We start from the raw sequence: 57671 nt of genomic DNA, 5'->3' as shown, positions 1-57671 counted from the left end.
TACCGTCCGGCCGGGAAAACCGGAGCGCCGGCTGAAATTGTGGCGTGCGTCTCGGTCACCGGCGGGTATCTCCTGGCGTTGTTGTCGGCGGCATCGGCAAGAATGGCAGAGTCCATCCTCCCACCCGGTCCAGAGGCAGGAATGGCAGGTCATGCCCTGCGGTGCTGGCCGGCGACAGGATGCGGTGAGCAATGATCCCGGCAGGTCAGCCGGTCGAGCCCGGTCGGGTCCACCGGCCGGCACAGACGAGGAGTGCCAAAGTTGGCAGAGCAGCTGCGACTCATGGCCGTGCACGCGCACCCGGACGACGAGTCGAGCAAGGGCGCGGCGACCATGGCCAAATATGTCGCCGAGGGCGTGGATGTCCTGGTCGTGACGTGCACCGGCGGGGAGCGCGGCAGCGTGCTCAACCCCAAGCTCGACCGCCCCGACGTCTGGGCCAACATCGCCGAGATCCGCCGCGCCGAGATGGACGCCGCCCGGGCGATCCTCGGTGTGGAGCAGGCCTGGCTCGGCTTCGTCGACTCCGGGCTGCCCGAGGGTGACCCGCTGCCGCCGCTGCCGGAGGGCTGTTTCGCCCTACAGGATGTCGAGGTGGCCGCCGGCCCACTGGTGCGGCTGATGCGCGAGTTCCGTCCGCACGTGGTGACCACGTACGACGAGGAGGGCGGCTACCCGCACCCGGACCACATCATGTGTCACAAGGTGAGCGTGGCCGCGTTCGAGGCCGCCGGTGACCCGGAGCGTTACCCGGAGCTGGGCGCGCCCTGGCAGCCGCTGAAGCTCTACTACGACATCGGCTTCTCCAAGGCCAAGATCATGGCGCTGCACGAGGGCATGCTGGCCGCGGGCAAGGAGTCGCCCTACGAGGAGTGGCTCCAGCGCTGGGAGGACCGACCGGACAAGGGCCCGCGGATCACCACCCGCGTGGAGTGCTCCGAGTACTTCCCGGTCCGCGACGACGCGCTGCGCGCCCACGCCACCCAGGTCGACCCGGACGGCTTCTGGTTCCACGTTCCGATGGAGTTGCAGCGCCGCGCCTGGTCAACCGAGGACTTCCAGCTCGCCCGGTCAGTGGTCGACAGTCCGCTGCCCGAGTCTGATCTCTTCGCGGGGGTGCGGGAGACGGCGCACGCACGCTGATTCCGGGCGGAGCTACCCTGGTAACCAACCGCACATCGGAGGAACGCCATGCTGACCGCTGCCCAGGTGCTCGCGGAGAACAACTTCGGAGACACCCGCACGGGTGGTCTGGCCGGGCCGATGGGCCTCTTCCTCATCCTGCTGCTGGCCGCCGCGACCATCCTGCTGATCCGCAACATGAATTCTCGGCTGCGCCGCCTGCCGGACCGGTTTCCGCAGCAGACGGGGCCGGCCGACCCGGCCAGGGTCGAGGCGGCAGTCGTCGATCCGACAGACGGGACCGGAGGGCGTGATTCATCCGCCCCTGGTCCCAACGGGCACCAGCAGCACCGGAACGGGTAGCCCGCACGTGAATCATGCCGAACCGGGTGGTCGCCCCCTGTTGCGACCACCCGGTTTGGCTTAGCCTTCCGCCGGGGGACCAAAAGTCTCCGAGCCGTGTGCGGAAGGGGGCGCCGATGACCAGCACAGCACCGGTCGCCCACCGTATCGTCGGTCGGTCGGCTGACGGGGGAGGTCGATGACCTCCGGTCCGGCCGGCGCTCCGTACGACCGGCTCGGTGTGCGGGGCACGCCAGGCTGTCTGCTCGTGCTCACCGCCGCCGTCACCGTGACCGCGCTGGTCGCCTCCGCGGTCGGGTTGACGCTTCCCGCCCGGCTGCCGGCCGACGACTCCCTCGGTGGGCCGGCCCGGTTCGGCATCGCGGTCGCCGTCCTCGCTCTCGCCCAGCTCGCCCGGCTGCGGTTCCGATCGGCCGCGGGCATGGTCAGCATCACCTGGGGCGAGGCGGCGTTGATCGTCTGCCTCTATCTGACACCGGCCGGCTGGCTGCCGTCCGCCACGCTGCTCGGCACCGGCCTGGCCTGGACGATGCTCTCCCTGCACACCGACCGCCGTCCGGTCCTGGAGATCGTCCGGATCGCCGCGTCGCTGGCCGCCGCGTCCGCACTCGCCGTCTCCGTGGCCACCGCGCTGGGGCAGCCGTTGCTCGCCCCGCCCACCCCGATGCTGGCGGTGGCCGTGATCGCCGGCTCGGTGACCTACCTCCTGGTGACCGCCTGGCTGGGTGGGGTGACGCTGGGCCTGCGGCACGGGCTGCCGATCGGGCCGCCGCTGCTCGCCGCGCTGCGCGGCAAGCTGCTGATGTTCGTCGGCAACGTCGCGGTCGGTCTGGTGGTCGTTGCCCTGCTGGAGCTCGACGCGCGCTGGTTGCTGTTGCTCCCGCCGCTGCTGTGGTTGCTACAACAGACCTACCGCTACCGGCTGCGCTCCGATCAGGAGCGTCGCACCTGGCGAGCCTTCGCCGAGGCCACGGCGGCCCTCAACCAACTCGACGAGCGGGGCGTGGCCAGTGCGGCGGTCACCGGGGCGTTGACGCTGTTCAACGCCGAGCTTGTGGACGTCGAGGTGGCTCGCACCGAAGGTCGGTGGCACCGGTACCGGGGAGACGCCACCGGCCAGTTCGTGGACCGGGAGACGGGCCCACCGGACCGGCCCGAGCCGGACGAGCACGAGCTGAGCCGTGCGCTGTCCGTCGGCGCCGCGCCGGTCGGTCGGCTGCGGGTCCGGTTCCCCCGCTCTGCCCCACCCAACGCCCGGGAACGCGACGCGGTGGCAGCGTTCGGCGACGCACTCGCCGCCGCGCTGCACGACGCCGCGACTCACCGAGAGCTGCGGCTGGTCACCGCCCGCTCGTCGTACGAGGCGGTGCACGACCCGCTCACCGGGTTGGTGAACCGGGCGGCGATGCTCGGTAAGGGCGATCAGTCGCTGCGGCAGCTCGCGCACGACCATCCGGTGGCGCTGCTGCTGTTGGACATCAACCAGTTCAAAGAGGTCAACGACACGCTCGGTCATGCCGCGGGTGACCAACTGCTGCGGCTGACCGCGAACCGGCTCAATGTGCTGGCCCGCCCCGGTGACCTGCTCGGCCGCCTCGGCGGTGACGAGTTCGCGCTGCTGCTCACCGCGGTGCCGGTGCTCGGCGACCGGGCCGCCCCGATGGCGTACGCACTGCGCCAGGCCCGCGAGATCGCCGAGCGACTGGCCGCGCCGACCGAGGTGGCCGGCGTCCGGATGTCGATCGAGGTCTCCGTCGGGGTGGTGGTGGCCGACGCAGGCACCGCCGACCTGACCGAGCTGCTGCGCCGGGCCGACATCGCGATGTACCAGGCCAAGGAGGGCGGCGGCAACGTCGCCGCGTACGACGGCACCCGCGACGCGGCCAGCACCGATCAGCTTGCCCTGCTGGCGGAGCTGCGCGAGGCGCTGAAGGTCGACGACCAGTTGGTGTTGGCGTTGCAGCCTGCTGTCGACCTGGCCACCGGCGCGCCCACCGGGGTGGAGGCGCTGATCCGCTGGCAGCATCCCCGGCGTGGGTGGCTGAACCCGGCCGACTTCATCCGGCCGGTGGAAAACAGCGAGCAACTCGGCACCTTCACCCGGTACGTGCTGGACAAGGCCCTCGGCGTGGCCGCCGGCTGGGCCCGAGAGGGCCTCGACGTCCCGATCTCGGTAAACCTGTCGGCGCGCAGTCTGCTCGACCCCCGGTTGCCGGCGGAGATCGCCGAGGCGCTGCGCCGCCACCAGGTGCCGCCGCACCGGCTCGTCCTGGAGATCACCGAGACGGTGGTGATGAGTGAGCTGGAGATCATCGACGAGGTGCTGGCCACGCTCCGGTCGATGGGCGTGCAGCTCGCGGTCGACGACTTCGGCACCGGCTTCTCGTCGCTGACGTTCCTCACCCGGATCGCGGTGGACGAGCTGAAGGTGGACCGCTCGTTCGTGATCCGGATGGCCGACTCGCCGGAGGCCGCCGCGATCGTCCGGACGACAGTGGGCCTCGCCCACGAGCTGGGGTTGCGGGTGGTCGCCGAAGGGGTGGAGACCGCCGAGCAGCGGATGGCCCTGGCCGAGCTGGGTTGTACCTCCGCGCAGGGATACCACTTCTTCAAGCCGATGCCGGCGGACAAGATCGGTGCCGTCCTGGGGTCACTACGGGACTCGGCGGAGTCGAACGTGTTCCGGCTGCGCGCCGACGGCGCCTCCTGACGGGCCCGGCCGGACCGGGCGACCGCCCGGCGCGGTTCGGCGGGGGTGGTTATGGTCGTCGGGTGAACCGACTCGTCGACGCCACCAGCCCGTACCTGCTCCAGCACGCCGACAACCCGGTCGACTGGTGGCCCTGGTCGGACGAGGCGTTCGCCGAGGCGAAACGGCGGGACGTGCCGGTGCTCATCTCGGTGGGCTATGCCGCCTGCCACTGGTGTCACGTCATGGCGCACGAGTCGTTCGAGAACGAGCAGGTCGGCGCCCTGATGAACGACAACTTCGTATCGATCAAGGTGGACCGTGAGGAACGCCCGGACGTGGACGCCGTCTACATGACCGCGACCCAGGCGATGACCGGCCAGGGCGGCTGGCCGATGACCGTCTTCGCCACCCCGGACGGCACGCCGTTCTTCTGCGGCACCTACTTCCCGCGGCCCAACTTCGTCCAGTTGCTCCAGTCGGTCACCACCGCCTGGCGTGAGCAGCGCGAGGCGGTGCTGGGCCAGGGCGCCGCGGTGGTCGAGGCGATCGGTGGCGCGCAGGCCGTGGGTGGCCCCACCGCCCCGCTGGACGCGCCGCTGCTCGACGCCGCGGCGGGCAGGCTGGCCGGTGAGTACGACGCGACGAACGGCGGCTTCGGTGGCGCCCCGAAGTTTCCACCGCACATGAACATGCTCTTCCTGCTGCGTCACCACCAGCGCACAGGCGACCCGCGCAGCCTGGAGATCACCCGACACACCGCTGAGGCGATGGCCCGTGGCGGCATCTACGACCAGCTCGCCGGTGGTTTCGCCCGATACTCGGTGGACGCGCACTGGACGGTGCCGCACTTCGAGAAGATGCTCTACGACAACGCGCTGCTGCTGCGGGTCTACACCCAGCTGTGGCGGCTCACCGGTGACCCGTTGGCCCGCCGGGTGGCCCGGGACACCGCCCGGTTCCTCGCCGACGAGCTGCACCGGCCGGGGGAGGGTTTCGCCTCCGCGCTGGACGCCGACACCGAGGGCGTCGAGGGGCTCACCTACGCGTGGACGCCCACCCAACTCGTCGAGGCGTTGGGCGACGACGACGGCCGCTTCGCCGCCGACCTGTTCACGGTGACCGACGAGGGCACCTTTGAGCACGGCATGAGCGTGCTCAGGCTGGCCCGGGACGTCGACGACGCGGCCCCCGAGGTCCGCGCCCGCTGGCAGCAGGTGGTGGGTCAACTGCTCGCGGCCCGGGACACCCGCCCGCAGCCGGCGCGCGACGACAAGGTGGTGGCCGCCTGGAACGGGTTGGCGATCACCGCGATCGTCGAGTTTCTCCAGGTCGCCGCATTGTCCGCGTCCCCGCAGGACGAGGACGCCAACCTGCTGGAGGGCGTCACCATCGTCGCCGACGGCGCGATGCGCGACGCCGCCGAGCACCTGGCCGCCGTGCACCTGGTGGACGGCCGGCTGCGTCGGGTCTCCCGCAACGGCAAGGTCGGCGATCCGGCAGGCGTCCTGGAGGACTACGGCTGTGTGGCCGAGGCATTCTGCGCGCTGCACCAGCTCACCGGCGAGGGCCGTTGGCTCACGATGGCCGGTGAGCTGCTGGACACCGCCCTGGCGCACTTCGCCGCGCCCGGTGGTGCCTTCTACGACACCGCCGACGACGCGGAGCGGCTGGTCGCCCGCCCGGCCGACCCGACCGACAACGCCACCCCGTCCGGCCGGTCGGCCCTGATCGCCGGGCTGGTGGCGTACGCGGCGCTGACCGGGGAGACGCGCTACCGGGAGGCCGCCGAGGCGGCGCTCGCCACTGTCGCGCCGATCGTCGGGCAGCACCCCCGGTTCGCCGGGTACGCGGCCATGGTCGGCGAGGCGCTGCTCTCCGGGCCGTACGAGATCGCCGTGGCGACCGACGACCCGACCGGGGATCCGCTGGTGGCCGCCGCCCACCGGCACGCCCCGCCCGGGGCGGTGGTCGTCGCCGGCCGTCCGGACCAGCCCGGTGTGCCGCTGCTCGCCGACCGGCCGCTTGTCGACGGGCGGTCCGCCGCGTACGTCTGCCGGGGTTTCGTCTGCCAGCGGCCGGTCACCTCGGTCGAGGAGCTGGTCGCCGAGCTGGGTTGAGCGCACAGTAGTCGCCCACCGCCGCATGCCGAGTGGCCCCGCGGCAGTTCCGAGGCGGGTTGCCGGCCCACCGGGTGGGCGTGCCGAGGGCCCGGATAGGCTGGCCGCGCTATGGATTCCCGTACCGGTCTGCCTGTTGTCGGCATGGTGGGTGGCGGCCAGTTGGCCCGGATGACCCACCAGGCCGCGATTGCCCTCGGCCAGTCACTGCGTGTGCTCGCGACCGCCCCTGACGACGGTGCGGCGCTCGTCGCCGCCGACGTCCAGTACGGCGACCACACCGACCTGGCCGCCCTGCGCACCTTCGCCAAGGGCTGCGATGTGGTCACCTTCGACCACGAGCACGTACCCTCCGAGCACATCCGCACGCTGGCGGCGGAAGGGGTGACCCTCTATCCGCCGGCCGACGCGCTCCTGCACGCCCAGGACAAGCAGGTCATGCGGGAACGCCTGACCGAGCTGGGTGCGCCCAACCCGGCGTGGCGCCCGGTCGGCGAGCCCGCCGACCTGGTCGGCTTCGGCGAGCGGGTCGGCTGGCCGGTGGTGCTCAAGGCCGCTCGGGGTGGCTATGACGGTCGAGGCGTCTGGATGGTTGACGACGCCGACCAGGCCGCCGAGCTGGCAGCCACGCTGCTCGCCGGCGGCACCCGGCTGATCGTCGAGGAGCGGGTGCCGCTGCGGCGGGAGTTGGCCGTGCAGGTGGCCCGCTCGCCGTTCGGTCAGGTGGCCGCGTACCCGGTGGTCGAGACGGTGCAGCGCGACGGCATCAACGTGGAGGTGCTGGCCCCGGCGCCCGACCTGGACGAGGAGTTGGCGGTCGCCGCCCAGCAACTCGCCATCGACCTGGCCACCGCGCTCGGTGTGATCGGCCTGCTGGCCGTGGAGCTGTTCGAGGTGCGCGACCAGGCCGGCCGGCCCGCGATCGTGGTCAACGAGCTGGCGATGCGCCCGCACAACTCCGGGCACTGGACCATCGAGGGTGCCCGGACCTCGCAGTTCGAGCAGCATCTGCGGGCGGTGCTGGACTACCCGATGGGCGACACCGCGTTGACCGCGCCGGTGGTGGTGATGGCGAACGTGCTGGGCGGCGAGCCGGGCGGAATGTCGATCGACGAGCGGTTGCACCACCTCTTCGCCGCCGAGCCGGGCGCCAAGGTGCACCTCTACGGCAAGCAGGTGCGACCAGGCCGCAAGATCGGGCACGTCACGGTGCTCGGCGACGACCTTGACGACGTACGGGCACGGGCCGCACGGGCCGCCCGCTGGCTGCGCGAGGGGAACGAGTGACAGTGACCACGGTCGGGCTGATCATGGGCAGCGACTCGGACTGGCCGACCATGCGGGCCGCCGCCGAGGTGCTCGACGACTTCGGCGTGGCGTACGAGGTTCGGGTGGTCTCGGCGCATCGGACCCCGGTCGCGATGATCGAGTACGGCCGGGACGCCGCCGACCGGGGCCTGAAGGTGATCATCGCCGGGGCTGGCGGTGCCGCCGCCCTGCCGGGCATGGTCGCGTCGGTGACGCCGCTGCCGGTGATCGGTGTGCCGGTGCCGCTGAAGCACCTCGACGGCATGGACTCGCTGCTGTCCATCGTGCAGATGCCGGCCGGGATTCCGGTCGCCACCGTGTCGATCGGCAACGCCCGCAACGCGGGCCTGCTCGCCGTGCGGATCCTCGGCGCGAATGACGAAACCCTGCGCTCCCAGATGGTTACCTACCAGCAGAACCTGGAAAAGCTGGTGGCAGAGAAGGAAGCAGCCCTCCAGGCAACCCTGCCCTAGCCGCACCCCCAGCGAGGTGACGCGGGTCGCCGCGCGAACCCGCACCACTCACCGCGCCCACTCACCCAGACCGCCGTGACCCTCCCATTCATCTCATGCCGCGCAGCGCGGTCTGGAGGCGTTCCTGGGCGCGGCGGCGGCGTTCGTTGCTCGCGCCGAGCACGAGTAGCACGATGCCCACCGGGATGAGCACCAGCCACGGGCCGAGGCTGAACAGCGCGTGGATCGCGGTGATCGCGGTGACCGACGCCCCGACGATCACCGGTGCCTGCTGACGGCTGGACGAGCCGAAGATCAACACTGCGACCGCGCCGAGCAGCAGGAGCATCTGCCGCAGCGTGCTGGACTCGGTGGCCAGCACGATGGCCAGCGTCGGCACGAAGGCGGCTACCAGTGCCGGCCCGTACGCCACCCAACTGCTCAGGTCCGGTCGGTGGCGCAGCTCCAGGACGCCGACGAGCAGGGCCAGCGCGGCGAACGGCAGCGTGTACGCCTCGGGCAGCGCCACGTTGGCGACCCGCATCAGGATCCACCACGCGGTGATCTCGCAGACCACCACGGCCCAGAACAGGATCCGGCGTTCCACCGGCCGGCGACCGGGCCGGGTCGCCGCCACGCCGAGGACCGCACCCCAGGCGGCCAGCAGGGCGGCGATGTGTCGGGGCGAGTCGAAGGCGAGGGCCAACGCGATGAGCGCCGCAGCGTACCCGGTCCACTCCACCGTGGAGGCTTCCCGTTGCGCCTCGGGGCGGCGCAGTCGAGGCAGGGTCGCGGCGAGCACCTGGAGGACCGCCCCCACGGCGAGCACTCCGAACGCGGACCAGACCGCGGCCAGCCCGGCGACCAGGCCGACGGTGAGGACGAAGAGCTGCGCCATGAGTGAGGCGAAGAGCCAGCCGAGGATGCGCGCCCGTTGGGTGGTGCCGAACAGGGCCGCCACCATGCCGACGCCGACACCGCTGCCGAGGGTGAGCAGGGTCATTTGCCGGTCGGCCAGGCTGCCGGCGAGCCCGGCGCTGCCACCGGCCAGACCGATGACGAACACCAGCACCCGGGCCAGCCGCAGCGAGCGGGCCCGCTCGGCGAGCGGCGGCGGTGGGGTCAGCGCGAGACCGAGCATCGCGATGGTGAAGACGGAGAGCGCGGCAACGGTGCCGGCGGGCCAGCCCCAGCCCAGCGCGACGGGTGCGATCAGCAGCGTGACGGCGGCTCCGGGCAGCACCACCGGGACGGCACGGGAACGTCGACCACCGCTGAAGCCGGTGGCGGCGAGCGCCGCGGTCGCGGTGAGCAGCAGCGCCGTCAGCACGTGGGTGGGATTGACCACGTCCGCTGGCGGGCTGAGCAGCTCCGGCGGCGGCCCCTGCCAGATCCGGGTCAGGGTGCGGTGTGGCTCGACAAGTGCGGTGACCAGCGCGGGTGCGATCGAGGCGAGGGCCAGGGCGGTCGGCAGGGCCGCCGCGGCCAGCGCACCCGCCGCCGGGTTGACCCGCCAGCGGCGTCGCTCCGGGTCGTCCGGCAGTCGCCGTAGCGCGCCGTCGAGGCGTACCGCCCAGCGCCGGACCGGCTGGGCGGACCCGGTGGGAGGCACGGTGGCCGCGCGGATCAGCTCGGCCAGCACGCCGAGCAGGGCGGCGGCGGCCGCGTAGACACCCGCGGGAAGGCCGGTGGGGATGGCGGCGAGGGCGCTGATGCTGGCCCCGCCGACCACTGCGACGCTGACCCAGGGCAGATACTGCGGCACCTGCCGGCGGGCCGCGGCCACGGCGGCCAGGCCGAGGCTGGACGCGGCAAGCGCGGCGGTCAGCACCACCTGCGTCGGGTTGTCGAATTCGGCGGCCAGTGCCGCCACCGCACCGGGAAGGGCGAGCAACGCGCCACCGATGGCCGCACCACCGATGAGCACCAGGTGCGGCGGCATCCCCTCGGTGTCGACGTCGGTCACCTGTGGGCCGGCCAGGACGCGCGCCAGCGTCGCCACCACCACACCGATCAGCGCGATGCTGCCCAGGGCCAGTGCCGTGGTCCAGGGCCGGACCAGGCCGGCTCCGGCGGCGTGCAACGCGACCACCCCGGCCACTGTCGCCCGGGACAGCCCGGCCCGCGCCTCCTCCGTGGCCACCGCGGCCATCCCGTAGATGGTGGCGACCATTCCGCCCACCAGGACCGGCGACCACCAGGCCAGATCGAACGCGGCCGGCGCGCCGATCGTGGCGAGCACCACGGCCCCGCCGGACACGTCCCACCGCCAGGGCGGCGGGAGCAGGATGCCGGCCGCGAGAGCCAACAGCGCCAGCGCGACAGGTGCCTGCCAGGTGGCCCCGCCAACGGGCGAGGCCGGCCAGCCGCTCAGGTCGCCCTGCCAGATCGGACCGGGTGTGGCCAGCACGCCGAGCCCACCGCGCGCCGCCGACCAACCGGCGAGTACGCCGATGAGGAGACCACCGGCGGCGAGGCCGAGGATCGGTCCGCGTCGCCACTCCTCCGGCATGGTGCGTGCCCCCACGGCGACCACCAGGAGCAGGGCGGCGGCCACCGCCAACTGCCCGCCCGGGGCGAACACCGCCCCAATCCGCACCAGCGTGGCGATCAGGGCGGTGGTGACCGCCGCGGCGGCCAGGTCCGAGCCGTCGAGGGTGAGGTCGGCGCGTCGGCCGGCGTCGATGGACGGGGCCAGGAAGAGCAGGACCGCCGCCACCAGCAGTAACGCGCCCACCCAGGCGTCGGCGACGGTCGCGCCGGGTGCCCCGAACGCGGCGGCGGTGACCAGCAGCGCGCCCAACCCCGTGCCGACCGACAGCGGTACGGGGATGCGGCGCTGGGAAACCTGCACGATGGCCGCGTAGCCGAGGGTCACGCAGACCGCCAGGAAACTGGCCGCCAGGACCGGGACCGTCACCTCCCGGAGGCTGGCCGGGGTGGGGGTCGGGTCGGTCGGCACGCTGGCGGCCACGAACGCGGCCACCGCCCCGGGCAGCGCGAACGCCGCGCCTCCGGCGGCCCAGGCGGTGACCGTGTCGGAGGCGGCCGAGGCGATCCGGATCCGGGGTGCCAGGGCGACAAGCGTGCCGGCCGCGAACAGGGTGAGCAGGACCGCGGCGGTGAGGGCGGGGCGCGACAGGCTGGCGCCGGCACCGAGCAGACCCACCACGGCCGCCCCGATGGCGTGCGCCGCCGCGGCCCGGTCGGTGCGGGCGGAGAGGCCGACGACCCCGATGCCGATCGCGGTGATCACCATCGGCCAGGGTGCCGTCGCCCAACCGAGGCCGAGCGACGCCGGCACGGCCAACGCGGTCAGCGCCGCGCCGGCGACCGCGAACTCACTACGGATCTCCGTGGGCAGGGCCAGCACCGCCGCGATGGTGAGCAGGAAAGCCGCGCCCGCCAACTGCCAGGAGGTCGGCCCGACCGCCGCGGCCAACTCGGCTGGATACCTGTCGAGGTCGGCACCCCAGGCGGGCAGCGCCGCCCGGACCGGTGCCAACCCGGCGCGTAGCGCGCCTCCGGCGACCACCAGACCACTGACGGTCAGCGCCACCGCCGAGGCGATCTGCGGGCCGCGTCGGGCCGCCTCGGGCACCGCACGCACGGCCAGCCCGGTGACCGTGATGACCGCCGCGATCAACAGCAGCGCCCGGCCCGGGAAGGCCACCGAGGCGATCCGACTGAGCGCGCCGATCACGGCCAGGGTGACGATGCCCGCCGCGACGTCGGGCAGCGGCGGGCGGCGCAGCACCAGCGCGCCGGCCAGCCCGACCATGGCGGCCAGCAGCAGCACCACCCCGGTGCCGGTCGCGGTCGGCACGGTCTGTGCCCGCAGGAGGGCGGTGGTCGCGTACGCCAGGGCGACCGCGACCGCCACCGCGTGCAGCAGCCAGGTCAGCTCGCGCAGGCCGGGAACCGGACGGGTCGGTCGTGTGTCGGCGGAACCCGCGCTGGCGTCGATCAGCTCGGCGGCTTCCTCCGGGTCGCCCTCCGGCCGGGTCTCGGCGCCGCGCTGCCGGGGTGCCGACGTGGTGTCCGAGGGTGGCAGATCCTGCCGGGCGGGGCGTTCCAGGGCCACGCCGGAGCGGGCCAGCCACAGGTCGACGAGGGCGACCAGGGCCAGCACCAGCGCCCAGCCACCCGGGCCGGTGATCCGGTCGTACGCCAGCAGCGGCAGGACCGGCTGCGCGGCGAGCACGGTGGCGAAGCGGGGTGCGCGCAGACCCGTCCAGCCGGCGTACCCGAATGCGACGGCCGCGGTGACTGCGAAGATCACCCCGGCGAAGACAGTGGCGGACGCGCCGCTGGTGCCGATCTGGTCCACGGCCCAGAGGGCGTTGCCGGCGAGCGGCACCAGCAGCAGGCCGACCGCGGAGATGGTCTCGGCGGTGGAGGTGAGCCCACGGCGGGCCAGCACCGGCGGGGCGAGCAGCATCAGGACGGTGGCCAGGAGCAGGATGCCGAGCCGGGCCAGCGCGTCCATCGAGCTGGTGGCGACCACGGCGAAGACCACTGCGGAGACCGCGAGCAGCAACGCGCCCAGCCCGAGAGGGATGTTCTGTACCTCGCGTGACGAGGCCTCCGGAGGGTGCTCGGGATCGTCCGCGTCCAGCCAGCTCGCCCGCGGCGGCGGAGGCGGCGGGTCCTCCGGTGCGGGCGGCGTGCCCTGGCGGGGCACCCGGGGCGGCGCCCCGGTGGTGGCGGTCGGCGGTCGGCGGCCGGGGCGGCGGCGGAGCACTCGGCGCGGCCGGGTGGCCTGCTTGAGTCGCTCCTCCCCGGCGTGCGCGAGGATGTCCCGCTGGAAGAGCGCGGCCTGCATCTTCGCGGCGATCTGCCGCTGCTCGCGGGCGATGGCGGCGTCGCGCGCCTTCATCTCCGCGATCGAACGCTCGATGTCCGCGAGGTGCTCGACCCACTGCGGCTGGTCAGCCCCGCAATGCGGACACTGGACGGCCGGCTTGATCTCCCGACCGCACGAGGAGCACTGAAAGGTCGCCACGACACCCCTCCACCCGCACTGTGGACACCCACTGTCGCAGCATGCCCAAAGCTGGCGCGGATTTCGACTCTTGTCGGCGGGTCCGGGGCAAACAACGACACCGGCCGGCCACCGAGATGCTCGATGGCCGGCCGGCGGACGCCCGTCGATCAGGGGCGGCCCATACCCCGGTACTCCCAGCCGGCCTGGGTCCAGAGCGCCGAGTCGAGGCAGTTTCGGCCGTCGACCACCTTGCGGCCGTTGACCAACTCACCGAGTGCGACCGGGTCGGCGTTGCGGAAGTCGGCCCACTCGGTGAGGACGCACACCAGGTCGGCGCCGGTGACCGCCTCGTTGATGCCGGTCTCGTAGGTCAACTCCGGCACCGCACGGCGGGCGTTCTCGGTGCCCTGCGGGTCGTACACGTGCACCTCGGCGCCGGCCTTGTGCAGCAGCGCGGCGACGGCGAGCGCCGGAGCGTCGCGGACGTCGTCGGTGTTGGGCTTGAAGGTCGCACCGAGTACGGCGATCCGGGTGCCGGAGAAGTCCGGGCCGGCCGGACCGGAGCGGCGGCCGAGCAGATCCGCGGCGAGTTGCAGTACCCGGGTACGACGGCGCAGGTTGATCAGATCGACCTCGTGCAGGAAGCGCAGCGCCTCGCCGGCACCCAGCTCCTGGGCCCGGGCCTGGAAGGCGCGGATGTCCTTGGGCAGGCAGGCGCCACCGAAGCCGAGGCCGGACTGGAGGAACCGGTTGCCGATCCGCGGGTCGTAACCGATCGCGCGGGCCAGTTGGGTGACGTCGCCGCCGGAGGCCTCACAGACCTCGGCCATCGCGTTGATGAACGAGATCTTGGTGGCCAGGAAGGCGTTCGCGGCGACCTTGACCAGCTCGGCGGTGGCGAAGTCGGTGACCACCAGGGGCACCTCGCGGTCCTCGGTGGCGGCCAGGTCGAACACGCCCTTGTGGGCGGCGTAGAGCATGCCGTTGGCCCACTCGCTCTTGACCCCGACCACGATCCGGTTGGGGCGCAGGACGTCGTCGACGGCGAAGCCCTCCTGGAGGAACTCGGGGCTCCACGCCACCTCGACGCCCAGGTCGTGGGGGGTGTGCTTGCCGACCAGCTGCTCCACCCACTCGGCGGTGCCGACCGGCACCGTGGACTTGCCGACGATCAGCGCCTTGCGGGTCAGGTGCTGCGCGAGGCTGGTGATCGACGCCTCGACGTACGACAGGTCGGCGCCCATCCCGTCGGCCCGCTGCGGGGTGCCGACGCAGATGAAGTGCACGTCACCGAAGTCGGCGGTCTCGGCGATGTCGGTGCTGAAGCGGAGGCGGCCGGCGGCGAGGTTGCGCCGCAGCAGCTCATCCAGGCCGGGCTCGTGGATCGGCACCTGTCCGGCGTTCAGCATCGCGATCTTGTCGGCGTCGACGTCGAACCCGAGCACGTCGTAGCCCAGTTCGGCGTAGCAGATGGCGTACGTCGCACCGAGGTAACCAGTCCCCAGGAACGTCACCCGCGGCCGAGGCGCGCCCGAGGGCGGTGTCACCGCGGCGATGGCGGGGGTCGGCTGGATGGTGGGGTAGGGGATCGTCACGCCTGTCTTCTCCGCTCGCACTGGCGTCGCGTCGTCGCGTCGCATTCTGCTGCGGCGCCTGGCGGGGCACCGGAGGGGTGGCTCACTGTTGTCCTCCATCATTGCCCAGCGGCGTGGGTGCACCCTCATGCCCATACCTACGCGCCGGTAACATCACTTGAACTGCAGTCGCTAGTCTTCAGTCTGCGCGGTCGGCGGTCAGAAGTCGTCAGAGACTGCGCATGATAGCGGTGAAGGGGAGGGGCCAACATGGCCGCAGGCGAGTCGTTCGACGTCTACCAGTTGCCCGAGGAGCACCAGGCGATCCGGGAGGCGGCGCGTGCCGTCTGCACGGCGAAGGTCGCCTCGCACGCCACCGAGGCCGACGAGACCGGGGAGTTCCCCAAGGCGTCCTACGAGGCACTGCGGGCGGCCGACTTCCACGCCCCGCACATCCCCGAGGAGTACGGGGGCGCCGGCGCGGACGCACTGGCCACCGCCATCGTGATCGAGGAGGTGGCCCGCGCCTGCGCGTCCTCCTCGCTGATCCCCGCGGTGAACAAACTCGGCACGATGCCGCTGTTGTTGTCCGGTTCCGAGGAACTCAAGCGCCGCTACCTGCCACCTGTCGCTTCCGGTGCGGCGATGTTCTCGTACTGCCTCTCCGAGCCCGAGGCGGGCAGCGACGCCGCCTCGATGACGACACGCGCGGTTCGTGACGGGGATCACTGGGTGCTCAACGGCGTGAAGCGGTGGATCACCAACGCGGGCGTGTCCGAGTTCTACACCGTCTTCGCCGTCACCGACCCGACCGCCCGCTCCCGGGGCATCTCGGCCTTCGTGGTCGAGAAGTCCGATCCTGGTGTGAGCTTCGGCGCGCCCGAGAAGAAGCTCGGCATCAAGGGCTCGCCCACCCGCGAGGTCTACCTCGACAACGTGCGGATCCCCGCCGACCGCATGATCGGCGCGGAGGGCACCGGCTTCGCCACCGCGATGAAGACCCTGGACCACACCCGGGTCACCATCGCCGCGCAGGCCGTCGGGATCGCGCAGGGCGCGCTCGACTACGCCAAGGGGTACGTGGCCGAGCGCCGACAGTTCGGCAAGGCGGTCGCCGAGTTCCAGGGCGTCCAGTTCATGCTCGCCGACATGGGCATGAAGCTGGAAGCAGCCCGGCAGCTCACCTACGCGGCGGCCGGCAAGTCCGAGCGCGGCGACGCCGACCTGACCTACTTCGGCGCGGCGGCCAAGTGCTTCGCCTCCGACGCCGCCATGGAGATCACCACGGACGCGGTGCAGCTGCTCGGCGGTTACGGCTACACGCGGGACTACCCCGTCGAGCGGATGATGCGCGACGCCAAGATCACCCAGATCTACGAGGGTACGAACCAGGTGCAGCGGATCGTCATGGCGCGGGAGCTGCTGAAGGGCTGATCCGACTGTTTTGGCAGCTCAGTGGTGGTGTGGCCAGGTGGATGTCGCGGCTACGTGGGGTAGTTGAGCGATTGCCTTGTGGGAGGTTCTTGGTTTCCCGGAACGCTTCTCGCTGGAGTTCTGGGGAAACCCGGGGAAGTCCATCTTTGTATCTGCATTCAAGAATTGCCAAGTGGTTGGTGCGCCGGTGTGCCCCGATGGAGCGAAACCTGCTGCCTCGATGGATCCGGTTGATGCCGCAGGGGTGACGGTCACGCGGAGTGGCGATGATGGTGTTCTGGAGTGTCCCCGTCTGGTGCGAGTCGGCATCTCGGGGGTGCTCTCCGGGGGTCGGTTCGTTTGCCGGACCGGCGTCTGGCGGGATTCGAACGAGCGGCTTGGGTGTTGAAGCCGATGTTCTTCGGGTTGGGCCGTGACACGCATAGTTTGCTGGGGTTATGCCTGTGTACGTGCCGCCTCGCCCGTGTTCCGGATCCGCCCAGTTGCGAATGATCCAGGCGCATCCGAATATGGGTGGACGCGTGTCCGGCGTGGTGATCGTTTGCACCTGGGTCGGAGCGAAGGTGGGCAAGATGAAGATCGTCGCAGCCTGTGAGAAGCCGTCGATCACATGGCGGTGGCACCGCATCTATCGCCTGCCGACCACGCACTCGATAGTGTCGAACACCTCGGGCTGACGCGAACGGTGACCTTTGTGGGGCCGCTCGTGATCTAGGAACCTTCAGTGACCACTCAGGCAGCCTGATGTTCCTAACCACTCAATCGCACTAATTGGGACTTGTCTGGTGTCACGGCTGGTGTCTAATTACTGGTTAACTTGAATATTGGCTACTCACGAGCTGCTGCGCCCGGTCCCCGGACCGGGCGAGGATCGCAACAGGTTGAGCGCGTCGTAGACCTGGCAGTAGTAGTCCGGCTGCGCCCGGTCGCTGGACCGGGCGAGGATCGCAATCCCGGCGCCGGCCGCGGCGTGGACCCGACGGACCTCGATGGTGGCCACCGCGGCTCGTTGCCGCGAACCGCACCGGTGGCTGCTGACCTGACAGGTCGTTCCCGGTCCGGTGAAGAGGTTGCCCTCGGGTCTGACGGGCGTCGAGAGGCTCAGCTCAGCCGATGCGGCCGACGCCGCCGAACAGGTAGACCTCCGGCTCGTCGGACTCGGGGTGGGGGCGCCAGCGCGAGCACGTGACGACGCCGGGCTCCAGCAGATCCAACCCGTCGAAGAAGCGTTCGAGCTCCGTCTTCGTCCTGGCGCGGATTGGCGTGCCGCCGCGTTCGGTGGTTTCCCGCATCACGCGCAGCATCGGCTCGCCGTGGATCTCCGCGGTGGAGTGGGTGAGCACCAGGTGGCTACCGGTGGGCATTGCCTGCACGAGCTGCGCGACCGAGCCGTACGCCACGTCGTCGTCCATGAGGTGGTTGACGACGCCGAGGAGCATGAGCCCGATCGGCTGCGAGAAGTCGAGCGTCTGCCGCGCGGACGCGAGGATCGTGTCCGGCTGCCGTAGGTCGGCTTCGACGTAGTCACACCTGCCGCCCGGCGCGCTGGTCAGGAGCGCACGCGCATGTGCCATGACGAGTGGGTCGTTGTCGATGTAGACCACCCGGCAGTGCGGGTCGAGGGACTGCGCGACCTCGTGGGTGTTGTCCGCCGAGGGGAGGCCGGTGCCGACGTCGAGGAACTGACGGATGCCGGCATCCTCGACGAGGAACCGGACCACGCGCTTGAGGAACGCGCGCTCGGACTTTGCCCCGACGGGGATGTCGGGGATGTGGGCGATCACCTCGTCGCCGGCGGCCCGGTCGACCGCGAAGTTGTCCTTGCCGCCGAGCCAGTAGTTCCAGATCCGCGCCGAGTGCGGAACCGTAGTGTCCAGTTTGGATCCTGGCGGGAACTCCCGGTCCTCGGTCATGAGAGCATTCTTCCGCACCGACGGCTCGGTGACGCAAGTGGGGCAGCGGTCCGACGGCACGGCGGACTCCAGTTGGATGCCCAGGTACGGCGACTGCGTGAGGACCACCAGAGTATCGATCGCCACCGCTGGGTCCGGGGCGCTACTGGTCCAGCCCACGGCGATGATCAATGGGCTCGACTAGGATGGCGGAAGCCTCAGCGTAACCGGCGTGCCGACTGTCCGTGGTTGACCATCAGTAGTCGGGCCAGTTCACCCCTCCCGGAGCACGGGGTCGCCGGTGGTTGAAGGCGACCACTGATCCTCTACGGAGGGGCTGCGGCGTCCGGCGTGCAGGCCGGTGCCGCGGGTCGCAACACCGTGATGATGTCAGCGGTTTGAGGACCACCTGCGTGGTACGGCCACCCTTGCTCGGAGTTTCGCGGCGCCCTGCGGGGGCGGCGATCTGGCGTACTGGCTGGGCTTGCTGACTGCGGCAAGGCCAGCGATGCCTGGCAGGAGCGGTTGTCGAAGGTTGCCGCTCAGGGCGGGCAAATCGGCATCGGCTACTTGGCACTTCGCAAGCAAGGCGCGAAGTGAGTGCTAAGTCGAAGAAGGTGAGCGAGCGACAGTCGAGTGCGCTGGCCGGCAGCCCGGGGTCGATGAGCCGGGGAGTCAGTGCGCTATGTCGGCACGCTACGCCAAGCAGCGACGCAGTCATGGCTCAAGAGCCTTGACGCTAGGTAATGGTTCGTGCAGGTCGGCCGCCCCGGAAGGCAACGCGGTTCTGCTCGCGGGACTAGTAAGCGAAATTCTCCGTGCCGGGCCTACACGCACTCTGGGGAAATCCTGGGCAGCGCGGCGAACGGCAGTGTTTTCCCAGCTCAGAGGTCATGCCCTCGTTGTTCACCCAGATCTACGAAGGTACGAACCAGGTGCAGCGGGTCGTCATGGCGCGGGAGCTGCTGAAGGGCTGAATCGGGGCTGTCTTCGCAGCCCCACGCCCGCGCCAGGAAGCTCCGGCGGTCATCTTCCGAGTAGTCCGATGAGCGTGCGGTCGGCCTGGGCCAGGGTCGGGGGGCCAGACATCGGTCTTGTCAGGATTCGCCGGCAGTGGTCGAGTTCGACGTAGATCTCGCCGCCGGTGTTATCGGCGGCCCGCAGTACGGCGAACCGGTCCGCCGGGCCCGAGCACTCCTGCGTCGGGGGCATCGAGGCCAACGTCCGCACGATGACCTCGCGCCGCTGCTCCGGAAGGAGCAGGCCGCTGTCGAAGGTTCCGGCGATCTCGCGTGTTCCCTGCCGATCGGCCGGTACCCGGAACACGCACAGCCGCAGCTGTGAGGTGGGCTCGAACGGAAGCGATACGTGGCCCGGTAGCGCACTGGGCGTCGGGCCGCTGGTTTCGGTGGCCACCATGTCTTGCCAGTCCTGGGGGCAGCCGGAGGCGGCGGCCCCGGACGACAGGATCTCCCGGATGACCTTCTCTTTGACGATGGTCAGCCGCAGGGCGCGTACCGCTCCCGCCCGGTGACGACCTCCGTCTCCCGTCCAGGCAGTGGGCCCACCGCTCAAGGGGTCTCATCTCGTCGCGCTCAGTAGGCGAAGCGGCCGTAGCGACCGCGGAGGAACAGCAGGGGCTGCCCGTCCATCCGACCGTGCAGGTGGTGCACCCGCAGCACGACTATGACGTGGTCGCCGGCGGCATGTTCGGCTTCCACAGTGCCCTCCACCCAGGCCACCACGCCGGCCAGTATCGGCGCGCCACCGGGGGACAGCTCCCAGTCGAGGCCCCGGAAGCGGTCCGCCCGGGAGGCGGCCATGCGTTCGCAGACGCCCTGCTGTTCGACGCAGAGGATGTTCACGCAGAGCCGGTCGGCGGCGCGCATGATCGGCCAACTCCCGCTGTCCCGGCTGACGCAGAAGGAGACCAGCGGCGGGCGTAGCGAGACGGACGCGAACGAGTTCACGGTCAGGCCGACCGGCCGGTTGGTTGCGGGGTCGAGGGCCGTCACCGTCGTGACGCCTGTGCCGAAGTGGCCCAGGATGTGGCGGAACTGATCGGGTTCAACCGTTGGCGCGGGTGGGTTCACGAGTCTGTCCTCCGTTCCGGTCGCCGCCGGCCCGCCTTCGACCAGTTGACCAGAATGAATGAAATCAACGCGGGCGAAATTGGGTTTGGCCAGCATGAATGCTGGTAGGCGACGGAGATTTCGAGGATGGTCCGGAATTGTCGGTGTCAGGGTCGTCTCATGGTTGAAACGTTCGCGATGATAACGGACTTCGCCCCTGGTGTGGGGGATGGCTACTTTCCGTGATGCGGGCCGGCGGAATGTTCTCAGATGTCCGGACGGGGGTGTCGCGTTGTCGAAAAATTGCAGGTCATGGCTGAGGTGGGGGCGCTTTGTGGCGCGTCGGCACCTGTCGCTGCCGCGATGCGCAGCGCCTCAACTGTTTCACTCCAGGTAATCGTAAGGGGCGCAATTTCACCATTTTTCCGCCCAGGCGAAGTCGCCCGCACCTCTCGATTGATGTGACGTGGATCACTATTGTGCCCGGTGTTGTCTTGGTAGTGTGGCGCGGGACTCCTGCGGGGAGACATTGTCATCTGTCATGCCCCTGCTCATTGTCGCTAGCGCATTCAGGGGGGAATGTGTTGCCAGCAGAATGTTCGCGCTCGGTGCCGTCACTCGTGGAGAGCTGGGTCCAGAGTCGACCGGATAGTCCGGCCATTTTCGACCCGAGCTGTGAAGAAGCGACGAGCTACGCGCAATTGTGGCGATCCTCCGGCGCGCTGGCCGCCCACCTCCGCCGCCTGGGCGTGGGCCGGGGCGAGGTGGTCGCCCTTTCCCTGCCGCGCGGAGTTTCGTTGATCGTGGCGATGCTCGCGGTGGCGCGTGCCGGCGCGGCATACCTGCCGGTCGACAGTGCGGCACCGGTGGACCGGGTGCGCCGGACACTCGACAGTGCGGGCGTCTCCGTCGTGATCGCCGATCAGGACGAACCGTGGCTCGGTGCCGCCCGGCGTGTCGACCCGGCGGCAGCCGACGATGAGACCGCACCCGGCCCGGTTCCGGACCTGATCGACGCGGACGACCCGATCTACGTCATGTTCACGTCCGGCTCGACCGGCGAGCCGAAGGGGGTCGTGGTTCCGCACCGGGCGGTGAGCCGGCTGGTGGTCGAGCCGCTGTTCTGCACCGTCGCGCCCGGCGATCGTGTGGCCCACACCTCGAATCCGGCATTCGACGCCAGCACCTTCGAGGTCTGGGGCGCGCTCGCCGCCGGCGGCTGCGTGGTGCCCCTGCCCGCGGTGACCGACCTGCCTCTCGAGGAGTGGACGACGCATCTGGACGGCCTGTCGGTCGATGTGCTGTTCCTGACCACCTCGTTGTTCCACATGATCGCCCGGGAACGTCCGGCCGCACTGCGGACCGTCGGTACCGTCCTCGTCGGCGGTGAGCAGCTCGACCTGTCCGTCGTACGGCGGTTGCTCGCCGGCTCGCCGCCCGCGCGGCTGGTCAACGGGTATGGCCCGACCGAGACCACCACCTTCGCCGCGTTCCACGACTGCACCCCGGAGAGCCTGGCCGGCCGGGACCGGGTCCCGGTGGGTCGTCCCCTCCAGCACACCAGCCTGCATGTGCTCGGCCCGGACCGCACCGAGGTCCCGCCGGGCGAGGTCGGCGAGCTGTACATCGGCGGTCCCGGCGTCGCCTTGGGCTACCTGGGCCGTCCCGACCTGACCGCCGAGCGGTTCGTCACCCGGCCGGGCACCGACGAGCGGGTCTACCGCTCCGGCGACCTGGCCCGCCAGCTTCCCGGCGGTGTCTTCGAGGTGTTGGGCCGGCGTGATCGGCAGGTGAAGATGCGTGGCTTCCGGATCGAGCTGGACGAGATCGAGCTGGCCGTCACCGCCACGGGCCTGGCCGACGCGGCGTACGCGGAGAAACTCGGCGACGGGCCGCAGGCGCTGCTCGCCGTGGCTGTCGTGCCGGCGGCCGAGGAGCTGGATCTCACCGAGTTGGCCCGGCGGTTGGCCGAGCAGGTCCCCGACTACATGGTGCCCTCCCGGTGGGTTCCGCTCGACCGCCGACCGCCGATCGGCCCGACCGGCAAGGTGGACCGGGCCGCGATCGCCCGGCTGTTGGCGGAGTCCGGACCGGACGCCGCCGCCGGTCCGGCCGGCCCGGAGGCCGCCGTCGGGCCGGAGACCGATCCGGTGACCGCCGCCCTGCGGGTGATCTGGCGGGACGTGGTCGGCAGCGAGCCCACCGCTACCCGCAACTTCCTGGAGATGGGCGGCAACTCCATCATGGCGGTCCAGCTCGCCGGGCGGGTCCAGGACCGCCTCGGCGTCCGATCCGAGCCGCACGACGTGCTGCTCGCCGACTCGTTCGCCCACCTCGCCGACCAGATCAGGGTCGCGCTCGAGCGCACGCACTGATCGACCATCCGGAGCACGCGGACGTGCGGAGCCGGTCGCTGTGGCGACCTCGGCGAGCGCAGGTAACGGGAGGAAGACGAATGGACACCCGAGCGCCCCTGTCGGTGCCCGAGACCGATATCCCACCGGCCGACATCCCACCGGCCAGCAGCCCGCAGACCGACCGACCGGAGTGCGGCCCGCTGTCCTTCGCGCAGGAGCGGTTGTGGCTGATCGACGTCGCCGCCCCCGACGCGGCCACCTACCTCGTTCCTGTGCTGCTGCGCTGGCAGGGCCGGGTCGACCTGGCGGTGCTCGGTGCCGCGCTGACCGCGGTGCTGGCCCGGCACGAACCCCTGCGGACCGGCTACCGGTTGCGCGGCGACGAGCCGGAGCAGTTCGTCGGCCCGGCGGCCGACGTGGCGGTCCGAGTCGTTCGGGCCCCCGGTAGGTCCTGGGCCGACGTCGAGGACGAGGTACGCCAACTCTGCGCCGCGCCGCTCGACCTGTCCACCGGCCAGGTGCTGCGCTGCGCCGCGTTCACCGGCCTCACCGGTGGCGACGCGGTGCTGCTGGTCCTGCACCACATCGCCTTCGACGGCTGGTCGATGGGGCGGCTCTGCGCCGACCTCGCGACGGCGTACGCGGCCGGCGTCGACGGCCGGCGGCCTGACCTGCCCGCCGTCGCGACCCGCTTCGTCGAGCTGGCGCGGCGCGACCGGGAGGCCGGGCACCGGCCCGACGCGCGCGCCGCGGTGGCGGAGCGGGCGGCGGAACTCCTCGCCGCCGGGCCCGGGCTCACCCTGGCCGGCGCGCTGCCCGGCACATCAGGGCGCGCGGTGGTGCGGGCGGGCGACGAGGTGGTCACCGCCCTCCCCGCAGGGCTGTGGGACCGCGTCACCGAACTGGCCGCCGAACACCGCCTCACACCGTTCGTGCTGTTCGGCACCGGGTTCCAGGTGTTGCTGAGACTCTGGTCCGGGCGGGACAGCTTCCGGTACGGGGTGATCGCCGCCAACCGGCCCGGTTCCGAGGCCGACGACGTGGTCGGCTTCTTCGCCAACACCGTGCCACTGCGGGCCCGCCTGGGCGAGGCGGACGACTTCGCGCGGTTGTGCGCCCAGGCGCGGGGCGAGGCGTTCCGCACCCTGCTCTACCAACGCCTGCCGTATCACCATCTCACCGCTGCGGCGCGCACCGAGCTGGTCGAGGTCGCCTTCGCCCTGCAGAATTTTCCCGTGCCCGGCCCGGAGGTGCCGGTGCGGTGGGCGCTGCCCGAGGTGCTGCCCAACGGCACCGCCAAGTTCGACCTGATGCTCACCGTCGAGGAGCGGGCCGACGGCTGGTACGCCCGCTGGGAGTACGACCTGGCCCGCTATCCCCGGACGGTGGTGGCGGCGCTGGCCGAGGCGTACCTCGGGTTGCTCGGGGCCGTGACGGAGCGATTCTCCGTACCCCTGGCGGAGCTGGCCCGGTTCGGTCCGGACCCGGCCTGGACGACGGCGGCACCGGCACCCGCGACGGCCACGGTGTCCCCGGTGCCGGAAGCGGCGGTGCGCCGGGCGGCCGAGTGTTTCGCCGCGGCGATGACCGACCTCGTCGAGGAGCCCCCGGAGGTGATCGTGGCCGGGTTGACCCCGGCGACCGACTTCTTCGCCATCGGCGGCCACTCCCTGCTGGTCGTCACCATGCTGCGCCGGATCGAACGCCAGGACGGCATCGTCCTGTCGGCGAGGGATTTCCTGGCCGACCCGACGGTGGCCGGGCTGGCCCGGCTGCTCGTTGCTCCGCCCCGGGTGGCCGTCGCGACGCCTACGGAAAGTGACGGCAGGCAGGTCACCAGCCCGGCGCAGCAACGCTTCTGGTCCATCGACCGCCTGCCGTGGCTGCGGCAGGCGTACCTGGTCCCCACAGTTGTGGACTTCGCCGGTGAGGTCGACGTCGAGCGGCTGCGCGCCGCCGTCGAGACCGTGCTCGCCCGGCATCCGGCGCTGCGGGCCCGCTTCGAGCTCGACCGTCGGCAGCGGAGGGTCTACTACCGCACCGACGGCCCCGCCGGTGAGGTCACGGTGGTTGACGCCGCCGGTTGGACCGACGCCGAGGTGCGCGAGGCTGTGGCGGAGTGGAGCTGGGCCGGCTTCGACCTGGCGCGCGCCGCCCCCGCCCGGGCGCATCTGCTGGACCGGGGCGGGCGGGACGTCACCCTCGTCGTCGTCGTCCACCACATCGTCTTCGACGGCTGGTCGCGGCATCTGCTGATGCGACAGATCGCGGCGGCGTACCGGGGCGAGGGGCTGCCCGAGCCGGTGGCCGAGACCGGCCACACCGACCCCGACGACACCGCGCAGGCCGATACCCGGGCGGTGGTGCAGGCGCTCGCCGGTGCGCCGGTGGACGTGATCCTGCCGTACGACAGGGGCCGGAGCGACACCCAGGAAACCCGGGCGGGCCGACTGACGTACGACCTCGACCCGACCCGCGCGGACCGGTTGCGCAAGGTCGCGGCCGACGTCGGCTGCACCATGTTCATGGTCTCGGCCGCGCTGCTGGCGGTGGCGCTGGCCCGCGTCGGCGGCCAGCGGGACTTCCTGTTCGCCTTCCCCTGGTCGCAGCGGACGGGGGCGCGCAGCGCCGACGCGGTGGGTCTGTTCATCGACACGCTCGTGCTGCGCGCCGACGCCAGTGGCGAGCCGACCTGGCCGGAGTTGCTGGCCCGGGTGCGGGACGCGGCCAACCTCAGCTTCCGGCACTCCGCGGCGCCGTTCGACGCGGTCGCCGCCGCGTTGCATCCCGACCGCGACCTCGGTCGACCGCCGGTGACGCCGGTCTACCTCAGCGCCGAGGACGGCGAGCTGTCGGCCCCGGACCTTGGGCCGGACGTCACCGCCACGATCCGCCCGCTCGATCCACTGCACCTCAAGTACGAGATCGAATTCTCCGTCGTCGATCGGCGGCAGGATCTGCGGTGGGAGTTGCTGTACTCCGCCGCCCTGTTCGACAGCGCCACCGCACAAGCCGTTCTGCACGCGGTCGTCACCGCGGCGGACGACGTCATCCGGCAGCCCACTGCGCGACCACTGGAGGGACATTGACCACCCTGACGGAGGAGCAACTGTTCGATCGGGTCAGGGCCGCCTGGGCGGAGGTCCTCGACGTCGACGACCCGGAGCGCCTCGACCCGGACCAGAACTTCCTGGAGGCCGGCGGCAGTTCGCTGCTGCTCATCATGCTCTGGGAGGACCTGCACCAGCTCACCGAGCGGTCGTTGCGGGTGGCCGACCTGTTCCAGCACGCCACGATCCGGGCGCAGGCCAGGCTGCTGGCCGGCGTCGGCGAGGAGGTGCGGCCACAGGTGACCGGCGCCAGCCAGCGCCGCGCCCTGCTCGGCCGGGCCCGCACGGCGGAGGTGCCTCGCCCGTCATGACCGAGATATCCGACACGGACATCGCCGTCGTGGGGACGGCCTGCCGCTTCCCCGACGCGTGGAACCCCGAGCAGTACTGGCGCAACATCGACACCGGCGTGGTGTCCATGCGGGAACTGACCGACGAGCAACTGCGCGCGGCCGGGCACAGCGAGGAGGAAACGCGCCAGCCGGGCTTCGTCCGGGTCGGCGCGACCCTGCCGGGCGTGGCCGACTTCGCCGCCGACTTCTTCGGGTACGCCGCCCGGGAGGTCGACGCCATCGACCCGCAGCAGCGCATCTTCCTGGAGTCCTGCTGGGAGGCGCTGGAGTCGGCGGGGCTGGCACCGGGCGCGGACCGCCTGGTGACCGGCGTCTTCGCCAGCAGCGCCGCCGGCAACTACTCCGCGGCGGTCTTCGCCGCCAAGGTCCGTGACCGCGGGCTGGCGGCCGCGATCGGGGACCTCGACCTCACCGTCGGGGGGCAGGCCGACTTCATGACCTCGCGGACGGCCTACAAGCTCGGCCTGCGTGGGCCGTCCCTCAGCGTCCAGACGGGCTGCTCCTCGTCGTTGTACGCGGTGCACTACGGCATGCTGAGTCTGCTCGCCGGGGAGTGCGACGTGGTGCTCGCCGGTGGCGCGACAGTCGTGGAGCCGCTGCTCGGCTACCAGCCGATCCCCGGGGCCTGGGTCTCCGAGGACGGCTACATCCGGTCCTTCGACGCGAGCAGCAGCGGCACCACGTACGGCTCCGGGGTCGGGGTGGTGGCCCTGCGCCGGCTCGCCGACGCGCTCGCCGACGGTAACCCCGTGCTGGCCGTGCTGCGTGGCTCGGCGGTCGGCAACGACGGCGGCGCGCGCCTCGGCTACGCCGCCCCGAACCTCGACGGGGTGGCCGACGTGATCGCGGCGGCGCTGTCGGTCGCGGGCGTCTCCGCCGACGCGGTCCGGTACGTCGAGGCCCACGGCACCGGTACGCCGCTGGGCGACCACATCGAGCTGCTGGCCCTGACCGAGGCGTTCCGGCGCAGCACCGACGAGGTGGGCTACTGCGGCCTCGGTTCGGTGATGTCCAACATCGGGCACCTCGGTCCGGCCGCCGGCATCGCCGGGCTGATCAAGGCGGTCCACGTGGCCGGCACCGGCTCGCTACCCCCGCATCCGACGTTCGACGTGGCCCGCGACCCGGCGGAGCTGGAGAAGAGCCCGTTCTTCGTCACCACCACCCGCCGCGAGTGTCCCGACCCGCAGCGGTTGGTACTGGTCAACTCGATGGGCGTGGGCGGCACCAACGCCACAATGGTGGTGGCCGCCCCGCCCGTGCCGATCCGGCCGGCCGCGCCGTCGGCCCCCGTCGTCCGGCTGAACGTCTCCGCCCGCAACCGGGTGGAGCTGGATCACCTGTGCCGGGCGCTGGCCGATCGGCTGGACAGCGACCCCGCGCAGGCGGCGGACGTCGCGTACACCCTGCGGGTCGGGCGGGCGGTCTTCGACGAGCGGCGGGTGGTGACCGCCCCGGCCGACCGGCTCGCGGCGGCGCTGCGGTTGCCCCGCCCACCGGCCGTCCGCACGGTCCGGGCCGCCCTCCGCACCGCCGTCATCGTGGCGGGGGAGCAGGCGACGCCCGCGAGGCTGGCCGCGCTGCTGGCCGCGCTGCCCGGCTCGGCCGTGGTCGACCGGCTCGACCTCGCCGGGGACCGGTACGCGGTGGTGCTGGAGGGGGCCGGCGGCGACGCAGACCTGGCCGACTCGCGGGGGGTTCTGGTACCCGCCGGGGACGACGGCTGGGATGCGGCGTTGAGCACCGCCTGGCTGCACGGCGTGCCGGTCGACTGGGAGGCGGTCAGCGGCGGCCGGGGGCGGCGGCTTCGCCTGCCGACGTACCCGTTCCAGCGCAAGCGGTACTGGCCACTGGACCACCTCGACGTGTTCCGCCGGCAGCCGGCACCCGCGCCCGTCAGTGCGGAGCGGGCGACGGCGGGGGACGCGATGGAGGAGAGCATCGCCGGCATCTGGCGGGAGCTGTTCGACCGGGAGGACGTCGGGCTGGACGACGAGTTCGGCACGCTGGGCGGCACGTCGCTGCTGTCGGTGCAGATGGTGCTGCGGATCCAGCAGCAGTACGGCGTACTGATCAACCTGCACCGCGCCGGCGGCAGCCGGGCCACGGTGCGCCGGCTCGCCGAGATCGTCCGGGCCGGCGTGACCCCCGACCGGCAGAGCGCGGCCGACCGGGACGGCGAGCTGATCGACGCCGACCTGGCGTTGTCGATCGGGCCGATGGCGGAGCGCCGAGCACCGGGCCGGGACGTGCTGCTCACCGGAGCCGCGGGCTATCTCGGTGCCTTCCTCCTGCACGAGTTGCAGCGCGCCGGCCGTCGCGTCCACTGCGTGGTGCGGGCGTCGGACGAGCGGGCGGGTATGCGGCGGTTGCGCGAGACCGCCGCACGGTTGGCCCTGCCGGAGCCGGACCCCGACCTGGTCCGGGTCGTTCCGGCGGACCTGCGGGCCTTCGCCGGCACCGGTGCCGTGGACCTCGACGGCGAGCTTGCCGACCAGGTCGGGCACGTGCTGCACTGCGCGGCCCGGGTGGTCTTCACCGAGCCGTACCGGACGCTGCGGGAGGACAACGTCCTGCCGATGGCGGGCCTGCTGAACTGGATGTGCCGGCACGGCATCCGCGACTTCAGCTACGTGTCGACGCTGGCCGCGACAGGCGCGGGGTCGGGCACGGCGGGCACCCGGCTGGAGACCCGCAAGCAGCCCCTGCACTCCGACCTCGGCGGCTACGGGGTCAGCAAGTGGGTCGGCGAGCGGCTGTTGGAGAAGGCCGAGGAGGCCGGCGTACGTGGCCGGGTGTTCCGGCCCGGTCTGATCATGTCGGCCCGGGAGACCGGTGCCTGCAACAACAAGGACCTGGTCTGGCGGATGCTCGCCAGTGGCCTCGCCATCGGCGCCCACCCCACCGACGAGCGCGCCGAACCGGTCTCCCCGGTCGACGTGATCGCCCGGGCGATCGTGTCCCTGGCGCTGTCGCCCTCCTCGGTCGGCAGGGTCTACCACCTGGCCGACGAACGTTCCGTCAGCACCCGGGAGCTGTTCGACATGCTCGGCCGGGCCGGCCTGGCGACCGAGCCGATGCCGCTGCCGCAGTGGCAACGGCGGGTGGCCGAACGGGCGCTGGACGGCGGCAGCGAGGTCATGTCGGCAGTGGCCCTCTACGAGTTGGAGGGGCACGAGCTGGCCGAGGACGACGTGCAGGTCCGGGGCTGGCAGTCCTGGCTGCGCAAACAGGGCCTCTCCGCCGCCATCACCCCCGAGCAGCTGCGCCGGGGCCTGGTCTTCCTGGCCGAACGCCACGAGGAGTTCGCCGCGCTCCTGCCCGAGCTTGCCGGGCGGCGGGGCGATGACGTCAACGCGATCGAGGAGCGGGTATGAAGCAGCGACATGTCACAGTGCTGGGCGCGGGCGTGATGGGCAGCGCCATCGCCGCCCTCGCCGTCGGGCACGGCCTGCCGGTTACCCTGGTCGACGTCGACCGGGCCGTGCTGGACCGGGCCGGGGACGAGGTCACCCGCCACCTGAGGCTGGCCCGGCTGATGGGGGCGCTGACCGGGACTGACGTGGGCGAGCTGCGTACCACAGTGGAACTCGACAACGTCGCCGACGCCGACGTGGTCGTCGAGGCCGTCACCGAACTCGCCGACGTCAAGGCCAAGGTGCTCGCCGAGGTCTCCGCGCTCATCGGCCCGGAGGCGCTGGTGCTCACCAACACCTCCGCCATCCCGGTGGACGAGCTGGCCGGGGCGGTCGCCCATCCCGAGCGCACCGTCGGTGCCCACTTCATGAACCCGCCGTACCTGATCAAGACGGTGGAGGTGATCCGCGGGCCGCGCAGTTCCGCCGCCGCGCTGGACGTGGCCCGGGACTTCCTGGCCAGCATGGGCCGGGAGGTCGTGCTGGTCGGAGACGGGCCGGGATTCGTGATCAACCGGGTGCTGCAGCGGATGATCAACGAGGCGGCCCGCATCGCGGACGAGGGGCTCGCCACGCCCGAGGAGATCGACCTGCTCTTCACCGGCTGCCTCGGGCACCGCACCGGGCCGCTGGCCACGGCAGACCTGATCGGCCTGGACAACGTCGTCGACTCGCTGCGGGTGCTCCGCGATCGCACGGGCGACCAGGGCTACGAGCCATCCGCGCTGCTGCTGGCCAAGGTCGCCGACGGTGACTTCGGTCGCAAGACCGGGCGTGGCTTCTACGAGCACAGGGGGACCAAGTGAGCTCATCCACCACCAACCAGCACGTCCTCAGCCCGGGATCGATCCGCGGCCAGCTCACCACCTTCCTGGAGCGGCAGACCAAACGGGACATCGAGCCGGACCTCGACATCTTCGCCGCCGGCCTGGTCTCGTCGCTGTTCGCGCTGGAGCTGGTGGTGCACATCGAGTCGACGTTCGACGTCACCATCGGCGGCCCCGACCTTCGCCTGGACAACTTCCGGACGGTCGACCGGATGACCGAGCTGGTCCTGCGGCTGCGCGGGGAGTCCGATGACTGAGCGGTGGTCCGAGGCGGCGGCGCTTGTCGCCGCCGCCGTCGGCGATCGCGCGGAAACCTGGGACCGCACCGGCCGCATTCCGCTGGAAACCCTGCGCGAGCTGGGCACCAAGGGGGTGCTCTGCGCGCAGATCCCCCAGGAGTACGGCGGCCTGGGCCTGTCCAGCCTGGACAACGGTGAGCTGACCGCCGCCACCGGGGCCCGGTGCAGCTCGCTGCGGAGCGTCCTCACCTCGCAGGGCATGGCGGCGTGGACCGTCCTGCGCCTCGGCTCGGCGGCCCAACGGCGTACCCACCTGGCCGCGTTGACAAGTGGCAGCCTCGCCGGGGTCGCCTTCAGCGAGCCACAGGCGGGCAGTGACCTCTCCGCGATGAGCACCCGGATCAGCGAGGACGGCTCCGGCCTCAGGATCGACGGGCGGAAGGTGTGGATCACCGTTGGCGCCTACGCCGACCTGCTGGTGGTCTTCGGTCGGTTCGGCGACGATGCGGCGGCGGTGCTGGTGCCGACGGACGCGCCGGGCGTGCGCGTGGAGCGGGTGGCCGACCCGCTCGGCTGCCGGGCCGCCGGCCACGCCGACGTCCACTTCGACGGGGTACGCCTGCCGAGGGACGCGGTGCTCGGCGGGGCGGCCATGCCACTGGGCCTGATCGCCACCACGGCACTGACGTACGGCCGGGTCTCGGTGGCCTGGGGTTGTGTGGGGATCCTCCGCAGTTGCCTGACCGAAGCCGCCCGGCACGCCGGCTCCCGGGCCCAGGGCGGGGCCACGCTCTCCTCCCACCAGCTCGTGCGGCGTCACCTGGCGGAGTTGACGGTCGCCGAGCAGGCCGCGACCAGGCTGTGCGAGCACGTCAGCAGGTGTTGGGACGCCCGCACACCCGACCTGGTCATGGCCGCCGTACTGGCCAAGCACTTCGCCGCGACCCGGGCCGCCGAGGGGGCGAGCACGGCGGTGCAGGTCCTCGCGTCCGCCGGCAGTCGCGACGGGCACCCGGTGGCCCGCGCGTACCGGGACGCCAAGCTGATGGAGCTCATCGAGGGGAGCAACGAGATGTCCCAGCTGATGCTGGCCGACCACGCGCTGGCAGCCTGGTCATGACCGTGGGCATCGGTGCGATCCGCTGCGTCCTGCCGGAGGATTTCACAGCCGTCACCGCGCTGCCCGAGGTCGACTCACTGCGGACCGAGGAGCGCGAGTTCGTCGCCACCTGCGGGATCGACCGCGTCGGCGTGTTCCCGGACGCCCCGACCACGGACTTCGCCGTCCAGGCATGTCAGGAGCTGGGCAAGACGACGCCGCTGGACCCGGATTTGCTGATCATGGTGGGGTCGCGCGCGCCGGACGTCCTGCTCGGCTCCGACGCGGGGCGGTTGCAGCTGCACGGCGGCTTCGACAGAGCCTTCGCCTTCACGCTCGACAGTCTCGGCTGCACCGGCTCCAGCGCCGCCTGGGCGCTGGCCCGGGACCTCCTGGTCGCTGACCCGACCCGGCAGAGCGTGCTGATCGCGCACGCCAGCCGCCCCACCGGCGTGGACCGGGTGCGCTTCCCGGTGACCGTCATCGGCGACGGCGCGTACGCGATGACCATCGTCCGGGACGGCCGGCCGGCCCTGGTGGCGCACCGGCAGGAGAGTGACGGCACGTTCCACGACCTGTTCCAGGTGGACTACAAGCAATCCCCCTGGTACGAGTGGCGCGAGGAGTGCGAGTCACCCGACCGGTACCGGTTCGAGCTGGCGCTGCACAGCCGGCAGCGGCTCGGCCGGATGGTCGAGACCGTGCTCGCCGACGCCGGGATCACCAAGACCGAAGTCGCCGCGACGCTGATGCAGAACGTGACAGCGAGCGCCTACGGCTTCTACCAATCCCTGCTCGGGCTGCCCATCCACCCGGTCTGCCAGCGGCAGCTGACCCGGTACGGCCACCTCGGCGCGATGGATGTCGTGCTCAACCTGGACCGGCTGCTCGCCGACGGCGACGTCGGCCCCGGCGACCACGTCCTGGTTCTCAACAACAGCCCCGTGGCGGCCTGGGCGGCCACGGTCTGGCAGATCTGACGAAGGGAACGACCATGAGCCAGACACCGCCGACGGTGAAGTGTCTCGTCTGGGACCTGGACAACACCCTGTGGCGCGGCACTCTGCTGGAGGACGGCGAGGTGACCCTGCCGGACGAGGTGCGGGAAACCATCGTCGCCCTGGACGCCCGTGGGATCCTGCTGTCGGTCGCCAGCCGCAACGACCACGAGCACGCGTGGGCTCGGCTTGTGGAACTCGGCCTGGCCGACTACTTCGTGGTCCCGCAGATCGGGTGGGGACGCAAGCCCGACTCAATCCGGGCGATCGCCGACGAGTTGCAGTTCGCCCTGAACACGATCGCCTTCATCGACGACCAGCCGGCCGAGCTCGCCGAGATCGACCACCAGCTGCCCGAGGTCCGGTGCTACCGGGCCGAGCAGGCCGGGGCGCTGGCCGGCCTGCCCGAGTTCAGCCCGGGGGCCGTCACCGTGGACTCCCGCCGACGCCGGCAGATGTACCAGGCGAAGTTCCGCCGAGACACCGCGCGGGAGGGCTTCCAGGGCCCAGACGAGGAGTTCCTGCGCAGCCTGGAGTTGGAGATGGTCATCGACCGGGCACGGGACGAGGACATCTCCCGCCTGGAGGAACTCACCCTGCGCACCAGCCAGATGAACGCCACCGGCGTGCACTACTCCGACGCCACCCTGCGTGGCCTGCTCGACGATCCGCACCACGAGGTGCTGGTGGTCAGCATGGCCGACAGGTTCGGCCCGCACGGCGCGGTCGGGGTGGTGCTGCTGGCACGCCGCCCCGGGGTCTGGCACCTGAAGTTGCTCGCCACCTCCTGCCGGGTGGTGTCCTTCGGGGCCGGCTCGATCATCCTGCGGTGGATCGGTGACCAGGCCGCGCGTGCCGGCGTACACCTCGCCGCGGACTTCCGGCCGACGAACCGCAACCGGATCATGGAGGTCGCCTACCGGTTCGCCGGCTTCGCCGACGACGGGTGCGCGTGCCTCGCCGACCTGGGCCTGGCGACGGAGGACGGGGTGCATCTGCTGCACCTGCGTCCCGAGCGCACCTGCGGACCGACCTCGCTGCGGTTGCGCGCCCCGGCGCTGGGCGAGTCCGACGCCCGGCTGCGGGACTGGTCGGAGGTGGTGCCGGCATGACCGGGGAGACCCTCTACGAGCTGTTCGCCGCCTCCGTCGCCCGTGATCCGGACGCGGTCGCCGTCGAGCTGGAGAGCGGCCCGCTCTCCTACGCGGACCTGCACCGTTGCGCCCTCGGGCTGGCCGAGAGCATCGTCGACCGGCACGGCGGCGTGCCGGCCCGGGTGGCGCTGCTCGCCCAGCGCAGCGTCACCGCCTTCGCCGGCTACCTCGCCGCGCAGCGCCTCGGCGCGGCGGTGACCCCCCTGAACCCGGGCTACCCGGTGCTGCGCAACCGGCGGGTGTGCGACCTCGCCCGCGTGGACGTGCTGGTCGCCGACGACTCCGGCGCGCCGCAGCTCGACGGCGGTCTCGGCGACGCCGCCCCGACGGTGCTGGCGCTCGACGACGACCGGGTGCGCGCGCTCGCCGGCACCGGCGCCGGTCTCGCGGACCAGCACGGGGTCCCGGACGATGTGGCCTACGTCCTGTTCACCTCCGGGTCGACCGGGCGCCCCAAGGGGGTGCCGATCCCGCAGCGCGCGGCGGTGGCGTACGTCCGCCACAACGTCGCCCGCTTCGCCGTCGGCCCGGGGGCGCGGGTGTCGCACACCTTCGATCTCACCTTCGACCCGTCGGTGTTCGACCTCTTCGTGACCTGGGCCGGTGGCGCGACACTGGCCGTGCCCCGCCGGGCGGAACTGCTCAACCCGGTGGACTACCTACGGGACCGGCGGATCACGCACTGGTTCTCGGTCCCGTCGGTGGTCTCGGTCGGCGACGAACTGGGCACCCTGCCCACCGGGCAGGTCACCGACCTGCGATACAGCATCTTCATCGGTGAGCCGCTCACCTACCGGCAGGCCGAGCGGTGGCAGGAGATCGCCCCGGGGGCCGTGGTCACCAACGTGTACGGCCCGACCGAGCTGACCGTGGCCTGCACCGAGTTCCGGCTGGACCTCGACCCGCTGCGATGGCCGGTGACCTCCAACGACACAGTGCCGATCGGACCGGTCTACGACTTCCTCGACCACGTGATCGTCGGTGCGGACGGCCGCGCCGCCGACGAGGGCGAGCTGTGTGTACGGGGGGTGCAGAGGTTCGTCGGATATCTCGACTCCGGCGACGATCTCGGCCGATTCCTGACGTATGGTCCCAACGGTGCCGAACCGTACGAGGGCGGTGGTCTCACCGACGAGCACTACTACCGGACCGGGGACCGGGTGCGGATCGAGGACGGCCACCTCGTCCACCTCGGTCGGTTGGACAACCAGGTGAAGGTTCGCGGGTACCGGATCGAGCTCGGTGAGATCGAGGCGGCGCTGCGCCGGCACGACGGCGTGACCCAGGCTGTCGTCGTCGCGATCAACCGAACAGGAGAGACGGAATTGATCGGCTTCTACACCGGCGTTGAGGTGCCGCAGCTGCGTCGTTGGCTGCGCCGGCAGGTGCCGCTGCACATGGTGCCCCGGGTGCTCAACCACCTGCCCGCCCTGCCGCTGAACGCCAACGGCAAGATCGACCGGGGGTCGCTGCGGGACTCCGTGGCAGAACTGGCGACGGCGGGCCCGGCGTGACCGCGGCCGCCCGGCTGCGTGCCGCCACGGCGGAACTCGTCCCACCCGCCGGCGTGGTGCGGGTGGTGTCGCTGAGCAACCTGGCCAAGACCGCCGCGCACGGCATCATCATGTCGGTCAGCGTGCTCTACTTCACCACGTCGATCGGCATTTCGGCGACCAGGGTCGGCCTGGCGCTGACCATCGGGGCGGCGGTCGGCATGCTGGTCGCGGTCCCGGCCGGTCACGCGGCCGACATCTTCGGGCCGCGCAACGCCACGGTGCTCGCCATGCTGGCTCTCGGGCTGGTCACCTGCGGCTACGCCTTCGTCACCAGCTTCTGGTGGTTGACCGCCGTCGCCTGCCTGGTGCTGGCCGGCGAGTCCGCCACCGACGCGTCCCGGGGGGCGCTTGTCGCTGGCGTGGTGCCGCCGGAGGAACGGGTCCGGGCCTGGTCATACTTCCGCGCCGTGGCCAACCTGGGCGTCACCCTCGGCGCGGTGATCGGTGGGATCGGGCTCTACTTCGACTCCCAGGAGGGCTACCGGACGCTGCTGCTCCTCGCGGGTGTGCTGTTCGTGGTCGCCGGCCTGGCCTACCTGCGCGTGCCGACCGTGCCGCCGACCCGCGACACCGAGGCGCGGCCCAGCCTCGTCGTACTGCGGGACCGGCCCTACGCGGCGTTCGTCGTGCTCAACGCGCTGCTGGTGATGAACGGGCCGTTGCTGACGGTGGCGCTGCCCATCTGGATCGCGCAACGCACCGAGGCCCCCACCGCGCTCTACCCCGTCATCCTCGTGATCAACACGATCTGCGTGGTGCTGCTACAGGTGCGGGTCAGCCGGGGAGCGGAGCGCCTCGACGGTGGCGCCCGGGCCTGGCAGCGGGCCGGCCTGGTGCTCGCCGCCTGCTGCGTGCTCTTCGCCCTCGCCGGTGGCCTGCCCCTCTGGGCCGCGGCGGCGGCCCTGCTCGCCGGCGCCCTCGTGCACGTGCTCGGCGAGATGCTGCACAGCTCGGGAGCCTGGTCGTTGGCGTACGGGTTGGCCCCCGAGGGCAGCCACGGCCAGTACCAGGGCCTGTTCGGCATGTCCACGCAACTCGGCTCCACCATCACCCCGTTCGCCGCGACGGTGCTCATCATCGGGTTCGGCTGGCCCGGCTGGCTCATCTTCGGCGCGGTCATGTGCGCCGCCGGCCTGCTCGCTCCCGCCGTGGTGCGCGCGGCACAGAAGGACGTGACCCGCAGCGGCGTCTCGGCGGCCGACGAGCCGGCGACGGTGCCCGACACCAGGTCAGCGGCGGACGAGCCGACGACGGTGGCCGGCGACGAGCCGGCCGGTGATCCCCTCTCATTCGACAGGAGCTGACCGGATGGACTTCAGCCTCTTCTACTTCGCCAATGACAGTCGCCTCGGGCAGAGCGACAGGTACCGCGTGCTGCTGGAGGGCGCGCGCTTCGCCGACGCCAACGACTTCGCCGCCGTCTGGACGCCGGAACGGCACTTCCACCCGTTCGGCGGCCTGTACCCGAACCCCTCTGTCACCAGCGCCGCCGTCGCCGCGGTGACCAGCCGGGTGGCGATCCGCGCGGGCAGCGTCGTCGCGCCGCTGCACCACCCGCTGCGCATCGCCGAGGAGTGGGCCATGGTGGACAACCTCTCCAACGGCCGGGTCGGCGTCTCCTTCGCCTCGGGCTGGCACGCGGCCGACTTCGTGCTCCGGCCGGAGACGTACGCCGACCGCCGCGCCCTCCTGGCGGAGTACGCCGAGCAGGTTCGGGCGCTGTGGCGGGGCGAGTCGATCACCGCCACTGACGGGGTCGGGGAGACCCGCGAGGTACGCGTGTTCCCGCCGCCGGTGCAGGCGGAGCTGCCGATCTGGCTGACCAGCGGCGGCGCTGTGGAGACCTTCCGCAGCGCCGGCCAGCTCGGCGCCGGCCTGCTGACCCACCTGCTCGGCCAGGATCTCGACGAGTTGGCCGGGAAGATCGCCGTGTACCGGGAGGCTGTCGCGGCCCGGCCCGGCGACTGGCCCGGCCACGTGGCCCTCATGGTCCACACCCACCTCGGCGACGACGAGGACGAGACGCGGGACCTCGTACGCCCTGCGTTGAGTGACTACATCCGCAGTTCGCTGCACCTGATCCTCGGGTCCCGGCTGGACGGCAAACGCGGCATCGACCCGGCCCGCCTCCCCCCGGACGAGCTGGACTTCCTGGTCGAGCGGTCGTTCCAGCGGTACTTCGACGAGGGGGGTCTGCTGGGCACCGTGGACAAGGCGTACGGGGTGGCGAGCCGCCTGCGCGAGATCGGGGTGGACGAGGTGGCCTGCCTGATCGACTTCGGGTTGCCGGACAAGACGGTGCTGGCCGGGCTGGACCAGCTCAACGAGCTCCGGTTGCGGTTCGCCACTGCCGCCAGCTGACCGACATGGCCGCACGGGGGCGACCGAAGGCCGAGCTGATCCTCTCCGCGCGCGAGCGCCGGACGCTGGAGGAGTGGGCGACACGGACGAGCGCGGGTCGCCTCGCCCTGCGCGCGCGGATCGTGCTGGCCAGCGCGGAGGGGCTGTCCAACAAGGATGTCGCCACGAAGGTGGAGGTGGGGCCGCACACGGCGGGCAAGTGGCGGGCCCGCTTCGCCGACAAGCGGCTCGCCGGTCTGCTGGACGGGCCGCGTCCAGGAGCCGGCCGGCGGATCACCGCGGCGCAGATCGACGCGGTGGTGACCTGGACGCTCCAGGCCGCACCGCCGGCCGGGGCCGGACTCTGGTCGACACGGGCCATGGCGACGGTGGCGGGGCTCAACCAGACCGCTGTCTCCCGGCTCTGGCGGGCGGCGGGCCTGCGTCCCCACCAGGTAGCCACCTGGCGGCTCTTCCAGGACCCATGCTTCGCGGAGGCGGTCCGTTCGGTGGCCGGGCTGCGGATCGCGGCTGGTGACCGGATTCTGGCGCTGGCGGTGGAGCGAGACCAGCCTGGGCCGGGCCCCGGCCGCCGCTCCTTCGCCACCCGGGCCGCCGGCGGCCCCCGACACCAGCGCCTGCTCGACGTGATCCGCGCGATGCCCCTGACTCCGGCCTCCCTGACCCCCGGCGCGGCCCCCGAGGAGGTTCTCGACTTCTTCTGTGCACTCGACGCGCGGGTGCCGCTCGAATGGGACGTGCACGTCGCCTGCGCCGGGCAGACCGCCCGCGCACACCCGGCCGTCCGTGCCTGGCTGAGCGCCCGCCCTCGGTTCCAGCTGCATCCGGTGCCGGCGGCGGAGAGCTGGCACCGGCTGCTGGAACGGTGGGCGGGGTGGCTCGAACGGCCCCGTGACCTGAACGGGTTGGCGACAGCGGTGGGCACCTGGTCCGGGGAGCCGGTCGTCTGGTTTCCGTCGTCTCCGGGGAAGCCGGCGTCAGGCCGTCAGCGCCGGTCGGGTGCTGAGCCGGCTCAGCTGCGGCGCAGCGCGGTCACGCCCCAGGAGAAGCCCATCCCGCTGCTCGCCACCAGCACCACGTCACCCGGCGAGAGCCGTCCCTCGTCCGTGAGCTGGCCAAGGGCGATGAACGGGTCCGAGCCGCCCATGTGCCCGTAGCGGTGGTAGTTGAACACCGACTGTCGCGCGGCCATGCCCAACGCCTCGAGAACCCGCTCGTGCATGTTGCGGTCGCCCTGGTTGATGAGCAGGTAGCGCACGTCGCCCGGGGCCAGGTCCAGTGTCGACAGTGTGTCGTTGGTCAGCTCCACGAAGTTGCGCAGGTATGCGTCGCCAAGCCCTCTGCGGTGGCCCCGCCGACGCATCACGACGCGGTCGTCCTCGATGTCGCCGGAGTAGTAGTCGGCCCACTCCGGATCCGTGCGCATCTGCGAGTGCAGCAGTTCGAGAGGCCCGTCGCGGCCGACGAGGACGGCGGCGGGAGCGTCGCCGAAGTTGAACAGCGCCTTCGACTCGGGGTCGTGGTAGTCGACCAGTTGACTCAGCCGGTCTCCGATGAGGACCAGGGCGTGCCTGGCTCGCCCGAGGCTGACCTTGTCGGCCGCGAGCTGCACGGCCGTCATCGCCGCGTTGCAGAAGTTGGACACCTCGAAGCAGTGTGCCCGTTCGATGCCCAGTTCGGCGGCGACTCGCGCCGCCGGTGACCAGAACGGCCGGTCCCACTCGCCGGAGCCGGCGTAGAGCACCAGGTCGACGTCGGTCGGCGGGACGCCGCTGCGTTTGAGCACCGAGCTGGCGGCCTCCGCGGCGAGCTCCCAGGCGGTCTCGTACTCGCCCAGGACGGGGAAACGCTCGGCGTGGGTGATCTCCAGGATCTCGGCCAGGGCCAACCCGGAAGCCTGCTGCATGTTCCGTACGTCGGCGTGCCCGGAGGGCAGCCGCACCTCGAAGTCGACGATTGCCGCCACGCCACACTCCTCCCGCTCAACCCGCCTGACGGGTGGACCCTTCGGCGAGGGTCCTGATGATCGCGCTCACGTCCTCGTCGCCCAGACCGGCGTCGCGGCCCTCGGCCAGGGCCCGTTGCGCCGCCGCGATCACGCCCTCGGGGCGGGCACCGGCCTCCATCGCCAGACGCAGGTCCTTCTCGGCGTGCCCCAACGCGAAGAGCGTCGGCTGGTGGGAGGCGGCCAGCCGGGGACGCATCACCCCGGTGATCGGAGCCAGCGTGGTGCGGCCGAGCGCGTCGAACGCGGTCTCCCGGGCGATGCCCAGTCGGGCGGCCAGGCCCAGTGCCTCGCCGAGGAGCACTGCCGAGTTGATGGTGGCGACGTTGACCACGAGCTTGACGGCGGCCCCGTCGCCCAGGGGGCCAACGTGTTGCACTGTGCCCAGCTCGGACAGCACCGGCGCGCAGCGGGCCACGTCCTCCGCCGACCCGCCGGCGAAGATGTGCAACGCGCCGCTCTGCGCCTGGGGGACACTGCCCAGCACCGGCGCGTCGACGAGCGTCACCTCCGCGGGCAGCCGCTTGCGCAGCTCGGCCACCGCGTCCGGCCCGATGGTGGACATCTCGACCAGTGCGGTGCCCGGGTCGAGGGTGAGCCCGTCGAGGAGACCGAGGACCGCGCCGGGGTCGCTGAGCATCGTGATCACGAGCTGCCGGCCGGCGACCGCCTCCTGGGCGCTGGCGGCACGGTGGGCGCCAGCGGCGACGGCCTCCTCCGCCCGGTCGGCGGTCCGGTTCCAGACGGCGAGGTCGTGACCCGCGCGGGCCAGTCGGATCGCCATGGGCAGGCCCATCCGGCCGAGCCCGAGGAATGCGATTCGGAGCTGCATTGAGGAAGTGTAACCGCCGATCTGACGATGGGACAACGCGGCAATTACTACAACTACTTGTGACTCACCGATTCAAGCAGGGAATGGCGTTCACCACTGATTGTGGTAACGTCCCCGGCGTCCGTAGGCTGACGAAGGTGCTTCTCCGGATCCCGGTGCGAGGTGGCAGACAATGCAGATGAGACTGGTGAACCCGAGCGGAGCGCCCGCCCCGGCGGGGCCCTACTCCCAGGTCGCCGAGGTGCGTCTCGGCGACACCACGCTGCTCGTTCTCTCCGGTCAGGTCGCACTCGACGACGACAACCGCGAGATCATCGGGCCGGGCGACATGACGGCGCAGGCCGAGCGGACCCTGGAGATCATCGGTCAGCTGCTCGCCGCGCACGGCGCGACCTTCGCCGATGTGATCAACATCCGGACCTACCTCACCGACATGGCCCACCGCGCCGAGTACGCGGCGGTGCGCGGAAAGTACTTCACCGGTGATCTTCCGACCAGCACGACAGTCGAGGTGTCGAAGCTGTTCCGCGACGACGCGCTGATCGAGATCGAGGTCACCGCCGTCGTCGGCGCCAACTGAGCGGTGGAGCTTCGAATGCGCGTGGATCGCACCGTCAGCCCGGAGTTCCAGCGCGCCGTCGCCGGCATCCGGGTTCCGGAGATGGGCACCGACGTGGTGGCCCCGCTGCTGGTCAACCTGGTCCACCTGCTGCGGCCGGCCCGGGTGATCGAGGTGGGCATGGGTTACACCACCCCGTTCCTCGTCGCGGCGCTCGCCGACGTGCGCGATCAGGTCGCCGCCGAGGCCCGCGGGCTCGCGGCGAAGACCGGGCGACACCTCGCCGGTGGCCTGCACGACGAGTGGCTCAACGAGGAACCGGCGCTGGCCGCGCCGGCCTTCCACCTGCGCCCGTACGACCCCCGCCTGGTCGCCGTCGACGATCTGTCCAACCCGTTCTCCTCCGCCGGTCGGGTGCTCGAGGTGCTTCGGGAGATGTCCGTCGACGAATTGGTCACCGTGGTCAACTCCGACGTTCGGGAGTGCGGTGACAAACTGCCGGCCGACTTCGACGTCATCGACCTCGCCTGGGTCGACGCCTGGGAGTGCCTCTATTTCTTCGAGCACTTCTGGGAGCGCATCAACCCTGACGGTGGCGTGTTGTTGATGCATTACCTCATGACCTATCCGGAGGGTGAGGCAATTCTGCGCTACCTGCGTCGGTTTCAGCAGTCGAATCCAGGAGAACTGGAGATGGTCAATCTGCTGGAATCGCACAAGCTGACGCAGAACAGCGTCACTATGCTCCGTCGCACGAGCGGGGCCAGCCGCCTCGACTACGGCACCTCCGGCGGCACCGTGAAATATTCGGCGGCGCTGCGAGAGGCCGCCGAGGAACAGGCCCGGCTCTTCTGACCGGCCTCGGACGCGGAAGCTGCCGAAGGGCTGGCTTCAGCGTTGGCGGTCCGCGCCCGGTGGCTGGTCCGGGTCGGGATCCGATGGGCGGGGCATTTCGGGGCCGCTGGAGCCCATGCGCAGCAGGGTCTCGATGCGGGTGACCCGGAATTGGCGCCCGAGCACCGTGACGTTGTCGACGGGGTTGGTATCGAGGTTGTCGGCGGCCTGTTGGTAGGCGGCCGTCTGGTCGTCGGTCAGCCGCAGCAGGCGCGGTTCGATGTGCCGCAGGCCGAACGCGATCTCGTCGCGGGCCAGTTGCGGTGTGGCCACCGCGCGACTGTAGGGCCGCCACGACCCGCCGACGGGTTCGGCGGCGGCGTAGCGGGCCGGCAGGATGACCCCGACCGGGTGGGAGGCGACGGCGGCGACGCTGTCGGCGTACACGTCGGCGGGCACCTGGGCTCGGGGGTAGTGCGCGGTCGTCAGCTCCACCCGCAGCATCGCCTCACTCAGGCCGGTCGCCCCGTCCGGGTCGATGACGATCTCTGGGGCGAGGAAGCTGTCGTGGTCCTCGGCGTCGCGGGGGTCGCGGTCGGTGGGTCGGGGTGGTTCCGGCCCGTCCGGGCCGAACCGCGCGAACGTGTCCACCCGCACGACGCGGTGCACGCGGCCGGTGATCACCACCTCGTTCACCTTCTCCCGGTCCAGGACGGCGAGCGCGGTGGTCAACTCCGCAGCGAGCCGGGGGTCGGTGGTCTCGTCGAGCTGCTCCATGAGGTGGTGCGCGAGGTCGTTCCGCGCGGCCTGCGGCGTGTCCGAGATGACGGCGTAGACCTGCCACCGCCCGCCGGCTGCCTGCACGGCGTGGCCGAACAGTGGGGCGCCGATGCGGATCTTCGGGTAGGTCGCCGCTCGCCGTGCCGCGTCGTCCTCGGTGACCGCGCCGACTGGGTCGGTGGGCTGCTGCACCCGAAGGACTACCGGCGGCGGCACTCCGTCACTCACGCCATCAATTGTGCGACGGTTTGTGGCTTGTGTCACGGCGGCGCGCCCTCGCCGATCCGGCCTGTTCCGCGCCCCGGTCACCGAGGACCAGCACCGGAGTGTGGAGGATGCGCGAGGACGGCTGCGTCAGGGCTGCGGCGTGTCCTTGGGAACCGCGCCCGCCGCGAAGGACGGCACGTCGGCCACCAACTGGGCGAGCGCGGGGTTCTCCTCGTAGCTGCGCTTGTGGAGCTGCGCGATCTGTGCGCCGATCTCAGGGTCGCCGTCGTCGGTGATGTCGAAGGACACGAAACGGTCGATCAGCGGAAGGCCCGCCTTCTCGCTTTCGAAGTGCACCGGGTGGATGAGGTACTCCCAGTAGCCTTCGAGGTCCTCGACCGCGAAGACGGCGCCCCACTCGTAGTCTCCGCCGATGTCCGGGCCCACAACCCAGGACTTCACGGCGTCGATGTCCGACCCCTGCCGGCGCAGCCGGTCGAGCGCATCCGCTCGTTGTTGCTCATCTACCTCGGGCCGGAACGTCAGGCGGCAGATTCTGTTCCTGGAGGGCGAGGATCTTGCCGGCGTGCTCGATGATGTTGGTCCCCGCGACGCTCGCGGTCAGGTCCGTGCTGCCGTCGGCACGGCGGTAGGGGGCACCGTCGAGCGCGGGAGTGCGGACCCAGGAGTTGCGGTACCACTCGGCCTGTCCGCCGCGCAGCCGAATGCCATGGATCATGCCCGAGCCGGCGAACCAGTTCGAGGGGACGACGCCGGGCAGCGGGTTGTGGCTGTTGCGAAAGTAGCGCCCCTCCAACTCGGTGGGCAGGGAACCGTGCACGGTCAGCGAGGTCGCGCTGATCTCGTCGACGACCGGGGCGAAGTGGGCCCGCAGGTACGGCTTCGGGGAGTTGCCGACCGAGGCGGCAGTGGTGACAGACATGTGGCGTCTCCTTCTGTGCGACAGGGGCATTCGGTCAGGGAGTCCGACGGCGGACCGCGCGGCGGCGCAGCCCGGTGGCGCTGACGGCAGCGGCGAGCAGCGCGACGACCGCGGCGGTGAGCAATGCGGCGCGGTACCCCGCGGCGAGTGCTTCGACGGCGGGCAGGGCTTGTGCGGCCGACGTACGCGCCTTCGCCACCGCGAGCATGGCGGCGAGACCGATCGCACCGCCCACCTGGCGCGTGGTGTTCACCAGGCCACCCGCGACGCCGACGTCGCCGGGGGCCACGCCCGTGGTCGCCGCGTCGGTGAGCAGTACGAAGGCCGCACCGATACCGAGGCCGATCAGGACTGTGGGCCCGAGCAACGTCCGCAGGAAGGTTCCGTCGGTGCCGGCGGTACCCAGCCAGGCGAGCCCCACGGCGAGCAGCAGCAGCGCGCCGACAGTGGCCGCCGCCGCTCCGACGCGTGCGACGATCCGGGGCGTGAGCATGGCCGCGGCGATGTTGGCCAGCGCCAACGGAAGCTGGGTGACTCCGGACTCCAGCGGTGACCACCCCAGCACCTGCTGCTGGTAGAGCGGCAGCACCACGAACAACCCGACCCAGACGGTGCCCAGCAACGCCATGGCCACGTTGGCCCGGCTGAGTTCGACGTTCGCGAACAGCCGCAGGGGCAGTAGGGGCTGTGCCTGCCTGCGCTCGACGACGACGAAAGCCACTAGCGCCGCCACGGCGGCCGCCGTCACCAGCGCCGTGGTCACGGTCAGCCAGCCGTCTGCGCCGCCCTGCACCACCGCGTACGTCGCCAGTACCACGCCGACGGTCACCAGCGCCGCACCGGCAACGTCGAGCGAGCGACGGGTGCGACCCTCGTCTGCCGGCAGCACCCGTGCCGCGGGCAACAGCGCCGCCAGGGCGAGGGGTACGGCGGCCAGGAACACCCAACGCCAACCCAGTGAGTCGGTCAGCACGCCGCCGAGCAGCACTCCCGCTGCGCCCCCGGCCGCGGAGACCCCACCCCAGACGGCGACGGCGCGGCTGCGCTCCTCCGGGCCGGGATGCAGGCGGAGCAACAGCGCCAGCGCCGCGGGGGACAGGAGCGCGGCGCCGACGCCCTGCCCGGCCCGCGCCGGGAGCAAGACCTCCGCGGTGGGCGCAAACCCCGCGGCCAGCGTGGCGACGAGGAAAACGCCGAGACCGATCGTGTACGTCCGTCGCTGCCCGACGACGTCAGCCAGGCGCCCACCGAGCAGCAGCAGCGCGCCGAATGCGAGAACGTAGGCGTTGACGACCCAGGTCAGCGCCCCTGCGCTGAGGTTGAGGCCGGCACGCACCGACGGTAGTGCGACGTTGACGATGGAGGTCGAGAGCAGCACCAGGAACTGCGCGGTGGCGAGGACCACGACGGCACGCGGATGCCGTGTGATGGCGGCCGGGGTTGCCGCCGAGACGGTGGACATCGTTCACTCCTGCCCCTAGGTGCCGCAACCGCCCGGGGGGTGACGGCTCCGCTCGGCAAGGAGTCTTCGTCTCAGCGGTGTCCACGTTCCACAGTTCAGCGCTGTCCACGTCCGTCCGACACCGTCCACCGATGTCGAGAACAACTGGCAGTAGACGGCCTTCCACCCGGATGTACGGGAGGCTGTCTCGCCGACGGCGGTCCTGCTCAGGGCTGACCGGGACTCGCCGTCACTCGGCTGTCGGACCACCGAGTTGGCGCATCAGCACCGCGTACCCGCGCCCCGATTCGGTGAAGCCGATCCGCTGGTACAGCGCCAGCGCCGGTTTGTTGGTGTCGCTCACCTGGAGTCGCAGTCGGCGGAAGCCCGACGACCGTGCCCGGTGCAGGGCCCGCAGAATCATCGCGGTAGCCAGGCCCCGGCGGCGCCAGGAGGGCCGGGTGCCGAGACAGTGCAGTATCGCTGTCGGTTCGTCCGCGTCGTCGTCGGCCAACGCGAACAGGAAGGCCGCGACCGGGTTCTCGTCTCGGCCCCCCTGGGCGAGCAGCAGGCAGGAGAGGTCCGGCAGGAACTGCGGGTGTGCGATGGCGTGTTGCGGCCACGTGCGCTGGTCCGGCCGGAGGGCCGAGGGGCTCTGGGCGTAGGTCTCGTTGTGGGCCAGCCGCGCGAGTTCCTGGTGACGCTCGTCGACGGGCTCCAACGCCAGGCTGGCCGGCAAACCCACGGCGGGTGGCAGCTCCGGCACCGCCAGGACGAGGTCTCGTTCGTGCCGGACCAGCGTGAAGCCGTTCTCGGTCAGCAGCCGACACCCGGCCGGGTCGTTCTCGGCGCACCGGGTGCCGAGCATGGCCGCCTGTGCCGTCCCGCCGGCCCGCCGCAACTGCTCGGCCCGGTCGACGAGCCACCGGTGCAGCTCCGCGCGGACGTCGCCCCCCAGTTCGGGATGTGCCACAGCCGTCAGCCGGATCCGGAGTACGCCGTCGGCCACCCCCATGTTCGCGACCTCCGCGTACGCGGCGACGGTCCCCTCGCCGTCCAGGCCGACACGGGTGTGCCGAGTGAGGTCCGGCCCGAGCCCCGCCAGGCGGGTGCGGACGTTCTCGGCGCGTTGGTCCAGGCCGACCGGTGTGATCGCCTCGGCCTGCCGGAACAGCGCTGCCAGCGGCACGGCATCCGCTGGTGTGGCCGGGATCCAGGTGAGGGCCTTCATCGACGGGCATACTATCCGCGTCGGCGCTCAGGACGGGGATCGGCCGCCGGCTATCGGGCGGGCACCGCGGGACATCGAGTGCCTAGGATCTCCAACATGTCCGGATACCGCGACTTTCAGTCAGGTCTGAGATTCCTGCCGACGCTGGTCATCGCGCCCGACGGCAGCCAGATCGCGTACGTTGACGACCGGAACGGCCAGTTCAACCTGGTCACGCAGTCGTTGTCGGATGGCGGCACGCGTCGGTTGACCGCCAGCACCGACTCGACGGTCCGCCGGGTTGCGTGGCACCCCAGTGGTGAGTGGCTGTTGTTCCTGGCCGATGACCAGGGTAATGAGTACACGCAGTTGCACCGCATTGCCGCCGAGGGCGGGGACCCGGTGCGGCTGACCGACACTCCGGGCGTGCAGTTCTCCGCGGCCGAAGGTGATCCGTTCTCTCCCGACGGCAGGTTCGTCGCCTACTGCGGCAACGATCGGACGCCCGCCGATCAGGACGTGCTGGTCCTCGATCTGTCGTCCGGGGAGGTCCGCCGGGTGTACGACGGCGGTGGGAGGACGTACCCCGGCTACTGGTCTCCCGACGGGACCAGGCTCACCGTCGCCGAGTGGAGGACCACCAACAGCGACCACCTTGTGTACGTCGCGTCCCTGGACGGCGCCGAGCCGCGTTCGCTGACGTCGCCGGACGGTGTGGCGACGTACTGGTTGGGCCCGTGGTTGCCGGACGGCAGTGGTTTCCTGGTCCTGTCGAACGCCGAGCGGGAGTTCACCGGTCTGGCGGCGATGGACGCGGACACCGGCGCCCTCACGTGGTTGGACACCCCGGACTGGGATGTGCAGGAGGTCGCTCTCTCCGGTGACGGGCGGGTGCTGGTGTGGAACGTCAATGTCGACGGGTTCTGCCAACTGCGTGGTCGTGACCTCGGCACCGGTGCCGACCTCCGGATGCCGGAGCTGCCCGCCGGGGCGGCGACCGGCCTCACCGTCTCCGCTGACGGTCGCTTCGTCGTGCTGCGGTTCTCTACCGCGACCCAGCCGTGGAACATCCTTCTGACCGATCTTGAGACCGGAGAGCTCCGGTGGCTCAGCGACGCCCGGCCGGTCGCGGCCGACCCGGCCACCTTCGTCGCGCCGACGTTGGTCCGTTATCCGGCCGGCGACGGCCGCCGGATTCCCGGCTACCTCTACCGTCCCCGGCACGGTGCGCCCGCCGGAGTCCTGATCTCGGTGCACGGTGGTCCGGCCTGGCAGGAGTTGCCGGTCTACATGTACGACGGCTTCTACCAGTACCTGCTCGCGCAGGGGATCGGCGTCTTCGCCCCGAACATCCGTGGCTCTCTGGGATATGGCCGCACGTACTCGGACCTGGTGAATCGGGACTGGGGCGGCGGTGACCTGACCGACCTCGCCGACGCGGTCGCCTTCCTGCGAGCCCAGGAGTGGGTCGATCCGGCCCGGGTCGGGGTCATGGGCGCCTCGTACGGTGGGTTCGCCGTGCTGTCCTGCCTCAGCCGGCTGCCCGAGGTGAACTGGGCGGCCGGCGTGGACCTGTACGGACCGAGCAACCTCGTCACTCTGGCGAAGGCGTCGCCTCCGACGTGGCGTTCACTTGTGGCGACGGTGATCGGCGACCCGGAGGCGGATGCGGACCGGCTGATGGCCCGCTCACCGGTGACCCACGCGGACCAGATCCGGGCCCCGTTGCTTGTCATCCAGGGGGCCAACGATCCCCGGGTGCCCCAGCGGGAGAGCGATCAGATCGTGGAGCGGCTGCGGTCGCGTGGCGTGGATGTGCGGTACGAGATCTTCGAGGACGAGGGGCACGGCTTGCTCCGCCGGGAGAACCAGGCCAGGGCATTCGCGGAGGCGGGCGAGTTTCTGGTCAAGCACCTCGGCACCTGACGCGGGAATGGTCGGCTGACGGTCGCTCCTCGTCGGGGAGGTGCGACCGTCAGCCGACCGGGTCATCCGGTGTGCTGCGGCTTCTCAGTGCTCCGGTGCGCACCAGTCGCAGCCCGTCGACAGGCTGGCGGCGGACGTTGATCCCGCCGGCGAGGTCGGGGCCGACTGCGGCGCGGAGACGGCCAGAGCCATGGCGAAAGCAGCTACCACGGCAGCGATACGCTTCGTCAAAACTGGTCCCCTATGTCGATGTTTCGATGGACAGCAGGATCGTAACGTCTCTGTCATCATCCGTGCTGTCCATTAGCGATCGCCAGGTCAGTCGCCGTCGCCAAAGAGATCGTGAACGGTCCGCCGCACGAACATCTCGACGATCGTGGGCGTCGGCTGCCGAACCAGCCGCAGTGCCTCGTCGAGCGTCGCCCGCGCCTGCGGGACCTGTCCCGCCCGGTGCTGGCAGATGCCGAGTCCGCGCAGCGCCTGGGCCTGCCCGTGCCGGTCGCCCAGCACCGCGGTGATCGTCAGGACGTGGTCGAACAGTGGGGCCGCCTGATCGTGGCGGCCCGCCGCCAGGAGGCGCATACCCTGCCAGAACAGCGCTTGCCCGCGTCCCATCGGCGGGGAGCCGATCGTGTCGTACAACGCGATCGACTCGTCGAGGTGCGCCTTGGCGCCCTCCTGGTCGCCGAGATCCAGGTATGCCTGCCCCATGCCCCGCAGGACGAAGGCGGCGCCGCCCACGTCGGTGTCCCGCAGGCCGGTCAGCGCCGACGAGTACCGTTGCAGCGCCGCGCCCGGCTGACCCCGGAAACGCAACACCATGGCGAGGTACGCATCCACGACCGCCACGCCGTGCCTGTCACCTGTCCTGTCGAAGACGCGCCTGGCGCGCTGGAAGTGTTCGTCGGCCCTGTCGAACTCCTGGCGGTCGACTGTCAACATCCCCAGTCGGTAGGAGATCGCCGCCTGTCCCCGGCTGTCGTTCGCCGCCAGCGCGCTCTCCCAGGCGACATCGAGAATGTGCTGCCAGTCGTCGTACTGCCGGCGCATCGGAAACAGGGGGGACGCGGTGCAGGCGAGATCCCACGCCGTTTCGCCAAGCCCGTCCCGAGCCGCACGTTCGATGATCGACACGATGGTGGGGCGTTCCACGTCGAACCATCCGAGCAGGTCGGTCGCCGACGACCCGACCAGCAGCTCGTCGACCTCCCATCGTGGGGTCCCGCCCCGCATGGTGAGGGTGGGGCCGCCGTACAGCGCGTGGAGGAGCCGCTCGATGATGCTCAGGGCGGCGCCGAAGGCCCGGCCACGTGCCGCGCCCAGCTCCCCGGGGCTGGCTTCCGACAACGCCCGCTCCCGGCCGAAGAGGCGTACGAGGTCGTGCAGGCGGTAGCGGGGCTGACCGGCCGGGTAGTGGCCGGAGAAGTCCAGCAGTTGCGCGTCGATGAGCTGCTCCAGCAACTCCTGTGCCCGATCGGCGGTCGTGTCGAGCAGTGCGGCGGCGAGCCAGTCGCTGACCTCGGCGATCTCGATGTCACCGAGGCGGCGCAGCAGCGTGCGCGCCGCCGGGCTCAGCACCTGGTAGCTGAGTGCGAGGCTGGCGCGGACGTCGAGGTGACCGTGCGAGAGCCGGTCCAGTCGGCTGCGCTCGTCGTCGAGCATCTGCACGAGCCGGTCGACGGTCCAGTGTGGTTTCGCGGCCAGTTTCGCGCCGACGATCCGGATCGCCAGCGGCAGGTACGCGCAGCGGCTGAGCAGGGCGGTGGCGGACGCCTCGTCGAGCACCGCGCCCGGGCCGGCGATCCGGGACAGCAGGAGCGCCGCGTCCGTCGCGTCCATCACCGTGAGCGCCACGGTCTGGGCGCCGAGGATGGCACCCAGCCGGGCGCGGCTGGTGACCAGGACGCCGCACGACGTGCCGCCGGGGATGAGGGCCGACAACTGGTCGTCGGCGGCGGCATTGTCCAACAGGACCAACAGCCGCCGATCGGCGAGCAGGTCCCGGTAGAGGTCCATCCGCTCGTCCAGGGTCGGGGGCAGGTGCAGCCCGTCGACGCCGAGCGCGCGAAGGAACCGACCCAGCACCTCGTACGGGGTCAGGCCCCGGTCGCTGTCCACGCCGCGCAGGTTGACGTAGAGCTGTCCGTCCGGAAAAGAGCTGGCCAGCCGGTGCGCGACGTGGATGGAGAACGCGGTCTTGCCGACGCCGGCAGGCCCCGAGACCACCGCGATCCGGGCGCCGGCGCCCGATCGGAGCAGGATCTTCTCGATCCTGGTCAGCTCCGGCTGCCGTCCGGAGAAGTCGGCGATGTCGGCGGGAAGGTGTCGCGGCGTGCTGAGTTGGAAACCGGCTGGAGATCCGCTGTGCTGCCCGTCCGGAGGGTGCGGCGGCTGGGCGGAGGCCACCGGCGTCCCGCTGCCGTCGGTGTCCGGCTGATCGTCGGCGCCCCGCAGCACGGCGAGGTGGATCGCCTGTAGTTCGGCGGACGGGTCGGTGCCCAGCTCGTCCCGCAACCACCGCCGCCACCTGTCGAACGACCTCAGCGCCTCGGGGCCCCGCCCCGACCGGGTCAGGGCACGCATCATCTGACCGGCCAGCCGTTCCCGGGTCGGATGCCGGCCGGCCAACTCGGCGACCTCGTCGACGATGTCGCGGTGGTTGCCGAGCCGAAGCTCGACGTCGAAAAGGTCTTCGGTGGCGGTCAGGCGCAACGCCTCCAAGCCCCGGGTCAGGTCCGCCTGCCCGTCGTCCGGCAGCCACCCGCCGAGGACCGGTCCCCGCCAGAGGGCCAGCGCCGACCGGAGGATCGACCGTGCCTCGTCGTCGGAGCCCCGCGTCCGCTGATCGCTGACCAGACTCTTGAACAGTTGGGCGTCGACCTGCTCGGGTGGCACCCGCAGGAGGTAACCACCGCCCGTGGTCTCCAACAGCACGGCCGGGTCGGGTTGCTCGGCCAGGTCGAGGATCGCGCGGACCTCGGACAACCGGGTCTGGAGCACCGCCCGCGCCCGCCGGGGCGGTCGCTCACCCCACAGGAGATCGACCAGCCGGTCGCCGGTGACCAGTTGGTTCGCCTCCAGCGCGAGGATCCCCAGGAGCACCCGTTGCTGACGCCGAGCGAACTGGAGCGAAACGCCGCGGTTCCACACCTCGACCGGGCCCAGGACCCGAAGCTCCACCACGACCTTCCCGGTGCCCATGGCTGTCGAACTGACGTTTTTCGGTGATGGGAAGAATACGGGAAGGATTCGGCATGGGCGGTCCGTGATTCTTCTACCAACCGATACGGGGGCGGTTGGTCGGCACGCAGCGCAGCGAGGGACGAGGCCGACCAGCCGAGCGGTTGCTGGACGACGGGGGCGTGCGGAACGCGGGACAACCGTTGGTTGTGGAGATACGCCAGGACGGCGAGGACGCGCCGGTGATCATCATCGGACGGGGGCGGCCGAACTGGTGAAGATGCTGCTGACGTTCTTGTCGACGGTCCTCTCGGCAAGGTGGGGCGTGGCAGCGACCGCGGAGTTCGTACGCCCCTCGACGACCAGCGCGGGCACGTCGACGGCACCACCGAGGTCTGTCACCGGTCGGGTCCGGTCTCGCTGGCCGGTCGCAGGGGGCAACCCCGCAGGCCGTACACGAGCAGACCGGCCACCGCCAGGGTGACGGCGCAGACCGTGGCGGCGGTGGTGCCGACGGGTTGGACCAACCAGCCGGCGACCTGCATCCGCAGGTCCCTGCTGGGGCCCACGAACGGCATGACCGCGACGAGGGTCCAGGTCAGCGGGGAGATCCAGGACAGGGCGGCACCGAACAGGGCGGCACCGAGGGCGGTGAGTCCGAGCAGCCCCGTGATGTTGCGCAACACCAGGGCGAACGGTTCGAAGCGCGCGTCGCTGACCGTGCTGAGGGCGAGCAGGGCGGCGATCGTGGCGACGGCGAGCAGCAGGTGCCCGGCACGTCGTAGCGGCCAGTTGACCGCCGCCGTGTGGTCGAGGGAGTCGTCGGCACCGCCGAGGGTGGTGCCGGCCGCGACCACCGCCAGCATGATGACGAGGCTGACCGTGCGGGTGTTGATGGTCGTCGCGTCGGTGTAGGCAAGCGACAGGGCCCACGCCACCGCGATAAGCGCCGTCGCGGTGGTCAGCGCGAGGGGGACCCGACGGGAGCGGAGGTAGAGCTGAAGCCACCTCACGGCTGCTCCTTGGGCAGGACCGAGGCGAGGCCGTCGCCCTGGCAGGCAAGCGCCGCCTCGCGTGCCGCTCCCATCCGACGCCGTTGCTCGGCCTCCGGGAGAGCGACAAGCGCCTGGTACGCGCTCACCAGCCGCTCCATCTCGGTGGGGTCCCATCCGGGCTGCGGTGCCGGTGGTCGACCGGTCAGCCAGGCGGCGGCGACGATCCGGGCCCGGTACTCGTCGCCCTGAACCGACTGGTCGGCACACTCCTGCTTCCAGGCGGCCTCCAGCAGGGACGGCAGGAAGTAGTCGCCGGACATGTCGGCGCGCCCGAGGCTGTCGATCGTGGGGGTGTCGAAGACGACGGTGTCGGCGGAGTGCGGTGTCGGTGGCGTACTCGGGTCCAGCCGTGCCCAGTAGGTGACCTGCTGGGTCTGCACCGCCCGCACGGGCGCGTCGGGCAGCTTGGCCGCCATCATGGCGAGAGCCTGGCGGGCCGGGCCGACGACGTCGGGCAGCAGCTCGGCGTGCACCCGTGTCACGCAGACCTGCGGGCCGGCGTTGTCACAGACCAACTCGATGGCGACCGGGTCGACGACCGCCGCCCCGCGCGTACCGCCGGCGGGCAGCAGCGGTACGGCCACCGCGGCGCCGAGCACCGCCGGGAGCACGGCCAGCGCGGCGGCGCGGCGGCGGACCGTGCCCAACAGCAGCAGCCCGGTGGCGGCGAGCGCCACCAGCCACAGCGTCTGGAGCGCGCTCACCCGCGGCATGATCGTCTGGAAGTCGTCGAGGCCGCTGATGACCGGGATGAGCAGTAGCGCCGAGGGCTCGGGTAGGAAGACCGGCGCGTCGGGAGCGGGCTGCGCCATGAGCTCGGGGAGGAGCCCGAGCAGCGCGAACCCGGCCACCGCGACGACGGGTGCGGTGATCACCCGGGGTACGGCCCGACCGGCGGCCATGCCCAGCCAGCCGGCGGCGATCACTGCCGGAACACCGACGGCGGCGACGACGATGGCGGCGCTCGGGAAGTAGTGCGCCGTCGGCACCACCCATCCGGTCGCGATGAGACACAGCAGGGTGTACGCGGCCACCACCGTGATCGCGAGCGCGCTGGCGGTCACCGTGGTGCGGTGCCACCGGGGTCGGGCGGTGCTGGTGAACAACTCGTCGACCCGGTTACGGGCGTCGCGCCGACCCAGCCACGCCCCACCGGCGAGTGCCAGCGGCAGCAGCACCACGAGCATCGACCGTGCGATGACGGCCAGTTGCATCCACCGGCCGGCGAAGAACAGGGTGGAGGTGAGCAGTAACGGCACGCCGGTCACCAGCAACAGCAGTGCGACGCCCAGGGCCGCCGACCGGCGTAGCTCGATGCGGAGGATGCGCCCGATCATGCCGGCACCTGCCCGCGGTGGGAGCGCAGCAGCGCCGAGTAGCCGCGTTCGGTGGCGCTGTCGCCCGCGTCGCCGGTGCCGCCCTGCTGGGCCAGTTGCCCGGTGGTGCCCTGCCACACCAGGCGACCCTCGTGGACCAGCACCACGTCGGTGCAGGCCACCGCGACGTCCTCGACCAGGTGGGTGGAGACGAGCACGCAGCTGTCCAGGCCGATCTCGCGCAACAGCTCGCGGAAGTCGAGACGCTGCTCCGGGTCCAGGCCGACCGTCGGCTCGTCGAGCAGCAGCACCTCCGGGTCGTTGACGATCGCCTGGGCGATGCCGGCACGGCGCAGCATTCCGCCGGAGAGCGTCTTCATCCGGGAGTCGGCCCGGTCGGCGAGGCCGACCCGCTCGACGGCCCGTTGCACCGCGCCCGGGATGACCGTCTTCGGCATCTCCTTGAGCCAGGCCATGTACTCGACGAACTCCCGGACCGTGAAGCGCGGGTAGAAGCCGAAGTGCTGCGGCAGGTAGCCCAGGCCACGGCGTACCCGACGGAGGTCCGCCCTGGCGGTGATGTCCTCGCCGAGCAGGCGCAGCCGGCCGTCGGCGGGTTTCACCACCGTGGCGAGTGCGCGCATCAACGTCGTCTTGCCGGCGCCGTTGGGGCCGAGCAACCCGTGTACGCCGGTGCCCAGCGCCAGGTCCAGCCCGTTGACCGCCAGGTGCCTGCCGGCGCGGACCTGCAACTTCTCGGTCTGTACCGCCCACGGATAGGTGGACGGCGTGGTCTCAGCCACGCTGACCATACGCATCATTACTTCTCCATTCGGTTCGTGGTTTGTGTCGTCAGCTGTCACGACGTGCGGGAAAGTCCTCCGAACGGACGTCGTCGGGCCCGGACGAGCACCACGGCCACAAGTGCCACGGTGCTCGCGGCCCACCAGGGCGAGCTGCTGTCCGCGAGGACGGCCGGGAGTCGCCCGCCGGCCAGACTCGGTGCCACGACACCCGCGGACCAGGTGAGGGCCAGCACGGCGGCGGCGCGGTCCACCCCCACCAGCCCGCCCAGCGTCAGGGCCCCAGCGGTGAAACCCAGCGCCGGCAGCAGCCAGAGAGTCGGGGAGTGGCCGGTGCCCCAACCCGCCACGGCCAGCACCGGGATGACCGCCACCAGGACCGCCAACGTGCGGCGCAGCAGCAGCGCCAACCCGGCACGCGGCATGGTGGCCGTCAACTCCCAGGCCGGGTCGAGTCGCCGGCTCCAGAGCGCGGCCACCGGCAGCAGCGGTGCCATCGGCGCGACGAGCAACACCAGCGACGGCAGGCTGTCGAAGGTCGTCTCGAAGAGCACCGCGGCCAACATCATGCCGGCGGCGGTGGCCAGCCACGGCAGGATCCGGGCGGCGACCCCGGTCCGCCGCAGTCGCCGCCGACGCACCGGAGCGGGGCCGGTGGCGATTCCGGTGGCGATGCCGTCGGCCACCCGGTCCAGCAGGTCGCGGGTGGCGGGGTCGGCCGTGTCGGCCAGGACCGCCCGGCAGGCGGCGCAGGACTCCAGGTGCGCCTCGACCGCCCAGATGGTCGTGTCGTCGACGCCGCGACCGCCCGAGGCGTACGCGGAGATCAGTGTGGGGTTGGGATGAGTGGTCATGACAGCGCCTCCCGCAGCGCGATTCGGGCCCGCCGCGCGCGGGTCTTCACGGTTCCTTCCGGCATGCCGAGCAGCAGCGAGGTCTCCCGTACGGTCAGTCCGTCGAGGACCATCGCGCGCAGCACCTGGCGCAACTCCGCCGGCAGGGCCTGTAGGGCCCGCTCCAGGTTGGCGTCCAACCCGCCGGCCAGCGCCTCGTCCTCGGCCGCCGGAGCCACGGCGTCGTAGGTCTGCACCGACGGGATCCGTTCCCTGCGGGCCCGGTGGCGGAACGCGTCGATCAGCCGGTGGGCGGCGATCGTCCACAACCAGCCCACCGCGCTGCCGGAGCCCGCAGACCGCGCCTGGCTGCCGGCCGACCGCCACACCGCCAGGTACGTCTCCTGCAACACCTCGGCCACCACGTCCTCGTCGGCGCAACGCCGACGCAGCCGCGCGGTCAACCACGGGGCGGTACGCCGGTACAGGGCGTCGAAGGCACGCCGGTCGCCACGGCCGACGCGGCGGAGCAACTCGGCCTCGTCGAGGCCGTCCAGACTTCGTCTCACGACAGGCAAGACGACGCGGACCTCCTTCCCGGTTCTGGTGTGTCTGTGACCCCGGTCACCACACGACCTGTGTCCGGGGCGAACCAACCCGGCGTGACTCCCCCCACAGCGGGAACGTCGTACGGCTCCTGGACGTTGGCGAGCGGCAGGATCACCACCGGGTGATCACCCGTCCGGCCACCCCGGACATCGTGCTCCGCACCTGTGGACGCGCTGAACGCCGTGACGACGCACAGGCTTCCGCAGAGAGATCGAGATGATGAGGCAGTTGGTGGACAAGACCGGAGCCGGCACCCGCGCGGGCAACCCGGGCACGACCGAGGACATGCTGCCCGGTGACCTGATGACCAACCGGCAGCGGGCGCAACTCGTCCTCGTGCTGGGCGCGTTGATCGCCATCGGGCCGTTGACCATCGACATGTACCTGCCCGCACTGCCCGCCATCACGGCAGGTCTGCAGACCACCGAGACCGCTGTGCAGTTGACGCTGACCGGCACGCTCGTCGGCCTCGCGCTGGGCCAGTTGCTGATCGGGCCGCTCTCCGACGTGGTCGGGCGGCGGCTACCGCTACTGGCCGGCCTGGCCGCGCACATCCTGGCATCCGTGCTGTGCGTCTTCGCGCCCACCATCGCCGTGCTCGGCGCGCTGCGCGTCCTCCAGGGGCTGGGCGTGGCGGCCGCCACGGTGGTCGCGACCGCCGTCGTCCGCGACCTCTTCAGCGGTGCCTCCTTCGCCCGGATCTTCTCCCGGCTGATGCTCGTCATGGGCCTGGCGCCCATCCTCGCGCCGACCCTGGGCAGCGGCCTGCTGAGCTGGACCGACTGGCGGGGCGTCTTCGCGGCGCTGGCGGTGCTCGGCGCGTTGCTGATCGTCGTGGCCGCGCTCCGGCTCCCGGAGACCCTCCCGGTGACGCGTCGGCGGCACGGGGGAGTCGGTGCCACCCTGCGCGACTACCGGGGGCTGCTCAACGACCGGGCGTTCGTCGGTCTGGTGCTTGTCGCCGGGCTGGCGATGGCGGCCCTGTTCGCGTACGTCTCCGGGTCGTCGTTCGTGCTCCAACGGGAGTACGGCCTCGACGAGCAGCAGTTCGGCCTGGCCTTCGGTGCCGGCGCCGTCGGGCTGATCGGGGCCACCCAGTTCAACGTCCGGTTGCTGCGCCGCTACAGCCCGCAGCGGATCCTGGTAAGCGCCCTGCTCGCCGGCACGGCGGCGGGGCTACTGCTCGTCGTGTTCGCGGCGACCGGCTTCGGTGGTCTGGCCACCCTGCTCGCGGCACTGTGGCTGGTCCTGGCCGCGGCGGGCCTGGCCCTGCCCAACGCGCCGGCGCTGGCCATGAGCCGACACAGCGAGGCCGCGGGCACCGCCGCCGCGCTGCTCGGCGCGGTGCAGTTCGGTGTCGGCGCGCTCTCGGCACCCCTGGCGGGCCTGTTCGGCGCCGGGAGCGTACCGATGGCTGTCGTCATCGCCGGTGGCATGGCCGCCGCGCTGACGGTCATGCTCCTCGTCGTGCCCCGCGCCGGCCTCGCCACGGTCGACCCCGACCTGGTGGTCGCCCTGCACTGACCAACGAGCGGGGGGGGCGGGTGGCCGGCCCCCCCCCCCCTAACCGGGTCTGCGGGGTGTTTTGCTCCGGGGGCGGGTGGGCGCGCGGGGGGGGGGGGCCGGGTGTCTAGCCCCCCCCCCCGCGCGGCCCC

Annotated in this window: 45 protein-coding genes and 1 pseudogene (1 of these 46 running past the window's edge); 25 read left to right on the top strand and 21 right to left on the bottom strand. The window is 71.6% G+C overall.

Annotation, left to right across the window (positions count from 1 at the left end):
- Window positions 1-59, bottom strand: partial view of a DUF4307 domain-containing protein gene (locus tag ACGFIW_RS06515; RefSeq protein ID WP_393312722.1) — the beginning only. Its footprint begins 382 nt before the window's first position; the window shows 59 of its 441 coding nt (coding positions 1-59); the start codon lies at window positions 57-59; its stop codon lies off the left edge, out of view.
- Window positions 60-261: 202 nt separating this feature from the next.
- Here ACGFIW_RS06515 and mca point away from each other — a divergent pair, with 202 nt between their 5' ends.
- From mca to purE, 6 genes are all read left to right on the top strand, one after another.
- Complete coding sequence (gene mca / locus ACGFIW_RS06510) at window positions 262-1143, top strand: mycothiol conjugate amidase Mca (RefSeq protein ID WP_393311372.1); 882 nt, start codon at window positions 262-264, stop codon at window positions 1141-1143.
- 48 nt (window positions 1144-1191) lie between these two features.
- Complete coding sequence (locus tag ACGFIW_RS06505) at window positions 1192-1485, top strand: hypothetical protein (protein ID WP_393311370.1); 294 nt, start codon at window positions 1192-1194, stop codon at window positions 1483-1485.
- A gap of 178 nt (window positions 1486-1663) precedes the next feature.
- Entirely contained in the window at window positions 1664-4195 is a 2532-nt protein-coding gene (locus tag ACGFIW_RS06500; RefSeq protein ID WP_393311368.1) for a putative bifunctional diguanylate cyclase/phosphodiesterase, read from the top strand.
- Between the two features lie 62 nt (window positions 4196-4257).
- Entirely contained in the window at window positions 4258-6294 is a 2037-nt protein-coding gene (locus ACGFIW_RS06495; RefSeq protein ID WP_393311366.1) for a thioredoxin domain-containing protein, read from the top strand.
- Window positions 6295-6405: 111 nt separating this feature from the next.
- The gene (locus tag ACGFIW_RS06490) at window positions 6406-7581 is read left to right on the top strand and encodes a 5-(carboxyamino)imidazole ribonucleotide synthase (protein WP_393311364.1); all 1176 of its coding nucleotides are present in this window, start codon (window positions 6406-6408) and stop codon (window positions 7579-7581) included.
- 2 nt (window positions 7582-7583) lie between these two features.
- Window positions 7584-8075 (top strand): 5-(carboxyamino)imidazole ribonucleotide mutase, encoded by a 492-nt coding sequence (purE, locus tag ACGFIW_RS06485; RefSeq protein ID WP_393312720.1) that lies wholly within the window; start codon window positions 7584-7586, stop codon window positions 8073-8075.
- A gap of 88 nt (window positions 8076-8163) precedes the next feature.
- Here the strand turns inward: purE and ACGFIW_RS06480 are convergent, their stop codons facing one another.
- Together ACGFIW_RS06480 and ACGFIW_RS06475 are read right to left on the bottom strand one after the other, a co-directional pair.
- Window positions 8164-13059: an SCO7613 C-terminal domain-containing membrane protein gene (locus tag ACGFIW_RS06480; RefSeq protein WP_393311362.1), complete on the bottom strand. Its 4896-nt coding sequence runs from the start codon at window positions 13057-13059 to the stop codon at window positions 8164-8166.
- A 149-nt stretch (window positions 13060-13208) separates the two neighbouring features.
- Window positions 13209-14636 carry a UDP-glucose dehydrogenase family protein gene (locus ACGFIW_RS06475; protein ID WP_393311360.1) on the bottom strand — a complete coding sequence of 476 codons (1428 nt, stop codon included), beginning with the start codon at window positions 14634-14636 and terminating at the stop codon, window positions 13209-13211.
- 249 nt (window positions 14637-14885) lie between these two features.
- On the opposite strand from ACGFIW_RS06475, the gene ACGFIW_RS06470 reads away from it, so the two are divergent.
- Window positions 14886-16049 carry an acyl-CoA dehydrogenase family protein gene (locus tag ACGFIW_RS06470; RefSeq protein ID WP_393311358.1) on the top strand — a complete coding sequence of 388 codons (1164 nt, stop codon included), beginning with the start codon at window positions 14886-14888 and terminating at the stop codon, window positions 16047-16049.
- A gap of 521 nt (window positions 16050-16570) precedes the next feature.
- On the top strand, window positions 16571-16726 hold the full coding sequence (locus ACGFIW_RS06465; protein WP_393311356.1) for a hypothetical protein: 156 nt from the start codon (window positions 16571-16573) through the stop codon (window positions 16724-16726).
- A gap of 155 nt (window positions 16727-16881) precedes the next feature.
- On the opposite strand, the gene ACGFIW_RS06460 is transcribed toward ACGFIW_RS06465, so the two are convergent.
- The 4 genes from ACGFIW_RS06460 to ACGFIW_RS06445 form a co-directional block, all read right to left on the bottom strand.
- On the bottom strand, window positions 16882-17049 hold the full coding sequence (locus ACGFIW_RS06460) for a hypothetical protein (RefSeq protein WP_393311354.1): 168 nt from the start codon (window positions 17047-17049) through the stop codon (window positions 16882-16884).
- 106 nt (window positions 17050-17155) lie between these two features.
- A complete protein-coding gene (locus ACGFIW_RS06455; RefSeq protein WP_393312718.1) occupies window positions 17156-17962 on the bottom strand; it encodes an SAM-dependent methyltransferase in 807 nt (268 codons plus the stop codon).
- Window positions 17963-18967: 1005 nt separating this feature from the next.
- Window positions 18968-19360 carry a hypothetical protein gene (locus ACGFIW_RS06450; protein ID WP_393311352.1) on the bottom strand — a complete coding sequence of 131 codons (393 nt, stop codon included), beginning with the start codon at window positions 19358-19360 and terminating at the stop codon, window positions 18968-18970.
- A 176-nt stretch (window positions 19361-19536) separates the two neighbouring features.
- Window positions 19537-20034 carry a flavin reductase family protein gene (locus ACGFIW_RS06445; protein WP_393311350.1) on the bottom strand — a complete coding sequence of 166 codons (498 nt, stop codon included), beginning with the start codon at window positions 20032-20034 and terminating at the stop codon, window positions 19537-19539.
- Window positions 20035-20474: 440 nt separating this feature from the next.
- Between ACGFIW_RS06445 and ACGFIW_RS06440 the strand changes: the two genes are divergently transcribed.
- The 13 genes and pseudogenes from ACGFIW_RS06440 to ACGFIW_RS06380 form a co-directional block, all read left to right on the top strand.
- On the top strand, window positions 20475-22388 hold the full coding sequence (locus tag ACGFIW_RS06440) for a non-ribosomal peptide synthetase (protein WP_393311348.1): 1914 nt from the start codon (window positions 20475-20477) through the stop codon (window positions 22386-22388).
- Window positions 22389-22468: 80 nt separating this feature from the next.
- Window positions 22469-25459 (top strand): condensation domain-containing protein, encoded by a 2991-nt coding sequence (locus ACGFIW_RS06435; protein WP_393311346.1) that lies wholly within the window; start codon window positions 22469-22471, stop codon window positions 25457-25459.
- Window positions 25456-25791, top strand: a complete 336-nt coding sequence (locus ACGFIW_RS06430; protein WP_393311344.1) for an acyl carrier protein — start codon at window positions 25456-25458, stop codon at window positions 25789-25791. The genes ACGFIW_RS06435 and ACGFIW_RS06430 overlap by 4 nt, the downstream gene beginning before the upstream one ends.
- Window positions 25788-29210 carry a thioester reductase domain-containing protein gene (locus tag ACGFIW_RS06425; RefSeq protein ID WP_393311342.1) on the top strand — a complete coding sequence of 1141 codons (3423 nt, stop codon included), beginning with the start codon at window positions 25788-25790 and terminating at the stop codon, window positions 29208-29210. The genes ACGFIW_RS06430 and ACGFIW_RS06425 overlap by 4 nt, the downstream gene beginning before the upstream one ends.
- A complete protein-coding gene (locus ACGFIW_RS06420) occupies window positions 29207-30055 on the top strand; it encodes a 3-hydroxyacyl-CoA dehydrogenase family protein (RefSeq protein WP_393311340.1) in 849 nt (282 codons plus the stop codon). The genes ACGFIW_RS06425 and ACGFIW_RS06420 overlap by 4 nt, the downstream gene beginning before the upstream one ends.
- Window positions 30052-30333 carry an acyl carrier protein gene (locus ACGFIW_RS06415; RefSeq protein WP_393311338.1) on the top strand — a complete coding sequence of 94 codons (282 nt, stop codon included), beginning with the start codon at window positions 30052-30054 and terminating at the stop codon, window positions 30331-30333. The genes ACGFIW_RS06420 and ACGFIW_RS06415 overlap by 4 nt, the downstream gene beginning before the upstream one ends.
- A complete protein-coding gene (locus ACGFIW_RS06410) occupies window positions 30326-31435 on the top strand; it encodes an acyl-CoA dehydrogenase family protein (RefSeq protein WP_393311336.1) in 1110 nt (369 codons plus the stop codon). Before ACGFIW_RS06415 ends, ACGFIW_RS06410 begins: the two co-directional genes overlap by 8 nt.
- Window positions 31432-32394: a 3-oxoacyl-[acyl-carrier-protein] synthase III C-terminal domain-containing protein gene (locus tag ACGFIW_RS06405; protein ID WP_393311334.1), complete on the top strand. Its 963-nt coding sequence runs from the start codon at window positions 31432-31434 to the stop codon at window positions 32392-32394. The genes ACGFIW_RS06410 and ACGFIW_RS06405 overlap by 4 nt, the downstream gene beginning before the upstream one ends.
- Window positions 32395-32408: 14 nt before the next feature.
- Window positions 32409-33524 carry an HAD-IIIC family phosphatase gene (locus ACGFIW_RS06400; RefSeq protein WP_393311332.1) on the top strand — a complete coding sequence of 372 codons (1116 nt, stop codon included), beginning with the start codon at window positions 32409-32411 and terminating at the stop codon, window positions 33522-33524.
- Entirely contained in the window at window positions 33521-35080 is a 1560-nt protein-coding gene (locus ACGFIW_RS06395; RefSeq protein WP_393311330.1) for an AMP-binding protein, read from the top strand. Before ACGFIW_RS06400 ends, ACGFIW_RS06395 begins: the two co-directional genes overlap by 4 nt.
- Entirely contained in the window at window positions 35077-36426 is a 1350-nt protein-coding gene (locus tag ACGFIW_RS06390) for an MFS transporter (RefSeq protein ID WP_393311328.1), read from the top strand. The genes ACGFIW_RS06395 and ACGFIW_RS06390 overlap by 4 nt, the downstream gene beginning before the upstream one ends.
- 4 nt (window positions 36427-36430) lie before the next feature.
- Complete coding sequence (locus ACGFIW_RS06385) at window positions 36431-37483, top strand: MupA/Atu3671 family FMN-dependent luciferase-like monooxygenase (protein WP_393311326.1); 1053 nt, start codon at window positions 36431-36433, stop codon at window positions 37481-37483.
- A gap of 5 nt (window positions 37484-37488) precedes the next feature.
- Window positions 37489-37872: pseudogene (locus ACGFIW_RS06380) on the top strand (helix-turn-helix domain-containing protein); the annotation flags it as partial.
- Between the two features lie 623 nt (window positions 37873-38495).
- Here ACGFIW_RS06380 and ACGFIW_RS06375 read toward each other — a convergent pair.
- Together ACGFIW_RS06375 and ACGFIW_RS06370 are read right to left on the bottom strand one after the other, a co-directional pair.
- Window positions 38496-39449: a 3-oxoacyl-ACP synthase III family protein gene (locus ACGFIW_RS06375; RefSeq protein WP_393311324.1), complete on the bottom strand. Its 954-nt coding sequence runs from the start codon at window positions 39447-39449 to the stop codon at window positions 38496-38498.
- Window positions 39450-39465: 16 nt separating this feature from the next.
- Window positions 39466-40320, bottom strand: a complete 855-nt coding sequence (locus ACGFIW_RS06370; RefSeq protein ID WP_393311322.1) for an NAD(P)-dependent oxidoreductase — start codon at window positions 40318-40320, stop codon at window positions 39466-39468.
- A gap of 172 nt (window positions 40321-40492) precedes the next feature.
- Between ACGFIW_RS06370 and ACGFIW_RS06365 the strand changes: the two genes are divergently transcribed.
- Both ACGFIW_RS06365 and ACGFIW_RS06360 read left to right on the top strand, forming a co-directional pair.
- Window positions 40493-40900 (top strand): RidA family protein, encoded by a 408-nt coding sequence (locus ACGFIW_RS06365; protein WP_357558599.1) that lies wholly within the window; start codon window positions 40493-40495, stop codon window positions 40898-40900.
- Window positions 40901-40915: 15 nt separating this feature from the next.
- A complete protein-coding gene (locus tag ACGFIW_RS06360) occupies window positions 40916-41734 on the top strand; it encodes a hypothetical protein (RefSeq protein ID WP_393311320.1) in 819 nt (272 codons plus the stop codon).
- Window positions 41735-41770: 36 nt separating this feature from the next.
- On the opposite strand, the gene ACGFIW_RS06355 is transcribed toward ACGFIW_RS06360, so the two are convergent.
- The 5 genes from ACGFIW_RS06355 to ACGFIW_RS06335 form a co-directional block, all read right to left on the bottom strand.
- Window positions 41771-42721, bottom strand: a complete 951-nt coding sequence (locus tag ACGFIW_RS06355) for a DUF5954 family protein (RefSeq protein ID WP_393311318.1) — start codon at window positions 42719-42721, stop codon at window positions 41771-41773.
- Between the two features lie 126 nt (window positions 42722-42847).
- Window positions 42848-43246, bottom strand: coding sequence for a Dabb family protein (locus ACGFIW_RS06350; RefSeq protein ID WP_393312716.1), 399 nt, complete (start codon window positions 43244-43246; stop codon window positions 42848-42850).
- Complete coding sequence (locus ACGFIW_RS06345; RefSeq protein WP_393311316.1) at window positions 43221-43643, bottom strand: carotenoid oxygenase family protein; 423 nt, start codon at window positions 43641-43643, stop codon at window positions 43221-43223. The genes ACGFIW_RS06350 and ACGFIW_RS06345 overlap by 26 nt, the downstream gene beginning before the upstream one ends.
- Before the next feature lie 34 nt (window positions 43644-43677).
- Window positions 43678-45105 carry a DHA2 family efflux MFS transporter permease subunit gene (locus ACGFIW_RS06340; protein ID WP_393311314.1) on the bottom strand — a complete coding sequence of 476 codons (1428 nt, stop codon included), beginning with the start codon at window positions 45103-45105 and terminating at the stop codon, window positions 43678-43680.
- 229 nt (window positions 45106-45334) lie between these two features.
- Window positions 45335-46315, bottom strand: a complete 981-nt coding sequence (locus ACGFIW_RS06335; RefSeq protein WP_393311312.1) for a GNAT family N-acetyltransferase — start codon at window positions 46313-46315, stop codon at window positions 45335-45337.
- 96 nt (window positions 46316-46411) lie between these two features.
- Here ACGFIW_RS06335 and ACGFIW_RS06330 point away from each other — a divergent pair, with 96 nt between their 5' ends.
- Entirely contained in the window at window positions 46412-48220 is a 1809-nt protein-coding gene (locus ACGFIW_RS06330; protein WP_393311310.1) for a S9 family peptidase, read from the top strand.
- 318 nt (window positions 48221-48538) lie between these two features.
- Here the strand turns inward: ACGFIW_RS06330 and ACGFIW_RS06325 are convergent, their stop codons facing one another.
- The 7 genes from ACGFIW_RS06325 to ACGFIW_RS06295 form a co-directional block, all read right to left on the bottom strand.
- On the bottom strand, window positions 48539-51421 hold the full coding sequence (locus tag ACGFIW_RS06325; RefSeq protein WP_393311308.1) for a BTAD domain-containing putative transcriptional regulator: 2883 nt from the start codon (window positions 51419-51421) through the stop codon (window positions 48539-48541).
- Window positions 51422-51649: 228 nt separating this feature from the next.
- A complete protein-coding gene (locus tag ACGFIW_RS06320; protein WP_393311306.1) occupies window positions 51650-51802 on the bottom strand; it encodes a hypothetical protein in 153 nt (50 codons plus the stop codon).
- Window positions 51799-52413 (bottom strand): hypothetical protein, encoded by a 615-nt coding sequence (locus ACGFIW_RS06315; RefSeq protein ID WP_393311304.1) that lies wholly within the window; start codon window positions 52411-52413, stop codon window positions 51799-51801. The genes ACGFIW_RS06320 and ACGFIW_RS06315 overlap by 4 nt, the downstream gene beginning before the upstream one ends.
- Window positions 52410-53792: a hypothetical protein gene (locus tag ACGFIW_RS06310; RefSeq protein WP_393311302.1), complete on the bottom strand. Its 1383-nt coding sequence runs from the start codon at window positions 53790-53792 to the stop codon at window positions 52410-52412. The genes ACGFIW_RS06315 and ACGFIW_RS06310 overlap by 4 nt, the downstream gene beginning before the upstream one ends.
- Window positions 53789-54589: an ABC transporter ATP-binding protein gene (locus ACGFIW_RS06305; RefSeq protein ID WP_393312714.1), complete on the bottom strand. Its 801-nt coding sequence runs from the start codon at window positions 54587-54589 to the stop codon at window positions 53789-53791. Before ACGFIW_RS06305 ends, ACGFIW_RS06310 begins: the two co-directional genes overlap by 4 nt.
- Window positions 54590-54630: 41 nt before the next feature.
- The gene (locus tag ACGFIW_RS06300; protein WP_393311300.1) at window positions 54631-55428 is read right to left on the bottom strand and encodes a zf-HC2 domain-containing protein; all 798 of its coding nucleotides are present in this window, start codon (window positions 55426-55428) and stop codon (window positions 54631-54633) included.
- Entirely contained in the window at window positions 55425-55976 is a 552-nt protein-coding gene (locus tag ACGFIW_RS06295) for an RNA polymerase sigma factor (protein ID WP_393311298.1), read from the bottom strand. Before ACGFIW_RS06295 ends, ACGFIW_RS06300 begins: the two co-directional genes overlap by 4 nt.
- A 343-nt stretch (window positions 55977-56319) precedes the next feature.
- On the opposite strand from ACGFIW_RS06295, the gene ACGFIW_RS06290 reads away from it, so the two are divergent.
- Window positions 56320-57540 carry a multidrug effflux MFS transporter gene (locus ACGFIW_RS06290; protein WP_393312712.1) on the top strand — a complete coding sequence of 407 codons (1221 nt, stop codon included), beginning with the start codon at window positions 56320-56322 and terminating at the stop codon, window positions 57538-57540.
- The last annotated feature ends 131 nt before the right edge of the window (window positions 57541-57671 follow it).

It is taken from the genome of Micromonospora sp. NPDC048935 (assembly GCF_043197875.1).
Taxonomy (GTDB): Bacteria; Actinomycetota; Actinomycetes; order Mycobacteriales; family Micromonosporaceae; genus Micromonospora.
This window is presented reverse-complemented; position numbering and strand designations above follow the sequence as displayed.

What these genes read in the sequence shown, in the direction of transcription:
- ACGFIW_RS06470 (WP_393311358.1), top strand. Translation starts at nt 14,886, where the DNA reads ATGGCCGCAGGCGAGTCGTTCGACGTCTACCAGTTGCCCGAGGAGCAC.
- ACGFIW_RS06405 (WP_393311334.1), top strand. Translation starts at nt 31,432, where the DNA reads ATGACCGTGGGCATCGGTGCGATCCGCTGCGTCCTGCCGGAGGATTTC.
- ACGFIW_RS06505 (WP_393311370.1), top strand. Translation starts at nt 1,192, where the DNA reads ATGCTGACCGCTGCCCAGGTGCTCGCGGAGAACAACTTCGGAGACACC.
- ACGFIW_RS06420 (WP_393311340.1), top strand. Translation starts at nt 29,207, where the DNA reads ATGAAGCAGCGACATGTCACAGTGCTGGGCGCGGGCGTGATGGGCAGC.
- ACGFIW_RS06325 (WP_393311308.1), bottom strand. Translation starts at nt 51,421, where the DNA reads ATGGGCACCGGGAAGGTCGTGGTGGAGCTTCGGGTCCTGGGCCCGGTC.
- ACGFIW_RS06340 (WP_393311314.1), bottom strand. Translation starts at nt 45,105, where the DNA reads ATGTCCACCGTCTCGGCGGCAACCCCGGCCGCCATCACACGGCATCCG.
- ACGFIW_RS06490 (WP_393311364.1), top strand. Translation starts at nt 6,406, where the DNA reads ATGGATTCCCGTACCGGTCTGCCTGTTGTCGGCATGGTGGGTGGCGGC.
- ACGFIW_RS06395 (WP_393311330.1), top strand. Translation starts at nt 33,521, where the DNA reads ATGACCGGGGAGACCCTCTACGAGCTGTTCGCCGCCTCCGTCGCCCGT.
- ACGFIW_RS06365 (WP_357558599.1), top strand. Translation starts at nt 40,493, where the DNA reads ATGCAGATGAGACTGGTGAACCCGAGCGGAGCGCCCGCCCCGGCGGGG.
- ACGFIW_RS06410 (WP_393311336.1), top strand. Translation starts at nt 30,326, where the DNA reads ATGACTGAGCGGTGGTCCGAGGCGGCGGCGCTTGTCGCCGCCGCCGTC.
- ACGFIW_RS06330 (WP_393311310.1), top strand. Translation starts at nt 46,412, where the DNA reads ATGTCCGGATACCGCGACTTTCAGTCAGGTCTGAGATTCCTGCCGACG.
- ACGFIW_RS06400 (WP_393311332.1), top strand. Translation starts at nt 32,409, where the DNA reads ATGAGCCAGACACCGCCGACGGTGAAGTGTCTCGTCTGGGACCTGGAC.
- ACGFIW_RS06500 (WP_393311368.1), top strand. Translation starts at nt 1,664, where the DNA reads ATGACCTCCGGTCCGGCCGGCGCTCCGTACGACCGGCTCGGTGTGCGG.
- ACGFIW_RS06310 (WP_393311302.1), bottom strand. Translation starts at nt 53,792, where the DNA reads ATGATCGGGCGCATCCTCCGCATCGAGCTACGCCGGTCGGCGGCCCTG.
- ACGFIW_RS06455 (WP_393312718.1), bottom strand. Translation starts at nt 17,962, where the DNA reads ATGACCGAGGACCGGGAGTTCCCGCCAGGATCCAAACTGGACACTACG.
- ACGFIW_RS06385 (WP_393311326.1), top strand. Translation starts at nt 36,431, where the DNA reads ATGGACTTCAGCCTCTTCTACTTCGCCAATGACAGTCGCCTCGGGCAG.
- ACGFIW_RS06450 (WP_393311352.1), bottom strand. Translation starts at nt 19,360, where the DNA reads ATGGTGGCCACCGAAACCAGCGGCCCGACGCCCAGTGCGCTACCGGGC.
- ACGFIW_RS06345 (WP_393311316.1), bottom strand. Translation starts at nt 43,643, where the DNA reads ATGTCTGTCACCACTGCCGCCTCGGTCGGCAACTCCCCGAAGCCGTAC.
- ACGFIW_RS06435 (WP_393311346.1), top strand. Translation starts at nt 22,469, where the DNA reads ATGGACACCCGAGCGCCCCTGTCGGTGCCCGAGACCGATATCCCACCG.
- ACGFIW_RS06290 (WP_393312712.1), top strand. Translation starts at nt 56,320, where the DNA reads ATGACCAACCGGCAGCGGGCGCAACTCGTCCTCGTGCTGGGCGCGTTG.
- ACGFIW_RS06300 (WP_393311300.1), bottom strand. Translation starts at nt 55,428, where the DNA reads ATGACCACTCATCCCAACCCCACACTGATCTCCGCGTACGCCTCGGGC.
- ACGFIW_RS06370 (WP_393311322.1), bottom strand. Translation starts at nt 40,320, where the DNA reads ATGCAGCTCCGAATCGCATTCCTCGGGCTCGGCCGGATGGGCCTGCCC.
- ACGFIW_RS06305 (WP_393312714.1), bottom strand. Translation starts at nt 54,589, where the DNA reads ATGCGTATGGTCAGCGTGGCTGAGACCACGCCGTCCACCTATCCGTGG.
- ACGFIW_RS06360 (WP_393311320.1), top strand. Translation starts at nt 40,916, where the DNA reads ATGCGCGTGGATCGCACCGTCAGCCCGGAGTTCCAGCGCGCCGTCGCC.
- ACGFIW_RS06335 (WP_393311312.1), bottom strand. Translation starts at nt 46,315, where the DNA reads ATGAAGGCCCTCACCTGGATCCCGGCCACACCAGCGGATGCCGTGCCG.
- ACGFIW_RS06425 (WP_393311342.1), top strand. Translation starts at nt 25,788, where the DNA reads ATGACCGAGATATCCGACACGGACATCGCCGTCGTGGGGACGGCCTGC.